This window comes from Citrobacter sp. RHBSTW-01013 (assembly GCF_013781985.1).
GTDB classification, from domain to species: domain Bacteria; phylum Pseudomonadota; class Gammaproteobacteria; order Enterobacterales; family Enterobacteriaceae; genus Citrobacter; species Citrobacter braakii.
Genome location: NZ_CP056185.1, coordinates 4,602,668 through 4,660,338, shown reverse-complemented (window position 1 = coordinate 4,660,338; position 57,671 = coordinate 4,602,668). Strand labels below are relative to the sequence as shown.

The following is a 57,671-nucleotide window of genomic DNA, read 5'->3' as shown; positions in this document are numbered from 1 at the left end:
TCTTAATAGCAACGTCATAAATGATTGGCAGGATGGTGTAGACCACGTGGCCTGTACCGCAGAGAATCGTCAGGGTGCAGGTAACGAAGGGGGCGACGATGGAAACGTATTTTGGGTTACGGCGCAGCAGCTTTTCAGCGATTTGCAGCATAACGTCAAGGCCGCCGGAGGCTTGCAAGGTTGCCGATGCGGCCACCACGGCAATAATAACCAGCATTACATCTACAGGTGGTTTACCCGGCTGGAGATGGAAAACGAAAACCAGAATGACCAGGCCGATACCGCCTAATAAACCCAGCGCGATACCGCCCTTTCTGGCACCATAAAACAAACATATTAATATTATAAGAAGTTGTATACTAAATAACATTTTATTTACCCTCGCGAAAAAACCAGTCAATTTTTTGAAAAATGGATCTGTGCCACATTCTTTTTTGCCGGAATAGGCATCAAAAAATGGTCAGTATTCGATATGTCCGTATTTGCGATTAATGTTCAAATGTCTTGCTAGAATGTTTTTTTAACGTTATGGCGATATTTAGCTTTTTTCTGTGGCTTTGATCAGAGGAGAGAATCCTCAGGCGATGGGAAGCAGAGCTGGACATGGAGAGCTGCGGTTGACGCTGTAATTTATCTGTTTTGCGTTTTCCGCTATTACGTGAACCACCGACAGAATGGGTGAGTAGGTTATTTGTGTGATCACACTCACGCCATTTCATAATGTGATGAGGTTGGCGTGCGGATACTTTTATTTGCTCACAAAAATGTACGGTGTCCATGGTACGTAGCATGGTCTCCATTGCTACCAGTCTAGATTTTGTATGTCTGGTTAATTTCAGACTAATCCTTTATGGGTAAAAATACACACTCTGCGAGCTAGATAATACTTAATTAACTTTTGTTAGCGATTTTGAAATTAAAAACAGTGTGACGTTAATCAATATTAAAATAATACATTTAACATGCTGGATACAAATATATTTGATCTAACGCAAATTTATAATTCTGCAGCATGATTCAGAAAAGAAGGGATTTTTCATTATTTTAATAATTGTTACTTTCAAATAACAAATAATCCCAAATTGTTTTTATTGGCAATATTGTTTTAGTAATGAGTAATGTTCAGCCTGAACGCGGTAACGATAAACCGGTCTACCGGTTACGCCATAATGGATGCTGGTAAATAGGATGTGACAATTGACGAGCCAGATAAGATATTTACGGCAAGAAACGCGCGAGATATTGACCTCGTTGGCCAGTTCATCGGTGGAGAATTCCTGATCCTGATGCTCATCAATCCACTGGCACAGCGTGCGTAACGTTTGTGGCGTTAATCCTTTAGGTAAGCGCCGCGCTTCCTGTTCATTGGAGGAACTGCCGTGAATCAACTGGTCAAGCTCAGACTGTTCATAGTACTGATGCTTTTCCATCTCGGTTTTCTTTTGTAGCCAGCCGGTTAGCGCCTCTTCAAAACGGGACGCCTGGAACGGTTTGATCAGGTAGTCAACGACACCATAGTGGAGAGAGTCTTTGATGGTGGTCGCGTCAGCGGCGGAAGAGATGACAATGACATCACACTTGCAACCTTCACTGTGCAATACGGGCAACAGATCCAGACCGTTCTCTTTTTGCATATAAATATCAAGCAAAATCAAATCGATATGATTGCCGCTATGAAAGATTATCTCTTTTGCTTTCTCCAGCGTGGAGGCTGTGCCGCAGCAATGAAAACCGGAGAGTTGCGCGACATAACGGCGGTTTAATTCCGCTACCATTGCATCGTCATCGACAATTAAGACATTGATCATCTGCTGGCCCTCTCACCATTCCACGGTAACTGTACAAAAAATTGGGTGAAGATCCCAGGTTCAGACTCGACGGAAATATTGCCGCCAACGTTTTCAACCTGTTGTTTAACAAGCGCTAAACCAACGCCCCGTTCGGTTCCTTTTGACGAAACGCCCTTCTCAAAGATGTGTTCAATATGTTCGGGGGCAATCCCCGGACCATCGTCATTCACTTCGCAATGCAACCAGCCGTGTCGATAATGTAAGGATACGCTGATCTCGCCACCAGGTTCTTGACCTAGCGCCTCCAGGGCGTTTTCAATCAAATTCCCCAGAACGGTAATCAGCACAGCCACCTGATCTTCGTTGCTGTTTTCCGGTAACTGGCTTTCATTGCTGATCACCAGGCTATGGCCTAAATCAGATGTGCGATTAATCTTACTGAGTAAAAATCCTGCGATCACCGGGGATTTTATTTTTCCTAACAGTGAGCCAATCTCTTCCTGATAACTGTTGGCGGTCTTCAGGATGTAATTTTCAAGCTGCTTATAACTTTTCAGATGCAATAATCCCAGAATCACGTGCAATTTATTCATGAATTCGTGGGATCGTTCACGAAGTGCGTCGGCATAGTTGACCATGCCGTCCAGTCGTTGCATTAATTTTCGGACTTCAGTCTTATCTCTGAATGTTGAAATGGCCCCGATGATTTTACCGTTGCTGAGTACCGGAACCGTGTTAATTAAGAGTAGCCGATCCTTCACCATGATCTCTTCATCGCGACGCGGCGTTCCGTCATGCAGTACCTGTGAAAAATCGACCACTTTTGACCATGCGTGGCTGAGCGTGGAGAGCTGGGCATCGTCTTGCGATTTGTGGTAATCCAGCAATTCTTGTGCCGCCTGGTTTATCAGCGTCACTTCACCGCACTCGTCAACGGCAATGACGCCTTCCTTTATAGAGTGCAGCATCGCCTGGCGTTGTTCGAACAGATTGGAGATTTCATAAGGCTCCAGACCAAACAGAATACGCTTGAGGACTTTGACAAATACCCATGTGCCAAGCAGCCCAACCAGCACGCCAAATAAGATGGACCAAAAGATGCTGCCACGGCTGTTATTGATCTGCTCAGTCACCCTGCTTAGCTCAAGGCCGATCGACACGACACCTATCTGCCGGTGATGCTCGTCATAAATAGGGGTAAATACGCGCAGGGCTTGCGCCAGAAATCCGCGATTAATGGCGACATTCTCTTTCCCTTGCAGGGCCAGCAAAATGTCATCGCCTTTAAACGGCTGACCGATTCGCTGCGCTTCGGGATGGGAGTAACGAATGCTTTGCATATCGGTGACGACGATGAACAAAAAATCGTTGCTCTTATTCACCGCCTGGGCAATCGCCTGAATACCGCTTTCCTCGGGCTTTTTCATTAGCCCCTGGCGGATCTCCGGGGAGTTTGCCAGCGTTCGTGCGACCGCAAGCGCTTTACCCGCTAATGCATCGCGCGTCATGTTGCTGATTTGCGAGAAATAAATCAGATGAACGACAAGCAGCACGGAGAAGAGTACCGCACTGACCATGAGGATCACGGTAGTGCCGAGCTTCATTGGGCGTTTGCGTATAGCAGTACGTTGCAGAGAGTGTCTCATCACGGTCCTGGAATCACGGTTTGTATGGGTATTATCGCCTGATGGGATGCGTAATTCAAAGGTGGTAGGGATGATGGGGCATGGGCTGCCTGTGCTTTTCTTCTATATATAGCGTAGAGCGAGTCTCTTTTTATATAGAGATTTCCTTATCTGTTTTCTCTTCTTTCAGGGAGGCTGACCGCTATTTTGCTTACGATTGTGGATAACTCTGTGTGTAAATGGGTATAAGGCGGGGTTTTGCTGTGGAATGCAGCGGTCAGTCATTTTTCTGCAATTTAAGGGTTGCGGGCCGCAGGAAACTCCCTATAATGCGCCTCCATCGACACGGCGGATGTGAATCACTTCACACAAACAGCCGGTTCGGTTGAAGAGAAAAACCTGAAAATGAGGTTGACTCTGAAAGAGGAAAGCGTAATATACGCCACCTCGCGACAGAGCGCTAAAGCGCGTCGCAACTGCTCTTTAACAATTTATCAGACAATCTGTGTGGGCACTCGAAGATACGGATTCTTAACGTCGCAAGACGAAAAATGAATACCAAGTCTCTGAGTGAACACGTAATTCATTACGAAGTTTAATTCACGAGCATCAAACTTAAATTGAAGAGTTTGATCATGGCTCAGATTGAACGCTGGCGGCAGGCCTAACACATGCAAGTCGAACGGTAGCACAGAGGAGCTTGCTCCTTGGGTGACGAGTGGCGGACGGGTGAGTAATGTCTGGGAAACTGCCCGATGGAGGGGGATAACTACTGGAAACGGTAGCTAATACCGCATAACGTCGCAAGACCAAAGAGGGGGACCTTCGGGCCTCTTGCCATCGGATGTGCCCAGATGGGATTAGCTAGTAGGTGGGGTAACGGCTCACCTAGGCGACGATCCCTAGCTGGTCTGAGAGGATGACCAGCCACACTGGAACTGAGACACGGTCCAGACTCCTACGGGAGGCAGCAGTGGGGAATATTGCACAATGGGCGCAAGCCTGATGCAGCCATGCCGCGTGTATGAAGAAGGCCTTCGGGTTGTAAAGTACTTTCAGCGAGGAGGAAGGTGTTGTGGTTAATAACCGCAGCAATTGACGTTACTCGCAGAAGAAGCACCGGCTAACTCCGTGCCAGCAGCCGCGGTAATACGGAGGGTGCAAGCGTTAATCGGAATTACTGGGCGTAAAGCGCACGCAGGCGGTCTGTCAAGTCGGATGTGAAATCCCCGGGCTCAACCTGGGAACTGCATCCGAAACTGGCAGGCTAGAGTCTTGTAGAGGGGGGTAGAATTCCAGGTGTAGCGGTGAAATGCGTAGAGATCTGGAGGAATACCGGTGGCGAAGGCGGCCCCCTGGACAAAGACTGACGCTCAGGTGCGAAAGCGTGGGGAGCAAACAGGATTAGATACCCTGGTAGTCCACGCCGTAAACGATGTCGACTTGGAGGTTGTGCCCTTGAGGCGTGGCTTCCGGAGCTAACGCGTTAAGTCGACCGCCTGGGGAGTACGGCCGCAAGGTTAAAACTCAAATGAATTGACGGGGGCCCGCACAAGCGGTGGAGCATGTGGTTTAATTCGATGCAACGCGAAGAACCTTACCTACTCTTGACATCCACGGAACTTGGCAGAGATGCCTTGGTGCCTTCGGGAACCGTGAGACAGGTGCTGCATGGCTGTCGTCAGCTCGTGTTGTGAAATGTTGGGTTAAGTCCCGCAACGAGCGCAACCCTTATCCTTTGTTGCCAGCGGTTCGGCCGGGAACTCAAAGGAGACTGCCAGTGATAAACTGGAGGAAGGTGGGGATGACGTCAAGTCATCATGGCCCTTACGAGTAGGGCTACACACGTGCTACAATGGCATATACAAAGAGAAGCGACCTCGCGAGAGCAAGCGGACCTCATAAAGTATGTCGTAGTCCGGATTGGAGTCTGCAACTCGACTCCATGAAGTCGGAATCGCTAGTAATCGTGGATCAGAATGCCACGGTGAATACGTTCCCGGGCCTTGTACACACCGCCCGTCACACCATGGGAGTGGGTTGCAAAAGAAGTAGGTAGCTTAACCTTCGGGAGGGCGCTTACCACTTTGTGATTCATGACTGGGGTGAAGTCGTAACAAGGTAACCGTAGGGGAACCTGCGGTTGGATCACCTCCTTACCTTAAAGAAACGTTCTTTGTAGTGCTCACACAGATTGTCTGATGAATGATGAACTTCTGAATGTACTTTCGAGTGCATTAAGAAGTTTTGCTCTTTAAAAATCTGGATCAAGCTGAAAATTGAAACGACACACTGTTTCATTTCTCCGTAAACAAGAAATGAAAAGCGGTGTGTTCGAGTCTCTCAAATTTTCGCAACACTGAAGTGTTTTACGAAACATCTTCGGGTTGTGAGGTTAAGCGACTAAGCGTACACGGTGGATGCCCTGGCAGTCAGAGGCGATGAAGGACGTGCTAATCTGCGATAAGCGTCGGTAAGGTGATATGAACCGTTATAACCGGCGATTTCCGAATGGGGAAACCCAGTGTGATTCGTCACACTATCATTACGTGAATACATAGCGTAATGAAGCGAACCGGGGGAACTGAAACATCTAAGTACCCCGAGGAAAAGAAATCAACCGAGATTCCCCCAGTAGCGGCGAGCGAACGGGGAGCAGCCCAGAGTCTGAATCAGCATGTGTGGTAGTGGAACGGTCTGGAAAGTCCGGCGATACAGGGTGACAGCCCCGTACACAAAAGTGCATGTGTTGTGAACTCGAAGAGTAGGGCGGGACACGTGGTATCCTGTCTGAATATGGGGGGACCATCCTCCAAGGCTAAATACTCCTGACTGACCGATAGTGAACCAGTACCGTGAGGGAAAGGCGAAAAGAACCCCGGCGAGGGGAGTGAAAAAGAACCTGAAACCGTGTACGTACAAGCAGTGGGAGCCTCTTTATGGGGTGACTGCGTACCTTTTGTATAATGGGTCAGCGACTTATATTCTGTAGCAAGGTTAACCGAATAGGGGAGCCGAAGGGAAACCGAGTCTTAACTGGGCGTTAAGTTGCAGGGTATAGACCCGAAACCCGGTGATCTAGCCATGGGCAGGTTGAAGGTTGGGTAACACTAACTGGAGGACCGAACCGACTAATGTTGAAAAATTAGCGGATGACTTGTGGCTGGGGGTGAAAGGCCAATCAAACCGGGAGATAGCTGGTTCTCCCCGAAAGCTATTTAGGTAGCGCCTCGTGAATTCATCTTCGGGGGTAGAGCACTGTTTCGGCTAGGGGGTCATCCCGACTTACCAACCCGATGCAAACTGCGAATACCGAAGAATGTTATCACGGGAGACACACGGCGGGTGCTAACGTCCGTCGTGAAGAGGGAAACAACCCAGACCGCCAGCTAAGGTCCCAAAGTCATGGTTAAGTGGGAAACGATGTGGGAAGGCACAGACAGCCAGGATGTTGGCTTAGAAGCAGCCATCATTTAAAGAAAGCGTAATAGCTCACTGGTCGAGTCGGCCTGCGCGGAAGATGTAACGGGGCTAAACCATGCACCGAAGCTGCGGCAGCGACACTATGTGTTGTTGGGTAGGGGAGCGTTCTGTAAGCCGTTGAAGGTGTGCTGTGAGGCATGCTGGAGGTATCAGAAGTGCGAATGCTGACATAAGTAACGATAATGCGGGTGAAAAACCCGCACGCCGGAAGACCAAGGGTTCCTGTCCAACGTTAATCGGGGCAGGGTGAGTCGACCCCTAAGGCGAGGCCGAAAGGCGTAGTCGATGGGAAACAGGTTAATATTCCTGTACTTGGTGTTACTGCGAGGGGGGGACGGAGAAGGCTATGTTAGCCGGGCGACGGTTGTCCCGGTTTAAGCATGTAGGCGGAGATTCCAGGTAAATCCGGAGTCTTGTTAACGCTGAGGTGTGATGACGAGGCACTACGGTGCTGAAGTAACAAATGCCCTGCTTCCAGGAAAAGCCTCTAAGCATCAGGTAACACGAAATCGTACCCCAAACCGACACAGGTGGTCAGGTAGAGAATACCAAGGCGCTTGAGAGAACTCGGGTGAAGGAACTAGGCAAAATGGTGCCGTAACTTCGGGAGAAGGCACGCTGATATGTAGGTGAAGTGATTTACTCATGGAGCTGAAATCAGTCGAAGATACCAGCTGGCTGCAACTGTTTATTAAAAACACAGCACTGTGCAAACACGAAAGTGGACGTATACGGTGTGACGCCTGCCCGGTGCCGGAAGGTTAATTGATGGGGTTATCCGTAAGGAGAAGCTCTTGATCGAAGCCCCGGTAAACGGCGGCCGTAACTATAACGGTCCTAAGGTAGCGAAATTCCTTGTCGGGTAAGTTCCGACCTGCACGAATGGCGTAATGATGGCCAGGCTGTCTCCACCCGAGACTCAGTGAAATTGAACTCGCTGTGAAGATGCAGTGTACCCGCGGCAAGACGGAAAGACCCCGTGAACCTTTACTATAGCTTGACACTGAACACTGGTCCTTGATGTGTAGGATAGGTGGGAGGCTTTGAAGTGTGGACGCCAGTCTGCATGGAGCCAACCTTGAAATACCACCCTTTAATGGCTGGTGTTCTAACGTAGACCCGTAATCCGGGTTGCGGACAGTGTCTGGTGGGTAGTTTGACTGGGGCGGTCTCCTCCTAAAGAGTAACGGAGGAGCACGAAGGTTAGCTAATCCTGGTCGGACATCAGGAGGTTAGTGCAAAGGCATAAGCTAGCTTGACTGCGAGAGTGACGGCTCGAGCAGGTGCGAAAGCAGGTCTTAGTGATCCGGTGGTTCTGAATGGAAGGGCCATCGCTCAACGGATAAAAGGTACTCCGGGGATAACAGGCTGATACCGCCCAAGAGTTCATATCGACGGCGGTGTTTGGCACCTCGATGTCGGCTCATCACATCCTGGGGCTGAAGTAGGTCCCAAGGGTATGGCTGTTCGCCATTTAAAGTGGTACGCGAGCTGGGTTTAGAACGTCGTGAGACAGTTCGGTCCCTATCTGCCGTGGGCGCTGGAGAATTGAGGGGGGCTGCTCCTAGTACGAGAGGACCGGAGTGGACGCATCACTGGTGTTCGGGTTGTCATGCCAATGGCATTGCCCGGTAGCTAAATGCGGAAGAGATAAGTGCTGAAAGCATCTAAGCACGAAACTTGCCCCGAGATGAGTTCTCCCTGACCCTTTAAGGGTCCTGAAGGAACGTTGAAGACGACGACGTTGATAGGTCGGGTGTGTAAGCGTAGCGATACGTTGAGCTAACCGATACTAATGAACCGTGAGGCTTAACCTTACAACGCCGAAGATGTTTTGGCGAAAGAGACATCGAAATTCAGCTTGATTACAGATTACATCGACAGACCCGAGAGGTGTGTTGATAAACAGAATTTGCCTGGCGGCTGTAGCGCGGTGGTCCCACCTGACCCCATGCCGAACTCAGAAGTGAAACGCCGTAGAGCCGATGGTAGTGTGGGGTCTCCCCATGCGAGAGTAGGGAACTGCCAGGCATCAAACAAGTGAAGAAGCCCATCCTGCCGGATGGGCTTTTTTGCGTCTGCAGGGAGTGAAAACTGCCGGATGCAGCGTACCGTTTTATCCAGCCCATACTGTTGTAACCGGTGTGCAGGCCTGAGAAGCGCAGCACACCAGGCTCTCCCAGCAGCACATTGCCTGCTATCCGTGCACGGGATTGAGTAACAGGTACTGTCGCTCAGGATCGCGGACCTCTGTACATCCCATCACGTTAAACCCCATCTTCTTATAGAACCCAGATGTCAGCTTGTTAACAGGCACGACTAATCTTACGTATGGATTTTGTGAGGGGTAGAGCAGTAAAGATATTGAGAGATCATCGGTTGGAAAGTATCAGAAACTATAAAAGCAAAAACCCGCCTCTAGGGCGGGTTCTTTAAATAGTGGTGCCCGGACTCGGAATCGAACCAAGGACACGGGGATTTTCAATCCCCTGCTCTACCGACTGAGCTATCCGGGCAACGGGGCGCATTAAACCGTATTCACGTCTGCCAGTCAATCAAATTTCGGGAAAAGATGTTCAACCGCTTAATATTGCGGCAATCTGTGCGATTATGCCTGAAGTTTGCACAAAACTTCCAGGCAATTTACCTATCTGACCTTCTATATGAGCAAAGGCTGACGAAAACGTTACGCGGCCTGTATTACTCCCGCACACTACCGCAAGTTGTGCACAAACCTTTCCGACGTTTCCAGTAACAAACGGTGCAATTGCTGCAGCAGGACCCGCTGGTGTGTCGGGCGATGAGTTGGGCGGGCGTTTAACAGAGTATTTCGCACCACCGTGGCGATGGTGCGTTTTAGAGACTGATGGCGCTGTGTTTACTCATTTCGGCCTGGCGGGCATGCTTGCTTAGGTCAGCGCACCGCCCATACGGCACTGAGCAAAGCGCAGGATATCTTCAGCCAGGCGGTGTGCCGTTTCGACATCAGCATGGCTACGATTCACCAGCATGCGGCTCAGACAGCCTTCCAGCACCAGTTCCATCTGTTTGGCAACCATTGCAGGGTCGTCAACTTCCAGCGTCGTCAGCAGCTCATGGGTGAAGTCATGTGCTGCCTTTTTTTGCTGATCGGCTAACTGATGGATCGGATGCCCGGGATCGGGGTAAAACGTACAGGCGGCGATAAACAGGCAGCCTGGGTAGCGATTATTGCTCACGCATTCGGACAGCGCGGTGTAGCGTGCCAGTAATTTCTGTTCAGCGCTCAGGGTGTCATCCAGCAAAAGTTGACGCCGCCAGATATCCACCCGCTGGCTGAGGTAACGTAACGCATCGTACAGAATGGCCTCTTTGTCGGGCCAAAAGCGTTGTAGTTCATCAAGAGGATAATCGATACGATCGGCCACCATTTCCAGTGTGGTATTGGCTATCCCTTGAACCTCAAGTAATTTCAGGGCTTCTCCCAGGACATCTTCACGTTGCACGGTATTCTCCTCCGTATTTCCTGTTGCAAGTGTCGCTCACGGTTGGCGATCGCGCAAATGTGCGCTGAAGGTCGCGGCATCCATAAAGCCGGTTACCCGAGCCTCCGGATGCTCTTTCCCCTCGGCGTCAAAGAACAAAATAGTCGGCAAACCTAAAACCTGTAAATGTTTTAGCAGAGCGACATCCTGGGCATTATTTGCAGTCACATCCGCCTGCAAAAGCACCGTGTCGCCTAGCGCTTGCTGAACCTGCTGATTGCTAAACGTATACTTCTCAAACTCCTTGCAGGCCACGCACCAGTCAGCATACAGATCCAACATCACGGGCTTGCCTTTAGCTTGTGCCAGCGCCTGATTTAGCGCATCCACTGAAGCCACAGGCGTGAAGTTAAGGTGTGTCTGGGTTTGAGCATGCGGCACGCCGAACGCCCAGTCCTGCAATGGCCGAACGGTTACCAGCGCTGCAGCTAACAGGATAATCTGCACGATGCGCATCCAGGCGTGCTTTGCCTGCAGGCTGGTGATAAATGCCCAGCTAAAGAATGCGACGCCCAACAGCGACCACAGGCGAACGCCCCAGTCGTCGCCAATGATGCGTTCGAGTAAGAAGACGGGGAGCGCCAGAATGACAAAGCCAAAAGCGGTTTTGACATGTTCCATCCATGGGCCGCTTTTAGGCAACAGACGATTACCGAATACGGTAATTAGCATCAGAGGTAATCCCATCCCCAGCGCGTACAGATACAGCGTGCCGCCTCCCAGCCACATGTTCCCGCTCTGAGCGATATACAGCAAAATCGCGCTTAGCGGGGCCGTTGTACAAGGAGAACAGATGAGGCCGGCAATCGCCCCCATCGCAAAGACGCTACCGGGGGAACCGCCTTGCTGACGGTTACTCATCAATGTAAGGCGTGTTTGCAGCGATGAAGGGAGTTGCAGCGTGAACAAGCCAAACATCGAAAGGGCCAGCAGCGTAAAGACGACGGCAAGGCCAATCAGGACGTAAGGATGCTGTAGCGCAGCCTGGAACTGCAATCCGGCGGCCGCAACAACCAGACCCAGCGCGGTATAAGTGAGCGCCATTCCCTGGACGTAGATAAACGTCAGCAGCAGCGCACGTCCGGTTGATAAGCGTTGCTTGCCGCCCAGCACGATACCGGAAATCAGAGGATACATCGGCAATACGCAAGGTGTAAACGCGATGCCAATTCCGATTAGCAATGCCCACAGCGCGGAAAAGGGAAGCTGGGTTGCGGGTTGTGGTCTCTCTTGCAAAGCATCGGTGGCAGGCACTGGCGCAGGTGTCGCCCTGGTATCGGCAGACACTTCACTTAATGGCACCGTTTTAGTTTCAGGCGGATAGCAAAAACCGGCGTCGGCACAGCCCTGGTATGTGACCGTTAATGTTGCGCCAGATTTAGCCTGATTGACCGTGACCGGGATAGTCAATTGTTTACGGTAAATCTCACTTTTGCCATAAAACTCATCTTCATGCCAGACGCCTGGCGGTAGTTTTACCTCGGCGATATCGGCCTGAGATGGCGTAATGCTTATCTGTTTGCGATACAGATAGTAGCCATCTTTAACCTGCCATGAGAGGTTCAGAGCGTGTTGGTTTTGCTGAAAATCAAAAACAAACGCCCGATCGGCAGGAACAAACTGCGAGCGGCCAGGCGCGTCAAATAATCCGGCAAAGGTAGATGTGCTGCACAGCAGCAGGATCAGCGTAAGGATGCGTTGAGCCATGAGCGGTAATCAAAGTCTCCGTGAGTGACGGGTAAAACCAGAAGTTCAGGCGTTTGGTATGGATGATGTGACTTCAGGCAGTCGAGAAGGGCTTGCTGGTGTGTGACGGTGGTTTTTAAAATCATCTGGACTTCATATTCCTGCTCCAGTTTACCTTCCCAATAATAGAGGGAGGTCGCGCCAGGCAGCAGCGTCACGCAGGCAGCCAGCTTTTCCGCCAGCACTTTGGCGGCCAGATCCTGGGCGGTTGCTTCATCCGGGGCGGTACAGAGCACCACAACGGTATCGGGGATGGAAATATCCTGACTCTTTACATCAAGCATAAACACCTCGAAAGAACTGAGTAACCAGCTAAAGAGTGGTCACTATACAACGGACGAGGGAAGGATGTTAGTTAAAGCGGGATGATGAGGAGGAGGAACTGCAGGGCGCGAAGGCACCCTGCAGTAAAGTCTTACAGCATGAAGCTGCCCAGCAAGAAGCCGAAGCAGACAGCCAAAAGCACGCCCAGAGTACCTGGGATGAAGAACGGATGGTTAAAGACGAATTTACCGATGCGGGTTGTACCGGTGTCATCCATCTGCACCGCCGCAACCAGAGTTGGGTAGGTTGGCAGAATGAACAGGCCAGAAACAGCGGCGAAAGACGCAACAGCAGTCAGTGGGGAAACGTTCAGAGCCAGAGCCATCGGCATCAGTGCTTTAGCGGTTGCAGCCTGAGAGTACAGCAGCGCAGAAGCAAAGAAGAAGATGACAGCCAGCAACCACGGATGACCCTGAATTACGCTACCTGCAGTATCTTTGATCCAGTCAATGTTGTGAGATACGAAGGTATCACCCAGCCATGCAACACCCAGGATACAAATACAGGCGCTCATACCCGCTTTAAAGGTGCTGGAGTTCAGGATGGAGTCAGTTTCAACGCGGCAGACGATCGTAGTCAGCGTCGCGACGCTCAGCATGATGATCAGGATTGCGTTGGTGGTGTTCATCAGCGGTTTAGCGACCAGGCCGAGGCTTGGGCTGTTGATGATGGCGTATACAACTACGCAAATCACGCCCAGCAGGAACAACCAAACGGAGGTTTTCGCGCCAGCTTTGATTTCAACTTGTCTTTCACCACGCAGTTCAACCAAACCTTCTTCCAGACGCTTACGATAAATCGGATCGTCAGACAGTTTGGAGTTGAACAGCATCGTTACCAGGAAGGACATCACCAGAACGGCCAGCAGAGTGGACGGAATGACCACGGACAGCAGGTGAATGTAGCTGATGCCATGACCTTCCATTACGGAAGACATGTAAACCACGGCTGCGGAGATTGGCGACGCCGTAATCGCAATCTGTGCAGAAACCACTGCGGTAGAGAGCGGACGGCAAGGTTTGATACCTTGTTCCTTCGCGACTTCAGCGATAACCGGCAGAGTTGCCAGAGAGATGTTGCCGGTACCGGCAAAGATAGTCAGGAAATAGGTCACGATTGGTGCAAGGATCGTGATGTATTTCGGGTTTTTACGCAGCAGTTTTTCAGTTTGATGAACCAGATAGTCCAGACCACCGGCAATCTGCATGGCAGAGATGGCAGCGATAACCGCCATGATAATGGAAATAACATCGAACGGAATATTACCTGGTTTTACGCCAATAGCGGCAAGAACCAGAACACCCAGCCCACCTGCAAATCCAATACCGATACCCCCAAGTCTGGCACCTAAAAAGATTGCCAGCAAAACGATGATAAGTTCTAAAACTATCATATTAGCCTTCCTTGTTGTTTAACAAGTTGATATTAAATTGTTGTTTTTAAGTAACTTCGAGTAAGAAAAAAGGCACGTCATCATGACGTGCCTTCTCCGGTACTACCCTACACGATTACTGTTCGCTTTCATCAGTATAACGTTTTGCTTTATAAGCAGGGTGCATCAGGTTCTGTGCAGAGAAGATATCGTCCAGTTCAGACTCGGTCAACAGACCGCGTTCCAGGACAACTTCACGTACGCTCTTACCGGTTTCGGCACAAATTTTACCGACGATGTCGCCGTTGTGGTGACCGATGAACGGGTTGAGGTAAGTAACGATGCCGATGGAGTTGAATACAAACGCTTCACAGACTTCTTTGTTAGCAGTGATACCACTAACGCATTTTTCCAGCAGGTTGTAGCAAGCATTGCTCAGAATGTGAATGGATTCAAACATTGCCTGGCCAATGACCGGCTCCATTACGTTCAACTGCAGCTGACCAGCTTCAGATGCCATAGTAACGGTGATATCGTTACCGATGACTTTAAAGCAAACCTGGTTTACGACTTCTGGAACAACTGGGTTCACTTTTGCTGGCATGATAGAAGAACCAGCCTGCAGTTCCGGCAGGTTGATCTCGTTCAGACCAGCACGTGGGCCAGAGGAGAGCAAACGCAGGTCGTTACAGATTTTGGACATCTTAACAGCCAGACGTTTCAGTGCGCCGTGAACCATAACGTATGCGCCGCAGTCAGAAGTTGCTTCAATCAGGTCTTCTGCCGGAACACAGGCGAAGCCAGTGACTTCAGCCAGTTTCTGTACTGCCAGCGGGGAGTATTCTTTCGGCGTGTTCAGACCCGTACCGATTGCAGTTGCACCGAGGTTAACTTCCAGCAGCAGCTCAGCGGTACGACTAATGTTTTTCACTTCTTCTTTCAACAGTACGCTGAAAGCATGGAATTCCTGACCGAGGGTCATCGGTACAGCATCCTGCAGCTGGGTACGGCCCATTTTCAGGATGTCCTGGAATTCAACAGCTTTTTGTTCGAAGCCTTCACGCAGCTGGTTCAGGGCATCGATCAGTTTGATGATGGATGCGTATACCGCGATACGGAAGCCAGTTGGGTAAGCGTCGTTGGTAGACTGACATTTGTTAACGTGGTCGTTCGGGTTCAGGTACTGATATTCACCTTTCTGGTGACCCATCAGTTCCAGACCGATATTGGCCAGCACTTCGTTGGTGTTCATGTTGACGGAGGTACCCGCACCACCCTGGTAAACATCTACCGGGAATTGATCCATGCATTTTCCGTTATTCAGGACTTCGTCACACGCCGCGATGATGGCATTTGCCACACTCTTAGGAATGGTTTGCAGCTCTTTGTTGGCCATTGCCGCTGCCTTTTTAACCATTACCATACCGCGAACAAATTCAGGAATGTCGCTGATTTTGTTGTTGCTAATGTAGAAGTTTTCAATCGCTCTCAGAGTGTGAACACCGTAGTAGGCGTCCGCTGGAACTTCCCTGGTACCCAACAAGTCTTCTTCGATACGAATGTTGTTTAACATGTGAACCTTCTTTTTCAAGCTGCCAATGATTTGACTAAACACACAGGATATATGTGATTTCGATTGTTTCTCGACCGACGATTATCCCCTGCATCGGTCTGATACTCGAGATCATATGCTGGTTCAGGATTTCTACCGTAATCTGGATCACTTAAAGCGTGGAATTTACCCCTTATTTATTATTCTGTGAAATGGATCACCCCTTTAGGATTAATACTAAAAATAAGTGTACAAGCGACTTGAAATTTTGCTAACCACCTCAACATCTAATTGATGCGAGTCACATAATTCATCGGGCAGGCGTTGAAAAAAACGACTGTTATTGACAGGAGAACCCTTTGCGCTGGATACCATTACTTGCCATTTTTCTCTATGTTTACATAGAGATATCTATTTTTATTCAGGTTGCCCATGTCCTGGGTGTCCTGATGACGCTGATTTTGGTTATTTTTACGTCGGTTATCGGTATGTCTCTGGTTCGTAACCAGGGATTTAAAAACTTTTTACTGATGCAACAAAAAATGGCGGCTGGTGAAAGTCCTGCTGCAGAAATGATCAAGAGCGTGTCGCTGATCATTGCTGGTCTGCTGTTGGTACTGCCCGGTTTTTTCACCGATTTCCTCGGTCTTCTTCTTTTATTACCCCCGGTGCAAAAACATCTGACGATGAAACTGCTGCCGCATTTGCGTTTTTCGCGTATGCCGGGCGGTGGTTTCAGCGCCGGAACCGGTGGCGGTGAGACCTTTGATGGCGAATTTCAGCGCAAAGACGACGATCGCAACCGTATTGATCATAAAGACGATCCTCGGGATTAAGCATCAGTATGCGGGCCGGATAAGCGTGAGCACCATCCGGCAAAATGCTTATCTGCCGGATGACGGCGTCAACGTCGCCTTATCCGGCCTGCGGGGTAAAAACAGCCACAGCCCTGCCAACATAATCAGTGCATACAGGCTCTTCCAGCCAACCATTGCCAACAGCAGCAGACACAGTAGACCGCCAATGACCGCCAGCATGCGATAATGCCCTTTCAGTAATCGACATCCCGCCAGCATGCACAGCAAATAAATCATAATAAAGATGCCGTTAGCATAGACGATTAACGCATCGAGATTGATTTTCAGCATATAGATGCACAACGTACTGATCACGCAGCAGCCCAATACGGCGTTTAGCGCATTGCGCGGAAGGTGACGGGGAGACAGACGCGCCAGATGACTTTCCGGCTTATATTGCGCTTGCGACCAGACCAGCCGGGCGAAGCTTTGAATATAAATGTTGAGACTGGCAAAACAGGCCAGATAACCAATGATGCAGGCGACCCACAGTGCCTGTACGCCAAATAACTGCACGACGATCTCTGGCAGTGAGGCCGCCGCCGCCATTTGCTCACCGTAGGCGCCAAAATGAAGCACGACGACGGTGCATGCCCAATAAACAGAGCCCGCAAGCAGCAGGCCGATCATCAGCGCGCGCGGGAAATCCCGCTCCGGGTTTTTGAATTCAGATGCCAGATGGGCAAACGCTTCAAGGCCAACAAAACACCAGAACATCACCGACAGCGCGGCGAACAGTCCGGGGAGCTCAATCTCGGTTATCGCAGGGAAGGGGATTTCGCCAGGTTTCACATCGCCCGCCCACCAGATGGCGACAATGAGGGCAACAATCAATCCGGCAATGACCGTTTGCAGATTAGCGCTAGAACTGGCACCGTGGGAGCCGATATACCAAACCAATGCCAGCGTACCGAGCTCTGCCAACAGAAGCTGTTCGTCATGCCAGCCAAACATCGCTTGACCAAATCCGGCGGCGATATGTAATGCCGCAGGCAAGCCGACGGGAATCACCGACAAAAATAGCCATCCGGTGACGCGCTCCAGGCGTGGGCCAAAGGCCATACCAACAAAATGCGCCACGCCACCCGCGCTGGGAAAATGACGACCCAGTACGGCAAAGACAATCGCCACGGGAAAGACTAAAACAATCAGCACCGGCCAGGCCCACAGGCTGTTGTTGCCAGCCACCAGCGCGGCTAGCGCAGGGACGGCGAAAACGCCTGTACCTAGCAATGATGTCGACAACAGGCCAATGCCCTGAGCCAGTCCCAGCTCTTGTTTCAGTCCGCTCATAAGTTGTTATCCGGTTATGCCCATTGACCGGGCTACAGCGCAGATTTTTGATGGTATCACAATCGTATTTGCTTATGACGACGTGACTGAAATCGTTATAAAATGTGATGCGCGTCGGCGTTTTGACGGAATTTTCTGCTGATATAAATTTTTTTTCGCTTGCCCCCTTGAAGGTACAAAGCCCCATCCCCATTTCTCTGGTCACTAGCCGGGAAACCGTTCACGGGCCGGCGTCACCCATAACTGATAAAGACTTTCTCAAAGGAGAGCTATCAATGAGTATTCGTCCGTTACATGATCGTGTGATCGTCAAACGTAAAGAAGTTGAATCTAAATCTGCTGGCGGCATCGTACTGACCGGTTCTGCAGCAGGTAAATCAACTCGTGGCGAAATCATCGCTGTCGGTAAGGGCCGCATCCTGGACAACGGTACCGTACAGCCGCTGGACGTAAAAGTCGGCGATATCGTTATTTTCAACGATGGCTACGGTGTTAAATCTGAGAAGATCGACAATGAAGAAGTGTTGATCATGTCTGAAAGTGACATCCTGGCAATTGTTGAAGCCTAATCCGCGAACGACACTGAACATACGAATTTAAGGGAAAGAGAAAATGGCAGCTAAAGACGTAAAATTCGGTAACGACGCTCGTGTGAAAATGCTGCGCGGCGTAAACGTACTGGCAGATGCAGTGAAAGTTACCCTCGGTCCAAAAGGCCGTAACGTAGTTCTGGATAAATCTTTCGGTGCACCGACCATCACTAAAGATGGTGTTTCCGTAGCCCGTGAAATCGAACTGGAAGACAAGTTCGAAAACATGGGGGCGCAGATGGTGAAAGAAGTTGCCTCTAAAGCGAACGACGCTGCAGGCGACGGTACCACCACCGCAACCGTACTGGCGCAGTCCATCATCACTGAAGGTCTGAAAGCCGTTGCTGCGGGCATGAACCCGATGGATCTGAAACGTGGTATCGACAAAGCTGTCGCTGCTGCCGTTGAAGAACTGAAAGCACTGTCCGTACCATGCTCTGACTCTAAAGCGATTGCTCAGGTTGGTACTATCTCCGCTAACTCCGACGAAACCGTAGGTAAACTGATCGCTGAAGCGATGGACAAAGTCGGTAAAGAAGGCGTGATCACCGTTGAAGACGGTACCGGTCTGCAGGACGAACTGGACGTGGTTGAAGGTATGCAGTTCGACCGTGGTTACCTGTCTCCTTACTTCATCAACAAGCCGGAAACTGGCGCAGTAGAACTGGAAAGCCCGTTCATCCTGCTGGCTGACAAGAAAATCTCCAACATCCGCGAAATGCTGCCGGTGCTGGAAGCAGTAGCAAAAGCGGGTAAACCACTGCTGATCATCGCTGAAGATGTTGAAGGCGAAGCGCTGGCAACTCTGGTTGTTAACACCATGCGCGGTATCGTGAAAGTCGCGGCGGTTAAAGCGCCTGGCTTCGGCGACCGTCGTAAAGCGATGCTGCAGGATATCGCTACCCTGACCGGTGGTACCGTTATCTCTGAAGAGATCGGTATGGAGCTGGAAAAAGCAACTCTGGAAGATCTGGGTCAGGCGAAACGCGTTGTTATCAACAAAGACACCACCACCATCATTGATGGCGTGGGTGATGAAGCTGCAATCCAGGGTCGCGTGACTCAGATTCGTCAGCAGATCGAAGAAGCAACTTCCGACTACGACCGTGAAAAACTGCAGGAGCGCGTAGCGAAACTGGCAGGCGGCGTTGCGGTTATCAAAGTTGGTGCTGCGACTGAAGTTGAAATGAAAGAGAAGAAAGCCCGCGTTGAAGATGCCCTGCACGCGACCCGTGCTGCGGTAGAAGAAGGCGTGGTTGCTGGTGGTGGTGTTGCGCTGATTCGCGTAGCGTCTAAAATTGCCGGTCTGAAAGGTCAGAACGAAGACCAGAACGTAGGTATCAAAGTTGCGCTGCGCGCAATGGAATCTCCGCTGCGTCAAATCGTACTGAACTGCGGCGAAGAGCCGTCTGTAGTGGCTAACACCGTGAAAGCGGGTGACGGTAACTACGGTTACAACGCTGCAACTGAAGAATACGGTAACATGATCGACATGGGTATCCTGGATCCAACCAAAGTAACGCGTTCAGCTCTGCAGTACGCGGCTTCTGTTGCGGGTCTGATGATCACCACCGAGTGCATGGTTACTGACCTGCCGAAAGGCGATGCGCCTGACTTAGGTGCTGCTGGTGGTATGGGCGGCATGGGTGGAATGGGCGGCATGATGTAATTTAATCTTCATACTTCAAGCCGCAGGTTCATTGGCTGCGTTCGTTCACCCCAGTCACTTACTCATGTAAGCATCTGGGGATTCATGAACCTGCCGCCTGCCTGCAACTTGAATTATTTGATTAAATACGTATCTCGCGAAAAATGAGAAACCCTCGGGCAGAAATGTCCGGGGGTTTTTCTTTTGGTCATCTTTTTAGTATATGATTCAGCTACGGACATAACGTCCAGCTCATTGATTATGGGGAATGACATGCACGTGAAATATTTAGCAGGGATCGTTGGTGCCGCGCTACTGATGGCGGGTTGTAGCTCCAGCAACGAACTGAGTTCAGCCGGGCAAAGCGTACGCTTCGTCGAAGAGAAGCCTGGCGCAGAGTGTCAACTGATTGGCACTGCAACCGGTACGCAAAGCAACTGGCTTTCTGGCCAGCACGGCGAAGAGGGTGGCTCTATGCGTGGCGCAGCAAACGATCTGCGTAACCAGGCCGCGGCAATGGGTGGTAACGTGATTTATGGCGTCAGCAGCCCATCACAGGGAATGCTGTCCAGCTTTGTTCCTACTGCCAGTGAAATGACCGGACAGGTTTATAAGTGCCCAAATTGATAAATGCTGTTGATGCCTGATGGCGACGCTAAATGTCTTATCAGGCCTACGATACAAATTCGTCGGCCTGATAAGCGCAGAAACATCAGGTATTTTGAGCGTTATGCGCAGACTGAGCGCGTAAATGATGCAGCGCGCGCAGGCACTGATCCTGATTGAGCTTTTGCGCCTTATCACCCGTCAACGTTCTGACAAACACCTGGCACGGTACACCAGCAAGCTTTTTCAGCCGTGGGCTGAAATCGAGAAGACGGCGAGTAATGGCTTCGGCCTCTTTGCTGCCGGAAGGGGCGCGAGTTTTTACTACCGAACCACAGAACTGGGCTTTTCCTTGATCATCCGTATAGCGGTAAATAATCGCCAGATAATGATTAAACAGGCTTTGTTTCCATTCGGGGTGCGTATAAGAGTCGTATTCCAGATTGTCGTTTGCCCGGCAATCAACATCGTACAGCGGCAGGAAATCCAGCAGCGATGTAATTCGTAGCGCTAATTCCCGCATGCCAGCATTATTTATTGCATGAATAACAGCATGGATCAGCACCCCAATCTGTAGTTCATTAACCAGTAATTCACACGTTTGTCCATCATGCAGTGTCAGAGAAAATGTTAAGTTTTCGCCTTTGTCATCCACTAACATCAGCGAATTTATGCGACGATTAATGTCGGCATTTTTTAGCTCATCTTCCTGAATCAAAGGAATATTTCCGTGCATCTTTTTGCTGACTTTATCGCATTCCTTCTCATATTGCGCATGCTCTTCTTCGCTAAGCTGATGTTTGACGGATAGCCTGCTTTCCAGGGCGATAAGCAGATCTCTTAGCCCAAGCGGAGAAAGAAAAAATAACGACGTTTTATTCCTTGGTTCTTTTATCTTTAATGCTAAAGCAATAAATTCATTATTTTGACGAATAACACCGGTATTAATGCCCTTAATACTTATAGCCATAAAAGGTTCTCCCTAACCATATATTTATTAATATTCTGAATTTGGTTCTACTAATACAAATTATGAATTAATGATTTTATAGCGCTAATTAAAATAGCACAGATTAAAAGCGTGGCTCCACTTGTGAGGATTTAAATAATAAGTAATCGTGGTGAGTGTCCGAAATCGGACACTCAATAATGGTTATTGTTGGCGTAGTTGCAGATCCAACGGCGTTTTACTTGGCTCTCCGCCAATTTCTCGCGCCAGTTTGGGGACCATATAGCCGGAAACCAACGTCAGCAGTTCACGCATAATGTGACGTGCCTCATCGTCGCTGACCATAAAGTGGGCGGCACCTTGCACTTTGTCCAGTACGTGCAGGTAATAGGGCATCACCCCCGCATCAAACAGAGTGTTGCTCAGGTTCGCCAGCGTTTGTGCGTTATCGTTCACGCCACGCAGCAAAACGCTTTGGTTGAGTAGCGTGACGCCAGCGGTACGCAGTCGGACCATCGCCTGGTGAAACGCCTCATCGACCTCATTGGCGTGGTTAATGTGGTTGACCAGCAGAATCTGCAGGGAGGAACGCGCAAAGCGCTGGGCCAGTCCTTCAGTAATGCGCGCAGGGATCACAATCGGCAAACGGCTGTGAATGCGCAGACGCTTAATGTGCGGGATGGCTTCCAGTTGCGTGAGTAACCAGTCCAGTTCATGGTCTTTGGCCATTAGCGGATCACCACCGGAGAAGATAATCTCATCCAGCTCAGGATGCGCGCTAATGTAGTCCAGGGCGACCTGCCAGTTGCGCTTATTGCCCTGGTTTTCGACATACGGGAAGTGTCGGCGGAAGCAATAGCGACAATTTACCGCGCAACCGCCTTTAACCAACAACAGCGCCCGATTGCGATATTTATGCAGCAAACCGGGGACCACGCTGTGCTGTTCTTCCAGCGGATCGGTCGAGTAGCCAGGTGCAGCAACAAACTCTTCCTGGGAAGTAAGTACCTGACGCAAAAGCGGATCGTCCGGATTGCCTTTTTCCATACGAGCAATAAAGGCGCGAGGTACGCGCAGGGCGAAAAGTCGTCTCGCGTCGCGTCCGGCCAACAGTTTTTCATCTGCGTCTATATTCAAAAGATGCAGAAGTTCATCAGGATTGGTCACAACATCGGCAAGTTGCGATAACCAATCTTCTCTGGATGGGGTATTTAGGGTTACAATATGCGCCATTTTGTGGCTTAGCTACCAGTTAACAATTTTCAGAGGGCCTTATGGCAACGTACTATAGCAACGATTTTCGTGCTGGTCTTAAAATCATGTTGGACGGCGAACCTTATGCGGTTGAAGCCAGCGAATTCGTTAAACCAGGTAAGGGCCAGGCATTTGCGCGCGTTAAGCTGCGTCGCCTGCTGACCGGTACTCGCGTAGAGAAAACCTTCAAGTCTACCGATTCCGCTGAAGGCGCAGACGTAGCCGACATGAACCTGACCTTCCTGTATAGCGACGGTGAGTTCTGGCACTTTATGAATAACACCACTTTCGAACAGCTGGCTGCAGACGAGAAAGCGGTAGGCGATAACGCTAAATGGCTGCTGGACCAGGCTGAATGCATCGTGACCCTGTGGAACGGTCAGCCGATCTCCGTGACTCCGCCAAACTTCGTTGAGCTGGAAGTCGTTGAAACTGACCCAGGTCTGAAAGGCGATACCGCTGGTACTGGCGGCAAACCGGCTACTCTGTCTACTGGCGCAGTCGTTAAAGTTCCGCTGTTCGTACAGATCGGTGAAGTGATCAAAGTGGATACTCGCTCCGGCGAATACGTTTCTCGCGTAAAATAAGATATCTATTTGATCTTATGGCGCAGGTTGCTGCGCCATACTTTTTCCAGGGCAGGAATGATGAAACGTCTTCTCGGTCTTGTAATGCTCATCCTTTTCACCAGCACTCTCCTGGCGGGTTGTAATACCGCGCGCGGCTTCGGTGAAGACATCAAACATCTTGGCAATTCAATCTCTCACGCCGCCAGCTAACACTCTCTCATAGTCTTAAAAACGGTTGTTTATCCATCACACATGCGGATCTTGTCTATTATTAATGAGCTATACACAAACAATATTGGCTAGAAAAGGAAGACGTTATGGTTAAAAAGACAATTGCTGCGATCTTTTCTGTGTTGGTTCTTTCTTCAGTGTTGACTGCGTGCAATACCACGAAAGGTGTTGGGCAGGATATCTCTGAGGGCGGTAGCGCAATCTCTGGTGCAGCGACAAAAGCTCAACAATAATCATGAACGGTACGACGTCACGTCGTACCGTTAATTACCCTTCCCTGGGAGTGAGAGAAATGGTGAGAAGCGGTTCCCCATGTGCAGTTTCATGCGGATATTCCGTTTATAGGTGTAGACCGTCTTGCCATGAATGCTGAGTGCGGCGGCTATCGCATTGTTACTCACACCATCCATCCACATCGACAATACTTTCTCCTCCTGCGGCGTAAGCAGCGGAGTCGCGTTTTCGGCTATTTCTAATGTGGGGCGAAGCTGTAGCGCCTCCTGAATCGTGTGTGAGAGCGCGTTCAGCGTGGTGTGCTTGGTTAAGACCGAATAGGCGACGGATTGAGAGGAAGCAATTGAGGTGTGCTGTCTTTCAACTGATTGCAGTAAAATCAGCGGGATGACGCCGCAGCTCATGAAAAAGGGTTTAATTGGCGGACTGGTATGCGTCTCGCTAATAAAACTGTATAAATCCGCGATCACCAGATGCGGCTTCCACTGCAAAATATGCTCTTTTGCTAACAGGAGATTATTGATCCCTGACACAAGAAATGAGGAGCTGAACCTGCCAGAATGATTAAGCAAGGCCTCAATCCCTGTGCGGGTAAAGTGGCACCGGTCAATCACTAAAATTTTAAGCATAACTTTTTCGCATTCAGAAGAGAGGCAATCGACTTTCCGGATTCAGAAAGCCCTTCATCATAGAGAACTCCGATGAGTGCTAAATGCGGGAATTACGCCGTTAATTATGCTTAATTCTTGCTTTTAGCGGGCAGCGAATAAAAAGGTTGAAATTCATTTTCTCTCGGGCAAAAATGCCATTTCACACATCAGCTTTGCAGGACGACCTGCAAACGCTTCTTTCACCGGGGACGGCCCCATTGTTCTGGAGCCTGATATGTCCTGGATCGTTTTATTAATTGCAGGTCTGCTCGAAGTTGTCTGGGCGATTGGCCTGAAATATACCCACGGGTTTACGCGTTTGACGCCAAGCATTATCACTATTGTGGCAATGATCGTCAGTATCGCCATGCTCTCCTGGGCAATGCGTACGTTGCCTGTAGGAACCGCCTATGCCGTATGGACCGGTATCGGCGCAGTCGGGGCGGCCATTACAGGGATTCTGCTGCTGGGTGAATCTGCCAGCCCGGCGCGGTTACTGAGCCTCGGGCTGATTGTGGCCGGTATTATTGGCCTCAAGCTGAGCACCCACTAAGCGCCAGGCTGTTTTACCCAAATCAGCTTATTCACCTCAAACCCTTCCCGGGTCGCGATGGCCAGCATTTGCTGTTTCATTTCATCTGAAATAGTAGGGGTCCGTGAAAGGATCCACAGGTAGTCGCGATCCGGCCCGCAAACCAGCGCGTGACGATATTCCCTGTCGAGGGCAATCACGTTATACCCGCCATAGAAGGGGCCAAAAAACGAGACCTTGAGCGCAGCGCGGTTTGGGTCGCCAGTGAAGTAGGCTTTCCCCTCCGTTTTCTGCCACATTCCTCTGTCCGGGTTATAGCCCTTGTTAATAACATTGATACCGCCGTCGTCGCGCAGGCTGTAGGTAGCAGTCACTTTTTCCAGTCCGCGCTCGAATCGATGGTCGAAACGCGCAATTTCATACCAGGTGCCCAGATAGCGTGTGGCATCAAAGTTATTTACTACGGTAACACCTTTCGGGGGTGTTGGGGTGCTGCAAGCGACAACCAGAAATGCAGCCGTAACTGCAGCAACGACGGGCAGAATGCGCATGGGATTTTCCTTGCTGGATTTTTGTTAAGTGTAGATGACAGCAGGAAAAAAAGAGAAAGAAAGGAAGCCCTATATCCAGGGCCTCCTTGTCCGTTACTGCAGTTTTTCAAGAATGCGCCAGGCGGCCTCGACGCGAACAGGGTTTGGGTAGCTCTTGTTTGCCAGCATCACGATGCCAAGGTTTTTTTCTGGAACGAAAGCAACATAGCTGCCGAATCCGCCAGTGGAGCCCGTTTTATGCACCCATGAGGCTTTCACGGCAGGCGCGGGCGGGTTTACCTCAACGGCAGGAAGCGCTGCCAGTGCCACTTTGCTGTCGCTACCGCTAATTATCGAGTCGGCCTTCACCGGCCAGTTCAGCATCTCCCAGCCCAGGCCCTGGTACATATCGCCAATACGCCAGTAACGTGACTGCGCAAGCTCGATGCCCTGCTGGAGCGTTTTCTCCTGAACCTGGCTGGCGTCCATGTTGGCCTGAACCCAACGGGTCATATCGATAACGCTCGATTTCACCCCGTAGGCTTCGGCATCAAGTTGCCCAGGGGATACATGCACTGGCTTTCCTTCGCGATAACCCCAGGCATAATCTTTTTGTTCGCTCTGCGGAACCGTAATCCAGGTATGCGCCAGTTTTAAGGGGCGCAGGACGCGTTTGGTCATCGCCTCTTCGTAGCTCATGCCTGAGGGGTTCACCGCCAGGGCGCCAAACAGACCAATGCTGGAGTTAGCATAAAGACGTTTAGCGCCTGGGGCCCATTGCGGCTGCCAGTTTTGATAAAAGCGTAGTAACGCGGCTTTATCCGTAACGTCGTCCGGAACCTGAAGCGGCAGGCCGCCTGCCGTGTAGGTGGCTAAGTGCAGCAGGCTGATACCCTGCCACTGCTTACCAGTCAGTTCAGGCCAGTAATGCGTGACCGGATCGCTGAGCTTAATTTCGCCGCGGGCGATAGCATCGCCGCCCAGCACGCCGTTGAACGTTTTACTGACCGATCCGAGTTCAAACAGCGTTTGTTGAGTGACTGGACGGTTATTGGCGATATCGGCTTTACCCCAGGTAAAGTAATAAGGTTTCCCCTGATAGATAATCGCAACGGCCATACCCGGAATAGCCTGCTCCTGCATCAGCGGTGTGATGGTGCGGTTAACGATATCGGCAATTTGTTGTTCTGTTTTTGCGGCGGCAAACGTGGAGAACGAAGCTGTCAGCAGCAGCGCGCAGCATATCGATTTTTTCATCATGAAATCAGTTCCGTAATTAAAAGCGAAAGGGTGTCCGGGCCCGTCAGACGTAATCAGTGTGTTTGATTTGCACCGTGTTGACAAACGGTTAAATTTAGCAGCAGATATAAGTTTTTCTAACAGGCCAGATAATGACGCGTAGCTATATCCCCCTTAACTCGCTGCGGGCTTTTGAAGCAGCGGCCAGACATCTCAGCTTTACCCGCGCTGCGATTGAGCTCAACGTGACGCATTCTGCAATAAGCCAGCATGTGAAAGCGCTGGAGCAACAGCTGAATTGTCAGCTTTTTGTGCGTGGTTCTCGAGGGTTAATGTTGACGACTGAAGGGGAAAGTCTGTTACCTGTACTTAATGACTCTTTCGATCGTATGGCGGGGATGCTGGATCGTTTTGCCACTAAACAGACTCAGGAAAAACTAAAAATTGGCGTGGTGGGGACCTTTGCGGTCGGCTGTCTTTTCCCTCTGTTGAGCGACTTTAAGCGCCACTATCCGCATATTGATTTGCATATTTCCACCCACAATAACCGTGTAGATCCCGCCGCCGAAGGGCTGGATTATACTATTCGCTACGGAGGAGGAGCCTGGCACGATACCGATGCGCAATATTTGTGTACCGCGCTGATGTCTCCGCTGTGTTCACCGACATTGGCCTCGCAGATTAAAGCACCTGTGGACATCCTGAAATTTCCGTTATTACGATCGTATCGGCGTGATGAATGGACGCTTTGGATGCAGGCCGCCGGAGAAGCGCCTCCGTCACCGACGCACAACGTGGTGGTGTTTGACTCGTCCGTCTCAATGCTGGAAGCCGCGCAGGCGGGGATTGGTGTGGCAATTGCACCGGTAAGAATGTTCACGCATTTGCTCAGTAGTGAACGTATCGTGCAGCCTTTTTTAACGCAGATTGATCTGGGGAGTTACTGGATAACGCGTTTACAATCTCGTCCGGAGACGTCCGCGATGCGTGAGTTTTCCCGCTGGTTGACCGGGATGCTGCACTAATAAAAAGGCCCGCCATTGGCGGGCCTGATAATTAACGCATGCGATTAGATGGTCAGGATCCCAATAGCCGTTACAACGGTCAGGATAGCTGCCAGTCCGTAGAATACCCATTTGCCCGCAGGCACGTGGATTTTCAGGTCATGCATCGCGTGGTGCATACGGTGTAAACCGCACCACAGCGGCAGAACGATCATCAGGAACAGAAACGCACGTCCGATGAAGCTCTGAGCGAATGCCAGTACGCGTTCATAGCTGAAAGCATCAGGAACAAAGCCCAGCGGCAGCATAATGCCGACCAGCAGGATCATCACCGGCGCAATGATTGCGCTCCACATACCGCCTGCACCAAACAGGCCCCAGAATACGGGTTCGTCAGAGCGTTTTGGATTTGGATTAATCATTCCGGACTCCTTACCAGAACAGGGCAACAAACAGTATTACTACTGTCGCAACCACAGTAACTGCCCAGAGACCTTTGATGATCGGCTCTGGCCCCATTTTTTCGTCTTTTACAATGATGTTGGCAGCTTTTGGCGCCAGCTCAAACCAGGTTTTGGTATGCAGCAGCGCTGCTGCCAGGGCGATAATATTCAGGATCACCACCACCGGGTTTTGCAAAAAGGCGACAAAGCCCATCCAGGACTCTGCACCATGCTTGAGTGCAAACAGGCCGATAATCAGTTCAATGCTGAACCAGACTGCCGGAACCGCCGTGCCTTCGCGCAGCATGTAAAAACGATAAAATGGCAGCTTTTTCCACCAGGTGGACGTCATTGGTCGCACATAGGGTTTGCGTTTAGTCGTCATCGTGCACTCCTTAGCGTGGTTTCAGGGTAGCGATAAGAAAGTCTTTTGAACTTTCAACTTTACCCTGCTGAATGGCCGCAGCCGGATCGACGTGTTTCGGGCAGACTTCGGAGCAGTAGCCCACAAAAGTACAGGACCAGACGCCGTTCGGGCTGTTCAACTGAGCCATACGCTCCTTCTTACCGTGGTCGCGGCTATCTTCGTTGTAACGATGCGCCAGCGTAATCGCAGCCGGTCCAATGAACTCTGGGTTCAGGCCGAACTGCGGGCACGCGGCGTAGCACAGACCACAGTTGATGCAACCGGAGAACTGATGATACTTCGCCATCTGCGCCGGAGTCTGGGTGTTTGGACCCTGATCCGGTGTACGCGGGTTACCGATGATGTACGGTTTGATCGCTTCCAGGCTTTCGATAAAGTGCGTCATGTCGACGACCAGATCGCGCTCAATCGGGAAGTTGCCCAGCGCTTCAACCTTCATGCCGTTGGTGTAATCACGCAGGAAGGTTTTGCACGCCAGTTTAGGTACATTGTTGACCATCATGCCGCAGGAGCCGCAGATCGCCATACGGCAGGACCAGCGGTAGCTCAGGTCCGGTGCCAGGTTATCCTTGATGTAGCCCAACGCATCCAGCAGTGACGTGGTTTCATCATAAGGAACTTCGTAGAAAGCACTGTGCGGCGCGGTATCGGTTTCCGGGTTATAGCGCACCACCTCAACTTTCAGGTTTTTCATCTCAGCCATTCGCCTTCTCCTTCTTATCGGCTGCTTCCGCTTCGCCACCGTAAACACGTTTAGCCGGTGGCAGAGTGGTGATTTTCACGTCGCTGTATTCCAGGCGAGTCGTGCCGTCAGCATCGCGGAAGGCGAGGGTGTGTTTGAGGAAGTTCACATCGTCACGCTCGGTGCAGCCTTCATCCAGACGCTGATGCGCGCCGCGGGATTCTTTACGCGCCAGAGCAGAGTGCGCCATACATTCAGCAACGTTCAGACCGTGACCCAGTTCGATGGTGTACAGCAGGTCGGTGTTGAAGACGCTGGAGGTATCAGTGATACGTACGCGCTTGAAGCGTTCCTGCAGCTCCGCCAGTTTATCAACGGTTTTCTGCATGAGTTCCGGTGTACGGTAGATACCGCAACCTTCTTCCATGGACAGGCCCATTTCGTCACGGATCTTAGACCAGTTTTCGTTACCTTCCTGGTTAACCAGATCTTTCAGACGTTTTTCAACGCCAGCAACCTGCGCATCGAGCGCGGCACTGTTTGCAGCGCCAGCCGTTGCAGCACGTTCTGCAGCCTGTTCACCGGCCATACGACCGAAGACCACCAGTTCCGCCAGGGAGTTAGAACCCAGACGGTTAGCGCCATGCAGACCAACAGAGGAACATTCGCCCACAGCGAACAGACCTTTAATGCGGGTTTCACAGTGCTGATCGGTTTCGATACCGCCCATGGTGTAGTGCGCGGTAGGACGTACCGGGATCGGCTCTTTAACCGGATCGACACCCACGTAGGCTTTCGCCAGTTCACAGATGAACGGTAAACGTTCGAGCAGTTTTTTCTCGCCGAGGTGACGGAGGTCGAGGTGAACCACATCGCCACGCGGGGTGGAAATGGTGTTGCCTTTACGCCATTCGTGCCAGAAAGCCTGAGAAACTTTGTCGCGCGGACCGAGTTCCATGTATTTGTTTTTCGGTTCGCCCAGCGGGGTTTCCGGACCCATGCCGTAATCTTGCAGATAACGGTAGCCGTTTTTGTTGACCAGGATACCGCCTTCACCACGGCAGCCTTCGGTCATCAGGATACCAGAGCCTGGCAGACCCGTCGGATGATACTGAACGAATTCCATATCACGCAGCGGAACGCCGTGGCTCAGCGCCATGCCCATACCGTCGCCAGTTACGATGCCGCCGTTGGTGTTGTAACGGTAAACACGACCTGCGCCGCCCGTTGCCATCACAACAGCATTAGCACGGATCTGCATCAGCGTGCCTTCCATCATGTTCATGGCAACCAGGCCGCGAGCATGGCCATCATCAACCAGGATATCCAGAACGAAGTGTTCGTCAAAGCGCTGAATCTGCGGGAACTGCAAAGATGTTTGGAACAGCGTATGCAACATGTGGAAGCCGGTTTTATCCGCGGCAAACCAGGTACGCTCGATTTTCATACCGCCGAAGCGACGTACGTTGACGCTACCGTCTTCACGGCGGCTCCATGGGCAGCCCCATTGTTCCAGTTGCGTCATTTCAGTTGGGCAGTGGTGGACAAAGTAATCCACGACATCCTGCTCACACAGCCAGTCTCCGCCTGCTACCGTATCGTGAAAATGGTAGTCAAAGCTGTCATGATCCTGCGCGACAGCAGCAGAGCCGCCTTCGGCAGCAACGGTATGGCTGCGCATTGGGTACACTTTTGAGATCAGTGCGATTTTAGCGTTGGGATTTGCTTGTGCGGCAGCAATTGCAGCACGTAATCCCGCGCCACCGGCGCCTATAATGGCAAGATCGGCTTGAAAGGTTTGCACGACATTCCTCCAGATTGTTGTTATTTCATTCCTGCCTGAAATCAGATGCTTCATCGGCTTCAAACAGGTTATGAACGCGTTTCCACTGCTCCTTTATAGGTACAATAGTATAGTCTCAGGGATGTGCGGGAAATTTGACGTGTTCGATTTTTTTAGCGTGTCAAAGGGGGGAATTATCATTGAATTTGATTAATTTAATTACTAAACCACCCCATGTCGCTTTTTTTATCCAATTGCCAGTGTGGATTATTGGCGCGCGAAATTTGTCTCGTTAACGCGATACGAGTAGACTTCGTGCCCTTGTCTTAAATCGGAGAAACAACCATGAGCGAAACGGCAACCTGGCAGCCGAGCGCGTCCATCCCCAATCTGTTAAAACGTGCAGCAATTATAGCGGAGATTCGCCGCTTTTTTGCCGATCGTGGCGTGCTTGAGGTTGAGACCCCTTGTATGAGTCAGGCAACGGTAACGGACATCCATCTGTTCCCGTTCGAAACGCGTTTCGTCGGCCCTGGACACTCCCAGGGAATGAATCTCTATTTAATGACCAGCCCGGAATACCATATGAAGCGCCTGCTGGTGGCAGGATGCGGCCCGGTGTATCAACTGTGCCGCAGCTTCCGTAATGAAGAGATGGGGCGTCATCATAACCCTGAATTCACCATGCTCGAGTGGTATCGTCCGCACTACGATATGTATCGCCTGATGAATGAAGTGGATGATTTGCTCCAGCAGGTGCTGGACTGCTCACCTGCGGAAAGTCTCTCTTACCAGCAAGCCTTCCAGCGCCATCTGGAGATAGACCCGCTGTCTGCAGATAAAACCCAACTGCGGGAAGTGGCGGCGAAATTGGATCTCAGTAATATCGCCGATACCGAAGAAGACCGGGACACCTTACTGCAGTTGCTGTTTACGGTGGGCGTTGAGCCGCATATTGGCAAAGACAAACCGACGTTTGTGTATCATTTCCCGGCCAGCCAGGCATCACTGGCGCAAATCAGTACCGAAGATCACCGCGTGGCTGAACGTTTCGAGGTTTACTACAAAGGTATTGAGCTGGCGAATGGTTTCCATGAATTGACCGACGCGCGCGAACAGCAGCAGCGGTTTGAGCAGGATAACCGCAAACGTGCCGCACGTGGCTTGCCGCAGCAACCTATCGACACCAACCTGCTTGAAGCGTTAAAAGTGGGTATGCCGGATTGCTCTGGCGTGGCGCTGGGCGTTGACCGTCTGGTGATGCTGGCGCTGGGCGCAGAGAGCCTGGCCGAGGTTATCGCATTTACCGTCGATCGCGCGTAACGTACTCTCCTTCAATACAAAGTGGCGGTGAAATAGCCACTTTGTAGCATATTTTTTCATTTACCCTCTAATAGCCACAATTTACTCCTGGATATTTGATATCGTTCAGGTATCAATTCTGTGTTGATTTTTCTATCGCTGAACTCTGAAAAGAGGGCAGTGCCAACCGGTGAGTGGCGTTTGTTAAACGCTTGCCAGAGTAAGGGATGGTTTAATGACCCAAACAATAAAAAAGATGAGCCTAATAGGTCTCATCCTCATGATATTTACGTCTGTTTTCGGTTTTGCGAATAGCCCCTCCGCATTCTATTTAATGGGGTATAGCGCGATTCCGTGGTATATATTTTCTGCATTATTATTCTTTATCCCATTTGCTTTAATGATGGCGGAAATGGGGGCTGCCTATCGGAAAGAAGAGGGCGGAATCTATTCGTGGATGAATAATAGCGTTGGGCCACGCTATGCGTTTATCGGCACGTTTATGTGGTTTTCTTCCTATGTAATATGGATGGTAAGCACCGCAGCAAAAGTCTGGGTACCTTTTTCAACCTTCTTATTTGGCGCAGACATGACGCAGCACTGGCGTTTTGCGGGGCTTGAGCCTACGCAGGTCGTCGGGGTGCTCGCCGTCGGTTGGATGATTCTGGTAACCTGCGTGGCCTCCCGGGGTATTAATAAGATTGCTCGTATTACGGCTGTAGGCGGAATTGCCGTAATGTGTCTTAATTTAGTTCTGTTGTTAGTGAGTGTCGCTATTTTGTTATTAACTGGTGGTCACTTTGCGCAGGATATTAATTTCATCTCCTCACCTAATCCGGGATATCAGTCCGGTCTGGCCATGTTGTCATTTGTTGTGTTTGCCATTTTTGCATACGGCGGAATAGAAGCCGTGGGGGGATTAGTTGATAAAACAGAAAAGCCAGAAAAGAACTTTGCGAAAGGCATTGTCTTTGCCGCGATTGTCATTTCTGTAGGTTATTCACTGGCTATATTTTTATGGGGCGTTAGCACCAACTGGCAGCAAGTATTAAGCAATAGCTCGGTCAACCTCGGCAATATAACGTATATCCTGATGAAAAGCCTCGGGATGACGTTAGGTAACGCGCTGCATCTTTCTCCTGAAACCGCGATGGCGACGGGGGTGTGGTTCGCGCGTATCACCGGGCTTTCTATGTTTCTCGCTTATACCGGCGCTTTTTTCACGCTCAGCTATTCGCCACTGAAAGCGATTATTCAGGGAACGCCGAAGGCGCTGTGGCCAGCGCCGATGACCAAACTGAATGCCGTGGGGATGCCGACGACGGCAATGTGGTTGCAGTGCCTGCTGGTGAGCCTGTTTATCCTGCTGGTTTCGTTTGGCGGCGATACGGCTTCAGCGTTCTATAACAAACTGACGCTGATGGCGAACGTCTCGATGACGCTACCGTATCTGTTCCTCGCGCTGGCGTTTCCGTTCTTTAAAGCCCGTACGGGCCTGGAAAGACCGTTTGTTGTCTTTAAAACCCGAGCGGCGACGTTACTGGCCACATCGGTGGTTGTGCTGGTGGTGACGTTTGCCAATGTGTTCACCATCATCCAGCCGGTGATTGAAGCTGGGGACTGGAACAGCGCATTGTGGATGACCGGAGGCCCGATCTTCTTCTCGCTGTTGGCAATGGCGATTTATCAGAACTACAGCCGCCGCACGGCCAACGAGCCTGAGTGGGCGGTGGAGTAAACTTCCTGCTGAATCCGGTCTACAAAAATGATTCTTCGTAGGCCGGATTCGGCGAAGCTGCCATCCGGCATCATTGTTGTTTACAAACTCCCCGCCGGGCGACTGCTTCTGCCCGCAGAACTTAAGGTTCTTCCCGTTTGCTTACCGCCGAGGCTCTCCAGACGCATCTGGAACGGTGGGAACGGCATATCGATACCGTGCTCGCGGAAGCCAGCCAGAATCAGCTGGTGGATTTCGTGGCGCAGCGGCATGCGATGCCCCATCTCAGCGGCATAAATACGCAGTTCGAAGATTTGAATCCCTTGCTGCAGGTCAACCAGGAAGACTTCTGGCGCCGGGTTATCGATAACCAGCGAGCAGCGTTGTGCGGCAGTAAGCAGGATCTGCGTAACCTCCTCGCTGTTAGCCTCCGACGGTGCCGGGATGGTTAATACCACACGGGTGACCGAATCCGATAACGACCAGTTGATAAACTGCTCGGTGATAAAGGCTTTGTTGGGCACGATGATCTCTTTGCGGTCCCAGTCGCTGATGGTCGTGGCGCGGGTATTAATTTTCGTCACGCTACCGGTAAGATCGCGAATCGTCACTGTGTCGCCAATGCGGATTGGTTTTTCAAAGAGGATAATCAGGCCGGAAATAAAGTTGGCGAAGATCTCCTGCAAACCAAAGCCCAGACCGACACCGAGAGCCGCTACCAGCCATTGCAGTTTGGACCACTCAATACCAATCATTGAGAAGCCAACCAGACCGCCAATCAGCATCAGCAGGTACTTGGTGATGGTGGTGATGGCGTAACCGGTGCCGGGGGTTAAATCGAGATGTTGCAGCAGCGCCAGCTCCAGCAGCGCGGGCAGGTTGCGCACTAATTGGGTAGTGATGATAAACACCAGGATTGCGATAAGCACTGCACCCAGCGTTATCGGCTCTAAACTTTCCACACCCTGCACCGTGGAGGTGACATCCCACAACGAGATATTTTCCAGGAAGCCGAAAGCGGAATGAATTTCTGACCACAGCACAATGACCGAGAGCAGGGCGATAAGCATCAGGATAGAGCGCACCAGGCGCAGTGATTGCGCGCTGATAGCATCCAGATCCACTTCGCTTTCATCAACATCAATCGTGCCTTCAAGGCTGGTGGAATGCGCTGGTTCTTCTTCACCCCGTGCGCGCTGCGCCAGCATTTCGGCACGTCGATGCTTGGCGCGGTCAAACGCCAGCCGGCGGCGCTGGATCAGCATCCAGCGGCGGATAACGTGATACACCACCAGTAACAAGAACCAGATAGCTACGGACGTTTCCAGACGCGCCAATAAAGCTTGCGACGTGGCGAGATAGCCCACTGCCGCAGCGAGAATGGCAATCAGCGGTGCGCCCATCAGCATATTCCACAGCATGCTGTTGACCATGTTTTCGCTGTTGCCTTCTTTATCGAGGTACAGCGGTATCCCGGCGCGTTTCAGGCTCAGGGTTACGACCGCCAGCGCACCGCAAATCAGAATAAAGCACAGACGCCCCAGTGAGGCGGAGAATTCCCGGTCATTGAGATTATCAAACATAATCACCGCCATGATCAGCGGCACAATCAGCCCGATACTCATCAGGTAATAGTGCATGGCTTTCGCGACGCGGTTACGCGGCCAGCCAAAGTGGGCAATGAACAGACCGTTGGGGCGCGCAAAGGTGGCGCAAATCATTACTGCCCACAGCATGGGCACCGTGGCGGTAACGCCATCGCCGATAGCGACAGCTAATGGATAAGGCCAGGCTTCCTGCAATCCGTAACCGAGCGTTGCCCACAGCACCGGCAACGGAGAAGCGACGAGTATCGACCAGAACACCGTGCGTATCGTCAGCCAGAAGTGGTCCTGGGTGACTTTCCCGACCCGGGCAGATGAACGCTCCAGAAAACGGGTGAAGTGTTTGCGCGAAGAGAGGCTAAAGCCAACCAGCACCAATGCCGCGAAAAGCGGCAGCAGCGTTTCTTTGCTGGTCAGCATCATGATGCTGGCTTTGCCCAACTGATTAAACGTATCTAATGAGATCAGACGCCGCAGATCCTGGACGATGTCGACAGGCCAGGAGAGGGAGATGGGGCTAACGTCCGAGGTCCAGAACAGATAACGGTGCGTTGCTTCGTTGACCTCTTTTAGCGCATCTTCCAGTTGGCTATTAGAGACTTTGAGCTTGGTCAGCTCAAGGATCAGCGTATCGCCGCCCTGTAACAAAGAGTTCAGCAGCTCACGTTGGGTGCGTAACTGGGCGTTGAGAATGCTGCTCTGTTCAGCGGTCAGCGGTTGTCCATCGGCCTGATGAGTCTGACGCAACTGCGGCTGTTTGTTGAGGAGATCCTCATAGCGCATACGGTGCACGCGAAGCTGCGCCATTTCAGTATCCAACTGCTGAGGCTTGGGCATTTCCGGTAAACGGGATACCTGCGCGCGCAGCGCTTCTCCCAGCATATTTGAGACCCCAAGCCACTGAGACTGCTCTCGCAGCGTATTCAATGCCTGGCGCACCTGCAGCGTTTGGCTGGCGGCTTGACGCTGTTGCGAGGCTACCAGGTCCATACGTTGCGCCTGCTGGTTTAATGCCTGAGACAGTTCGCGGTTAACCTTGAACTGGTCGACAATACCTTCCGGCAGTCCCGCGCTGTTTTCCGCCAACAGTTCGGTGCTTTCCAGCGCTCGCTCTGCCTCACGCTGACGTTGACTGTTGAGCTGGTTGCGCAAAGCCTGCAGGTAAGTATCGAGCTGCTGGCTCTGTTTTTCCGCCAGCTCTGAGCGCATACGCGCCAGCTCCTGGCGGTTATTAGCGGAAAGCTGCGCCAGCTCCAGTTCATCGACCAGGGCTTTGAGTTTGGCGGATTCAGCCTGCATCGCCTGATTCTGCGCGGGATTAGAGTTGGCGGTACCAATACGTCGCTCAAGCTCATTTAGCTGGCGGCGGGCATCGGTTTGCTGTTGAGGAAGCTGGCTTAACGAGTCGGCGATTTCCCGGGCGCGATCCTGCTCCTGCTGGGCCTGACGACTCTTTTCCAACAGTTGGCTGCTGACCTGGAGGATCTCCTGGTTTAACGCATCGGTGGTGAGTCCGGTTGGCACATTGCGCGGTTCGTCGCGCAGGTTGCTAAGCTGCGCGCGTAATGTTGCGGACAGCTTGGGGAAGTTATCAATAACCTGCTGATATTGCTGGGCACGCTCGAGAGAACCTTTACGCTCCTCGAGGGCATTCAGCGCGGACTGGAGCGCCTCGACGGTTTCTGGCTGAGCAGGTTTCGCCGCTTTTGCCTGCTCCAGTTCCTGGGTGAGTTGTTTGGCATCGGGGGCCGTCGCAGCGTACGCCCCCAGGCTGAGGCACCAGGCCATCAGAAAAGTGATAATCAGGCGCACAGCAGCGATTCCTATGTTTAACTTTCGTCTTTTTTGTCGTCAACCAGCGGGCTGGCGTCGTGTTCTGCTTCGATCTCTTCTTTCGCAAGCGGGGCAGGTTCTGCCTCTGGCGTCACGAATGTCTCGGTCGAGATGGCCATTGGCTGGCCGATTTTGGTCACTGAAAGGTCCTGCAACTGCTCAACCAGGTTAACTTTGCCAGGCGCGAACAGGTTGATAACGGTGGAACCGAGCTTAAAGCGGCCCATTTCCTGACCTTTCAGCAGCGCTACCGACCCTTCGCTTTCGCCTTCCGGCCAGGTCCAGCGTTTGATGACGCCTTCACGCGGTGGGGTAATGGTGCCAGCCCATGCGGTTTCAATACTGCCGACGATGGTCGCGCCGACCAGAATCTGCACCATCGGGCCAAATTCGGTATCAAACAGACAGATTACGCGTTCGTTGCGTGCAAACAGGTTTGGAACGTTTTGCGCAGTCAGGATATTTACAGAGAAGAGATCGCCTGGCACGTACATCATTTCACGCAGGATACCGTTACACGGCATATGTACACGGTGGTAATCGCGTGGAGATAAGTAAGTGGTCACAAACGTACCGTTGCGGAATTTGTCCGCCATCTGGTAGTTGCCGGCCAGCAGTGCTTCAAGGGTATAGCTGTGCCCTTTGGCCTGCAGTAGTTTGTCTTCTTCGATGTTTCCTAACTGGTTAATCACGCCGTCAGCAGGCATGACCAGTACGTTTGGATCGGTGTTAATCGGGCGAACGTCGTCGCGCAGTGGGCGAACAAAGAAGTCGTTAAAGGTGCGATAGCTGGCGGTGTCCGGCTTTTGCGCCTCTTTCATATCGACCTTGTAATATTTCACGAACAGATCGATAACCAGTTTAGTCAGCCATCCTGCTCGTTTGCTCGCACCCCAACCCGCCAGGCGAGTGAGCCATAGTTTCGGCAGAATGTATTGTAGCGAAAGCTTAAATGAGTTTAACAAGGTAGCCTCCAGGCCATAATTTGTTCCCGATCCGGCATACGGGCCGGATCCTGAAAAAAGGGGGACGATTCTAGCGATGCTTAGCTTAGTTGTCAGTTGTCTGTATCAGAAAAGTTTTTACGTGTTTTTACCTGCGCCATGCTTTCCAGGATGCGGTGATAATTTTCAAACCGAGTTTCGGCTATTGCCCCTTTTTCTACGGCCTCACGGATAGCGCAGCCTGGATCGGTATCATGCTTGCAGTCGCGGTATTTGCAGTGGCCCAGGTAGTCATGGAATTCGACAAAACCATGTGTGATTTGTTCCGGCTCCAGATGCCACAACCCGAACTCACGTACGCCAGGGGAGTCGATAACGTCGCCACCGTGCGGGAAATGATACAGGCGAGAGGCAGTGGTGGTGTGCTGTCCAAGGCCGGAGTTGTCGGAGACATCGTTGGTCAGGATCTCTTCCTGCAGACCGAGAAGATTATTGAGCAGGCTAGATTTACCAACGCCCGACTGACCGGCAAAAATGCTGATGCGATCGGTTAATGCTTCTTCAAGCGGTTTCAGGCCGTCTTTCGTGCGGCTTGATACCATCAACACGCGATAGCCAATGTGGCGATAAATATCCATCTGTTCGTTAACAAAGGCCATGCCTTCGTCATCCAGCAGATCGATCTTATTCAATACGATAATTGGTTCAACGTGTAGCGTTTCACAGGCTACCAGATACCGGTCGATAATATTGAGTGACAGCTCGGGTAAGATGGCTGAGACAATAACGATCTGGTTGATGTTGGCGGCAATGGGTTTTACCCCGTCGTAAAAGTCGGGGCGTGTCAGTACCGAGGTACGCTCGTGTACCGCCTCAACGATGCCTTTGACATTCACGCCTTCTGCTGCTGCTTTTCCCGGGCGCCAGACAACGCGATCGCCGGTCACCAGCGAGCGAATTGTACGGCGGATGTTGCAGCGGTGAATCTCACCGTCAGCAGATTCCACGTCGGCATGCATGCCAAAACGGCTGATAACGATGCCTTCAGCGGTTTCGCCAAACAGGTTGTCGTCGTAGTCTGGCTTCTCCGTGGACGTTTTCAGACGACGCTGGTGATTGGCGTTCACACGGCGCTGTTGGCCTTTGGAGAGTTTATTCTTACTCAATCGGACTGACTCCTGGTCGCCCATAATGGGCAAAACATTTATGATACACGCAATTTTAGATGAATATAGTCACACTGAATGTGACGCTGAAGGGTGGAAAATAGCATGAGTGCCAATGAAAACAACCTGATTTGGATCGATCTGGAGATGACAGGTCTGGATCCCGAGCGCGATCGCATAATTGAGATAGCCACGCTGGTGACGGATGCCAACCTGAATATTCTGGCTGAAGGACCGACAATTGCGGTGCACCAGTCCGACGAACAGCTGGCATTAATGGATGACTGGAACGTACGTACGCATACCGGTAGTGGGCTAGTGGATCGCGTGAAGGCGAGCACCATGGGGGATCGTGAAGCTGAACTGGCTACGCTGGCTTTTTTGAAAGAGTGGGTTCCAGAAGGGAAATCACCTATCTGCGGCAACAGCATCGGTCAGGATCGTCGTTTCCTGTTTAAATACATGCCGGAGCTGGAGGCATATTTCCATTATCGCTATCTTGACGTCAGTACGCTGAAAGAACTGGCGCGTCGTTGGAAGCCGGAAATTCTTGCTGGCTTCACCAAGCAGGGAACGCATCAGGCGATGGACGATATTCGTGAATCTGTTGCTGAGCTTGCTTACTATCGCGAACATTTTATTAAGCTTTGATTTTGTGGATTGCCGGGCGGCGCTGTGGCTTACCCGGCCTACGAATATCGTTCCTGTGAGCTTGCACTGAGGCTGGATTGTCGCTAAATTAGACGACTTGCCGATAAATTCAGCACTTAAACAGAAAAACAAAAAAATCGCTTTTAGGGGGGTTGCAGCTAAACGGATTTCTCGTATAATGCGCCTCCCGTAACGACAGAGAATTACACGTTACGGCAGCAGCAAAAGCAGTACAAATTTGCGGGAATAGCTCAGTTGGTAGAGCACGACCTTGCCAAGGTCGGGGTCGCGAGTTCGAGTCTCGTTTCCCGCTCCAAAATTTGAAAGTGCTTGTAAAGCACAGACCACCAATCGCAGAATTTCGAATTGCGACAAGGCGGCAACTGAATGAGTCCTTAGAAGCTTACCGAAGTAAGTGACTTAGGCGAATGAAGGCAGCCAACGCAGTAGTGGTTCGAAAGACGAAGATTAAGCGGGAATAGCTCAGTTGGTAGAGCACGACCTTGCCAAGGTCGGGGTCGCGAGTTCGAGTCTCGTTTCCCGCTCCAAAATTTGAAAGTGCTTATGTCTACAAAGCACAGACACACCCAAGCGGGAATAGCTCAGTTGGTAGAGCACGACCTTGCCAAGGTCGGGGTCGCGAGTTCGAGTCTCGTTTCCCGCTCCAAATTCTTACCCCAATAAAAATATCCACAGCGAATAAATACGTTGGGGACGTTTTGTTTCGTCATTGACATACTCTTGTAAACAGACTTATCCACAGGTTCGGGTATTATTCCTGGAATGCAAAAAACTTAGTCGGGTGAATAGTATCATTTTAACTCTTTGAAAATATTGAATTAATTATCATTTCAAATTGTTAATGCGATCACTTGACGATTTTTTCCCTCTTGAATATCAATGTGTTTTTATTTTTATACACAAGCTGTGGATGACTTAAGCGTCACGCGGCAGACCCTTTTCAATGACCCTGACCAAACGTTGTTTCTTCGGTAACTGCACTTCAACTACGCAGGCATTTCGCTTCTCGATTTGCTGAGCAACCGCCCACTCTATGTGTTCGTCGAGAAGTGGGTGCTCACCTCGGCGACTTTCCAGCGCGTGAATAACGGCTTCATCCCATGGGGCATTACCCAGCGCAACGGCGATATTTCGCAGCCAGCGCAGGTGACCAATACGACGAATAGCAGACCCCTCCGTGACTTTTAAAAACCACGCTTCGCTCCAGCTAAACAGCTCTATTAACTCCGGAGCATGAAGCTGTTTGCGTGGGTTGAAGTCATCCTCTGTCGTCAACTGAGAGTAACGGTTCCACGGGCAAATGAGTTGGCAATCATCGCAGCCGTAAATTCGATTCCCCAACAGAGGACGAAATTCTTCCGGGATCGGGCCTTCCAGTTCGATAGTGAGATAAGAGATACAGCGGCGCGCATCTACCGTGTAGGGTTCAACGATGGCCCCGGTGGGACAGATGGTCATACAGGCGACGCATTTCCCGCATCCTTCTTCTACTGGGTTGTCGACCGGCAGGGGCAAATCGATCAGTAATTCCCCGAGGAAGAAAAATGAACCAGCTTCGCGATTGAGGATAAGTGAGTGCTTACCTGTCCAGCCAAGCCCGGCTTTTTCCGCTAATGGACGCTCAAGAATGGGCGCAGAATCGACAAAAGGTCTAAAATTCAGCGAAACGCAGTGCTGTTGAATTCTCTCTCCCAGCTTTTTTAAGCGGTTACGCAGCAGTTTATGGTAGTCGCGCCCAAGCGCGTAACGGCTGACGTAACCCAGAGAGGGGTTTTTCAACGTGCTGGCAAAGGCCGCATTGGCAGGAAGATAGTTCATACGTACGCTGATGACACGTAACGTACCGGGTAATAATTCGTGAGGTCGGGCGCGCATCATGCCGTGACGGGCCATCCAGTCCATCTCGCCGTGATAGTGTTTATCCAGCCAGGCCTGCAGTTTGGGCTCCGCTTCGCTGAGGTCGGTATCGGCAATACCGACCTGCTGAAAGCCAAGCTCCAGCCCCCACTGTTTAATATTTTGCGCTAACTGATTGAGATCGAGGGGCTCTGACATGACGGACCATACAATGAAGAAAAACCCCGCAAGTATACCACACTCCATTTGGCACGCCGATGACATCAGGCGGATGGAGCGAGAGGCGGCAGACAGTTTAGGACTGACGTTGTACGAGCTGATGCAACGGGCGGGAGAGGCGGCGTTTCAGGTCACCCGCGAGACATATCCAAACGCTCAGCACTGGCTGGTGCTATGTGGTCATGGCAACAACGGTGGTGATGGTTACGTGGTGGCAAGGCTTGCCAAAGCTCAGGGGCTTGATATTACGTTGCTGGCGCAGGAGAGTGATAAAGCGCTCCCTGAGGAAGCACAGCAGGCGCGCGACGCCTGGCTTAACGCCGGTGGCGTCATTCATGCTGCGGATATCAATTGGCCAGATCGCGTGGACATCATTATTGATGCGCTGTCAGGCACGGGCTTAAAACACGCGCCGCGTGAGCCTCTCTCGGCATTGATCGAACGTGCCAATCACCATCCTGCCCCTGTCGTGGCGATAGACATTCCATCCGGCTTGCTGGCGCAGACGGGCGCGGCGCCGGGCGCGGTTATCAATGCTGCGCACACCGTGACCTTTATTGCGTTAAAGCCTGGTCTGCTAACCGGTAAAGCGCGCGATGTCACCGGACGCCTGCATGTTAACGCACTCGGACTGGACGACTGGCTGGCGGGGCAGAACGCGCCGCTGCAACGGTTTGATGCTCAACAGCTTGTAAACTGGTTAACGCCGCGTCGACCCACCTCGCACAAAGGCTCCCACGGTCGGCTGGTGATCATCGGTGGTGACCACGGCACGGCTGGCGCAATACGCATGGCCGGTGAAGCGGCGCTGCGTGCAGGAGCCGGGTTGGTCAAAGTGCTGACCCGAAGTGAAAATATTGCGCCTATTCTGACTGCCAGACCGGAACTGATGGTCGATGCGCTGACGCCGCAGACTCTGGAAGAGAGCCTGGCGTGGGCGGATGTTGTGGTGATAGGACCAGGGCTTGGTCAGCAGGAGTGGGGTAAAAAAGCGCTGCAAAAGGTAGAGAATTTTCGCAAACCGATGCTCTGGGATGCGGATGCGCTGAACCTGCTGGCAATCAACCCCGATAAACGTCACAATCGCGTGATCACGCCGCATCCTGGCGAAGCCGCGCGACTTCTGGGCTGTTCCATTGCAGAAATTGAAGACGATCGCTTACTTTGTGCACAACGTCTGGTAAAACGGTACGGAGGCGTAGTCGTGCTGAAAGGCGCGGGTACGGTTGTTGCTGCCGAACAGGCCGAATTGGGTATTATTGATACCGGCAATGCTGGAATGGCCAGCGGCGGAATGGGTGATGTGCTTTCCGGTATTATTGGCGCATTGCTCGGACAGAAGCTTACCCCGTATGATGCGGCATGTGCGGGATGTGTCGCGCACGGTGCGGCGGCGGATGTGCTGGCGGCGCGTTTTGGTACGCGCGGCATGCTGGCAACAGATCTCTTTACCACGCTACAGCGTATTGTTAACCCTGATGTGATTGACGTTTATCATGATGAATCGAGTAATTCCACTACCTGATGAGCAGGCGACTTTAGACCTGGGACTGCGGGTAGCCAAAGCCTGTGATGGCGCGACGGTAATTTATTTGTACGGCGACCTGGGGGCGGGTAAAACCACTTTCAGCCGGGGATTCCTGCAGGCGTTAGGTCACAAAGGAAATGTAAAAAGCCCCACCTATACGCTGGTTGAACCCTATTCGCTCGATAATTTGATGGTATATCACTTCGATCTGTACCGACTTGCGGACCCAGAGGAGCTGGAGTTTATGGGGATCCGCGATTATTTTGCCAATGACGCCATCTGCCTGGTGGAATGGCCGCAACAAGGTAAAGGTGTACTGCCAGACCCGGACGTCGAAATACACATTGAATATCAGGCGCAAGGTCGAGAGGCGCGCATAAGCGCAGTCTCCTCATCGGGTGATTTATTGCTGGCGCGTTTAGCCGATTAACCTTAAGGGTGGCGGGATGATTTATCGCATCAGAAACTGGCTGATGGCAACACTGGTCCTGCTGTGCGCGCAGGCAGGGGCCGCCAGCCTCTCCGATCTTCAGGTGTCCAATGGCGATCAACAAGCGCGGATTACGCTGAGCTTTATTGGCGATCCTGAATACGCAGTTTCGCAGGACGGGAAACGAACCGTCGCGTTGGATATTAAACAAACCGGTGTGATTCAGGGGTTACCGCTGCTGTTTAGCGGCAATAATCTGGTGAAATCTATCCGTTCCGGCACGCCAAAAGATGCGCAGTCTCTGCGCCTGGTGGTGGATTTAACCGAGAACGGCAAAGCCGAAGCCGTAAAACGCCAGAACGGCGGCAATTATACCGTCGTGTTTACCATCAAAGCTGATGCGCCACCGCCGCCTCCACCACCTCCAGTGGTTGCGAAGCGTGTTGAAGCGCCGGTTATCGCCCCGCGCCCTGCCGAGCCTGCGCGTAATCCGTTTAAAGCGGAAAACGATCGCACCACGATGGTAACCAACAGTAATACCTCCACACGACCTGCGGCGCGCGCCAGTACCAGTAACGGCGAAAAAGTAGTTATCGCCATTGATGCCGGACACGGCGGGCAGGATCCTGGCGCTATTGGTCCCGGTGGCACACGTGAGAAAAACGTCACGATTGCCGTGGCGCGCAAACTGCGCAGTTTGCTCAATGATGACCCGATGTTTAAAGGCGTACTCACCCGTGATGGCGATTACTTTATCTCGGTGATGGGGCGTTCAGACGTTGCGCGTAAACAAAACGCCAACTTCCTGGTCTCTATTCATGCGGATGCTGCGCCAAACCGGGATGCCACTGGTGCTTCCGTCTGGGTACTGTCAAACCGTCGGGCAAACAGTGAAATGGCCGGCTGGCTGGAACAGCACGAAAAGCAATCGGAACTGTTGGGTGGGGCGGGCGATGTGCTGGCAAACAGCCAGTCCGATCCTTATCTCAGCCAGGCCGTGTTGGATCTGCAGTTCGGTCATTCGCAACGCGTTGGGTATGATGTAGCGACCAGCATGATCGGCCAGTTAGAACGTATTGGCTCGATGCATAAGCGTCGTCCGGAACACGCCAGCCTTGGGGTATTACGTTCGCCTGATATCCCGTCAGTGCTGGTTGAAACCGGCTTTATCAGTAACAACAGCGAAGAGCGTCTGTTGGCGAGTGATGACTACCAGCAGCAGTTGGCCGAGGCAATTTACAAAGGATTGCGTAACTATTTCCAGGCGCACCCGATGCAAACCGGGCCTCAGGGCACACAGGCGCAAACCGCCAGTGCGGTATCGCCTGGTAACACGTTAACAAATTAAGGATTAGCCATGCCGATTCAGGTTCTACCGCCACAGCTGGCGAACCAGATTGCCGCAGGCGAGGTGGTAGAACGGCCTGCGTCAGTGGTGAAGGAGCTGGTGGAAAACAGTATCGATGCCGGTGCGACGCGCATTGATATTGATATTGAGCGCGGCGGCGCGAAGCTTATCCGTATTCGTGACAACGGCTGCGGGATTAAAAAAGACGAGCTGGCGCTGGCGCTGGCACGTCATGCCACCAGTAAAATTTCCTCGCTTGACGATCTCGAAGCCATCGTGAGCCTCGGGTTTCGCGGCGAAGCGCTGGCCAGTATCAGCTCCGTTTCTCGTTTAACCCTGACGTCGCGTACGCAAGAACAACCTGAAGCCTGGCAAGCCTATGCCGAAGGGCGCGACATGGATGTGACGGTTAAACCCGCTGCGCATCCGGTGGGAACCACGCTGGAGGTGTTAGATCTGTTCTACAACACCCCGGCGCGGCGCAAGTTTATGCGCACCGAGAAAACGGAATTTAATCATATCGACGAAATAATCCGCCGTATTGCGCTGGCACGTTTTGATGTGACGATTAATTTGTCGCACAACGGCAAAGTGGTGCGTCAGTACCGGGCAGTGGCCGCGGATGGGCAGCAGGAGCGCCGACTGGGCGCGATTTGCGGCACGCCGTTTCTGGAACATGCGCTGGCGATTGAATGGCAGCATGGCGATTTAACGCTGCGCGGCTGGGTGGCCGATCCGAACCACACAACGGCGGCGCTGGCGGAAATCCAGTACTGCTATGTGAATGGCCGGATGATGCGAGATCGGTTGATCAACCATGCTATTCGTCAGGCCTGTGAAGATAAGCTGGGAGCCGATCAGCAGCCCGCTTTTGTGTTGTATCTGGAAATCGACCCGCATCAGGTGGATGTTAACGTACATCCCGCCAAACATGAGGTCCGTTTTCATCAGTCCCGCCTGGTGCATGATTTTATTTACCAGGGCGTGTTGAGCGTCCTGCAACAGCAGCTTGAAACGCCGCTGCCGTTGGCTGATGACGACGAGCCCGCGCCAAGGCACATCCCAGAAAACCGCGTCGCGGCCGGGCGTAACCATTTTGCCGAACCGGCCCCGGCGCGTGAACCTGCGACACCGCGTTACTCAGCATCTGCTGGCGCTGGCAGTAGTGGTGGCCGTCAGACGGGGGCCAGTTGGCCTCATGCCCAGCCTGGATATCAAAAGCAGCAGGGTGAGATTTATCAGCAACTACTACAGACGCCGGTTCCGCCGCGTAAAACGCCGGTTTCTGAAATGCCATCAGCACCTCTGACCGGCAACAGCCAGGGCTTTGGGCGGGTGCTAACCATTGTCGGTACGGACTGCGCATTACTCGAATGCGATGGTCATATTCGGTTGCTGGCATTGCCGGTGGCGGAACGTTGGCTACGTCAGGCGCAGTTAACGCCGGACCAGGGCGTCGTATGCGCTCAGCCGTTACTGATCCCTTTACGTCTAAAAGTGACCGCTGATGAAAAAGCGGCGCTGCAAAAAGGGCAGAGCCAACTGGCTGAGTTGGGTATTGAATTTCAACTGGATGCGCAGCATGTGACCATCCGGGCGGTGCCTTTACCCTTACGCCAACAAAATTTACAAATCTTGATTCCTGAACTGATAGGCTACCTGGCGCAGCAGTCCGAATTCGAACCGGGCAATATTGCACAGTGGATTGCACGTAATCTGATTAGCGAGCATCCGCAGTGGAGCATGGCTCAGGCGATTACGCTGTTAGCGGATGTTGAGCGGCTTTGCCCACAACTCGTGAAGGCGCCGCCGGGTGGTTTGTTACAACCTGTTGATTTACATTCGGTAATGAATGCCCTGAAACATGAGTGATACCCGTAAGGCGAGCCTGCCAAAGGCGATTTTTTTGATGGGGCCGACGGCCTCCGGTAAAACGGCACTGGCAATTGAATTGCGTAAAGTTTTGCCTGTAGAGTTGATAAGCGTTGATTCCGCCCTTATTTACAAGGGGATGGATATCGGTACAGCGAAGCCTGATGCAGATGAATTACAGGCCGCGCCGCACCGGTTGCTGGATATCCGCGATCCGTCCCAGGCGTACTCTGCTGCGGATTTTCGCCGCGATGCGTTAGCCGAGATGGCCGATATCACCGCCGCGGGGCATATTCCGCTGCTGGTGGGCGGCACAATGTTATATTTCAAAGCCTTGCTTGAAGGGCTGTCGCCGTTACCGTCGGCAGATCCGAAAGTCAGGGCCAGAATTGAGCAGCAGGCGGCAGAGCATGGGTGGGACGCGTTACACCGACAGCTTCAGGAAATAGATCCGGTGGCTGCGGCGCGTATTCATCCAAATGATCCGCAAAGACTTTCCCGGGCACTGGAAGTTTTTTTCATTTCGGGTAAAACTTTAACGGAGCTGACGCAAACGTCAGGAGATGCTTTGCCGTATCAGGTGCATCAGTTTGCTATCGCCCCGGCGAGCCGTGAACTGCTCCATCAGCGAATTGAGCAGCGTTTTCATCAGATGTTGGCTTCAGGTTTTGAAGCAGAAGTCCGGGCGCTATTTGCCCGTGGAGATTTGCATACGGATTTGCCTTCCATTCGTTGTGTAGGGTATCGCCAGATGTGGTCATACATTGAAGGCGAAATTTCATACGATGAAATGGTTTATAGAGGTGTTTGCGCCACGAGGCAGTTGGCGAAGCGACAGGTAACCTGGTTGCGTGGTTGGGAAGGGGTGCACTGGCTTGACAGTGAAAAGCCTGACCAGGCGCGAAACGAAGTATTACAGGTTGTTGGTGCTATCGCGAACTGAATGTGTACAATTGAAACGTATCGTGCGCAATTTTTCAGAATCGAAAGGTTCAAAGTACAAATAAGCATATAAGGAAAAGAGAGAATGGCTAAGGGGCAATCTTTACAAGATCCGTTCCTGAACGCACTGCGTCGGGAACGTGTTCCAGTTTCTATTTATTTGGTGAATGGTATTAAGCTGCAAGGTCAAATCGAGTCTTTTGATCAGTTCGTGATCCTGTTGAAAAACACGGTCAGCCAGATGGTTTATAAGCACGCGATTTCTACTGTTGTCCCGTCTCGCCCGGTTTCTCATCACAGCAATAATGCCACCGGCGGTACTGGCAGCAACTACCATCACGGTAGCAACGCGCAAGGTTCATCTGCGCAACAGGACAGCGAAGAAACCGAATAAGGTTGTTAGCTGTTTTACACACGGGGAGCCAGCGATCCTGCGTTCCCCGTTGATATATATTAAGGGGTTGACGCTTGTTTGACCGTTATGATGCCGGTGAGCAGGCGGTACTGGTACACATCTATTTTTCGCAAGACAAAGATATGGAAGACCTCCAGGAGTTTGAATCTCTGGTTTCTTCCGCCGGTGTCGAAGCAATGCAGGTGATTACCGGGAGCCGTAAAGCACCGCACCCGAAGTATTTTGTTGGTGAAGGTAAGGCAATCGAAATTGCGGAAGCCGTAAAAGCGACTGGCGCTGCGGTGGTGATTTTTGATCATGCTCTAAGCCCCGCCCAGGAACGTAACCTGGAACAGTTGTGCCAGTGTCTTGTTATCGACAGGACAGGTCTTATTTTAGATATTTTTGCCCAGCGTGCGCGCACCCATGAGGGTAAGTTGCAGGTTGAGCTGGCGCAGTTGCGCCATATGGCTACTCGTCTGGTCCGTGGCTGGACCCACCTTGAAAGGCAAAAGGGCGGGATTGGTTTGCGCGGTCCGGGTGAAACCCAGCTCGAAACCGACCGTCGTTTGCTGCGTAATCGCATTTTGCAAATACAGTCGCGCCTGGAAAAAGTTGAAAAGCAACGTGAGCAGGGGCGACAGTCGCGCAAGAAAGCGGATGTCCCAACCGTATCACTGGTGGGATATACCAACGCCGGAAAATCCACCCTGTTCAACCAGATCACCGAAGCCCGGGTTTACGCAGCGGATCAGCTGTTTGCGACCCTGGACCCAACGCTGCGCCGTATAGACGTAGCGGACGTCGGTGAAACCGTGCTGGCGGATACCGTAGGGTTTATCCGTCATTTGCCGCACGACCTGGTGGCGGCGTTTAAAGCCACCCTGCAGGAAACGCGTCAGGCGACATTGCTGCTGCATGTTATTGATGCTGCAGATTTTCGTGTGCAGGAAAACATCGAGGCCGTCGACACGGTGCTCGAAGAGATCGATGCGCATGAGATCCCGACTCTGCTGGTGATGAATAAAATCGATATGCTGGATGATTTTGAACCACGTATCGACAGAGATGAAGAGAATAAACCCATTCGCGTTTGGGTTTCAGCGCAAACGGGAATAGGTATACCACAGCTTTTTCAGGCTTTGACTGAGCGACTTTCCGGTGAGGTGGCGCAGCATACGTTGCGTTTGCCGCCGCAGGAAGGGCGTCTGAGAAGCCGGTTTTACCAACTTCAGGCAATAGAAAGAGAGTGGATGGAGGAGGACGGCAGCGTGGGTCTGCAGGTTCGTATGCCGATCGTAGACTGGCGTCGCCTCTGTAAACAAGAACCGGCACTGGAAGACTATATTGTCTGACCTGACGGATATGGCCTGAAGATTTTTTCGCCTCTATACCTTGTGGGTTTTGTGCAGCATGAAGGTGGCAAGTCCTGAAATCTTCAGGGGCATAGTTAACTATGTGACTGAGATTAAGGGGCGTAGCCAACGCATCGGCAGCGCAAAATACGCAGGTATAGCATCGCATAACAAATATGGAGCACAAAAATGGCGTGGAATCAGCCCGGTAATAACGGACAAGACCGCGACCCGTGGGGAAGCAGCAAACCTGGCGGCAACCCTGAGGGAAATGGAAACAAAGGTGGTCGCGATCAGGGACCTCCCGATCTGGATGATATCTTCCGCAAACTGAGTAAAAAACTCGGTGGTCTGGGTGGCGGTAAAGGTGCTGGTTCTGGCGGCGGTAGCTCATCGCAAGGCCCGCGTCCGCAATTGGGTGGTCGAGTCTTTACTATCGCAGCGGCAGCTATCGTCATTATCTGGGCGGCCAGCGGTTTCTACACCATTAAAGAAGCGGAACGCGGCGTGGTGACACGCTTCGGTAAATTCAGCCATTTGGTTGAACCGGGTCTGAACTGGAAACCGACCTTTGTCGACGAAGTGACCCCGGTCAACGTGGAAGCCGTGCGTGAACTTGCCGCATCCGGCGTGATGCTGACCTCTGACGAAAACGTCGTACGCGTTGAAATGAACGTGCAGTACCGCGTGACCGATCCGCAGCGTTACCTGTTTAGCGTAACCAGCGCGGATGACAGTCTGCGTCAGGCAACCGACAGCGCCCTGCGTGGGGTTATCGGTAAATACACCATGGACCGTATCCTGACCGAAGGGCGTACCGTTATTCGTAGCGATACCCAGCGTGAACTGGAAGAAACGATCCGTCCGTACAACATGGGTATCACCCTGCTGGACGTCAACTTCCAGGCAGCACGTCCGCCGGAAGAAGTAAAAGCCGCGTTTGACGATGCCATTGCAGCACGTGAAAACGAGCAGCAGTACATCCGTGAAGCAGAAGCGTACACCAACGAAGTTCAGCCACGTGCTAACGGTCAGGCGCAGCGTATTCTGGAAGAAGCGCGTGCTTACAAAACGCGAACCATCCTGGAAGCACAGGGTGAAGTGGCTCGTTTCGCAAAAATTCTGCCGGAATATAAAGCCGCACCGCAAATTACTCGCGAGCGTCTGTATATCGAAACCATGGAAAAAGTGCTGAGCAATACCCGCAAAGTCCTGGTTAACGATAAGGGCAGCAATCTGATGGTTCTGCCGCTGGATCAAATGCTGAAAGGCGGTAGTGCGCCAGCAGCAAAGAGTGACAGCAGTTCAAACCTGCTGCGTCTGCCGCCAGCAACGACGTCCGGCACTGGAGCAAGCAATACCTCGTCCACCAGTCAGGGCGATATTATGGACCAACGCCGCGCGAACGCGCAGCGTAACGACTACCAGCGTCAGGGGGAATAACGATGCGTAAGTCAGTTATTGCGATTATCATCATCGTTCTGGTAGTTCTGTTCATGTCTGTCTTTGTGGTCAAAGAAGGCGAGCGCGGGATTACTCTGCGCTTTGGTAAAGTTCTGCGTGACGATGAAAACAAGCCGCTGGTTGTTGCACCAGGCCTGCACTTCAAGATTCCGTTTATTGAATCTGTGAAGATGCTGGATGCGCGTATTCAGACCATGGACAACCAGGCCGATCGCTTTGTTACCAAAGAGAAGAAAGACCTGATCGTTGACTCCTACATTAAGTGGCGCATCAGTGACTTTAGCCGTTACTACCTGGCAACGGGCGGTGGCGATGTTTCTCAGGCAGAAGTCCTGCTGAAACGTAAGTTCTCTGACCGTCTGCGTTCTGAAATTGGTCGTCTGGACGTGAAAGACATCGTTACCGATTCCCGCGGTCGTCTGACGCTGGAAGTTCGTGATGCGCTGAACTCCGGTTCTGCTGGCACGGAAGATGAAGTCGCGACTCCGGCGGCAGATAGCGCGATTGCCGAAGCTGCTGAGCGTGTTCAGGCTGAAACAAACGGTAAAGTACCGGTCATCAACCCGAACAGTATGGCGGCATTGGGCATCGAAGTGGTTGACGTGCGTATCAAGCAAATCAACCTGCCTGCTGAAGTGTCTGAGGCTATCTACAACCGTATGCGCGCTGAGCGTGAAGCGGTAGCGCGTCGCCATCGTTCACAAGGTCAGGAAGAAGCGGAAAAACTGCGTGCCACGGCGGATTATGAAGTGACTAAAACGCTGGCAGAATCTGAGCGTCAGGGCCGCATCATGCGCGGTGAAGGCGATGCAGAAGCCGCTAAACTGTTTGCCGATGCGTTCAGCCAGGATCCTGACTTCTACGCCTTCATCCGTAGCCTGCGTGCTTACGAGAAGAGCTTCGAAGGCAACCAGGACGTGATGGTCATGAGCCCGGACAGCGATTTCTTCCGCTACATGAAGACACCGAGCACTACGACACGCTAATAAAGTTCCAGCGGTTTTAAACCAGCAAAACCACCGGCATCCCCAGGGATGCGGTGGTTTTCTTTTTATAAAAGGACGATGGATGAATTCAACAATTTTGCTGGCGCTCGCGCTGGTTTTGGTGCTGGAAGGCCTGGGCCCTATGCTTTATCCCCGCGCGTGGAAGAAAATGATTTCCGCAATGGCGCAACTTCCCGAAAATACTTTGCGTCGTTTTGGTGGAGGTCTTGTGGTTGCGGGCGTTGTGGTCTACTACATGTTGAGGAAAACGATTGGCTGATCAATAAGTAGCCTATTTTGCGGATTTTCGCATGCAAAAAGTGCTGTATATCTGAAAAAGCGGTGGTAGAATCCATTTTTAAGCAAACGGTGATTTTGAAAAATGGGTAACAACGTCGTCGTACTGGGCACCCAATGGGGTGACGAAGGTAAAGGGAAGATCGTCGATCTTCTGACTGAACGGGCTAAATATGTTGTGCGCTACCAGGGTGGTCACAACGCAGGCCATACTCTCGTAATCAACGGTGAAAAAACCGTCCTCCATCTTATTCCATCAGGTATTCTTCGCGAGAATGTCATCAGCATCATCGGTAACGGTGTTGTACTGTCTCCGTCCGCGCTGATGAAAGAAATGAAAGGACTGGAAGATCGTGGCATCCCGGTTCGCGAGCGACTGCTGTTGTCTGAAGCTTGTCCGCTGATCCTTGATTATCACGTTGCGTTGGATAATGCTCGTGAGAAAGCGCGTGGCGAGAAAGCGATCGGTACTACCGGTCGTGGCATCGGTCCGGCTTATGAAGACAAAGTAGCTCGTCGCGGTCTGCGCGTTGGCGATCTGTTTGATAAAGCAACCTTCGCTGAAAAACTGAAAGAAGTGATGGAATATCACAACTTCCAGCTGGTGAATTTCTATAAAGTTGAAGCAGTTGACTACCAGAAAGTGCTGGATGATGTGATGGCGATTGCCGACATCCTGACCTCTATGGTTGTTGATGTTTCCGATCTGCTGGACCAGGCGCGTAAGCGCGGCGATTTCGTCATGTTCGAAGGCGCACAGGGTACCCTGCTGGATATCGACCACGGTACCTATCCGTACGTAACGTCTTCCAACACCACCGCAGGTGGCGTGGCTACCGGCTCCGGCCTGGGTCCACGTTATGTGGATTACGTTCTGGGTATTATCAAAGCTTACTCTACACGCGTAGGCGCGGGTCCGTTCCCGACCGAGCTGTTTGATGACGTTGGCGAGTTCCTGTGCAAACAAGGTAACGAGTATGGCGCGACCACCGGTCGTCGTCGTCGCACCGGTTGGCTGGACTCCGTTGCGGTACGCCGTGCAGTACAGATTAACTCCCTGTCTGGCTTCTGCCTGACCAAACTGGACGTACTGGACGGTTTGAAAGAGGTGAAAATCTGTGTCGCTTATCGTATGCCGGATGGCCGTGAAGTAACGACTACCCCGCTGGCTGCAGACGACTGGAAAGGTATCGAGCCGATCTACGAAACCATGCCGGGCTGGTCTGAATCCACCTTCGGGGTGAAGGAACGTAGCGGTCTGCCGCAGGCAGCACTGAACTACATCAAGCGTATTGAAGAACTGACCGGTGTGCCGATTGATATTATCTCAACTGGCCCAGACCGTACTGAAACCATGATCCTGCGCGACCCGTTCGACGCATAATTCTGGTTATAGCGTGGCGTCGAATGGCGCTGCGCTTGCACTATCTTTGGCCGGATGAGGCGCTTTGCATCATAATCCGGCTTAAAATCACGTAAGTTCCTCGCTTTTTTCCTTCCTGAACTGAAATAAATTAGCGACCTGGCTGGTGGCTGGTTTATCATCAATGTAATTAATACCACCAGGTTTATCCGTTTTATCCCTTTTCCTGAGGTTGATGTGCAGTTAACAAGTTTCACCGATTACGGATTACGTGCGCTAATCTACATGGCGTCACTTCCCGAAGGACGTATGACCAGTATTTCTGAGGTGACAGAAGTCTACGGCGTGTCCCGTAATCATATGGTCAAAATAATCAATCAACTTAGCCGTGCGGGCTTCGTTACTGCTATTCGAGGAAAAAATGGCGGTATCCGCCTGGGTAAAGCAGCTAAGGATATTGGTATTGGTGATGTGGTTCGCGAGCTGGAACCACTATCGTTGGTCAATTGTAGCAGCGAGTTTTGCCACATTACCCCAGCCTGTCGACTTAAACAGGCGCTTTCTAAGGCAGTGCAAAGTTTTCTCACGGAACTGGACAACTACACACTTGCTGATTTGGTTGAAGAGAATCAACCGCTTTATAAATTATTGCTGGTGGAGTGACGAAAATCTTCATCAGAGCTGACAATGGAGGAACCTCGATGTCACAAGATCCTTTCCAGGAACGCGAAGCAGAAAAATACGCGAATCCTATCCCGAGCCGGGAATTTATCCTCGAACATTTAACTAAACGTGAAAAACCGGCCAACCGCGATGAGCTGGCCGCTGAACTCAACATTGAAGGTGAAGAGCAGCAAGAAGCGCTGCGTCGCCGCCTGCGCGCCATGGAACGTGACGGGCAACTGGTCTTCACTCGTCGTCAGTGCTATGCGCTGCCGGAGCGTCTTGACCTGCTGAAAGGTACCGTTATTGGCCACCGTGATGGCTACGGCTTTCTGCGCGTTGAAGGCCGCAAAGATGACCTGTACCTGTCCAGCGAGCAGATGAAAACCTGTATTCATGGCGATCAGGTGTTGGCACAGCCGCTGGGCGCGGACCGTAAAGGTCGTCGCGAAGCGCGTATTGTGCGCGTACTGGTGCCGAAAACCAGCCAGATTGTCGGTCGCTACTTCACCGACGCTGGCGTTGGGTTTGTCGTCCCTGACGACAGCCGCCTGAGCTTTGATATCCTGATCCCGCCGGAAGAGGTGATGGGTGCTCGTATGGGCTTTGTGGTCGTGGTTGAGCTGACCCAGCGTCCGACGCGTCGCACTAAAGCGGTGGGTAAAATTGTTGAAGTCCTGGGCGACAACATGGGAACCAGCATGGCCGTTGATATGGCGCTGCGTACTCATGAAATCCCGTATATCTGGCCTCAGGCGGTCGAAAAACAGGTCGCTGGCCTGAAAGAAGAAGTGCCGGAGGAAGCGAAAGCCGGACGTGTCGATCTGCGCTCCCTGCCGCTGGTCACTATCGATGGCGAAGATGCGCGTGACTTCGACGATGCGGTTTACTGCGAGAAGAAACGCGGCGGCGGCTGGCGTTTATGGGTGGCGATTGCTGACGTAAGCTATTACGTTCGCCCGCCGACTCCGCTGGACCAGGAAGCGCGCAGCCGTGGCACATCCGTCTACTTCCCATCGCAGGTTGTTCCGATGCTACCGGAAGTGCTGTCTAACGGATTGTGTTCGCTCAACCCGCAGGTGGACAGGCTGTGTATGGTCTGTGAAATGACCATTTCGTCGAAAGGCCGCTTAACAGGCTTTAAATTCTACGAAGCGGTTATGAGCTCCCATGCGCGTCTGACCTACACCAAGGTCTGGCACATGCTGCAGGGCGATCAGGAACTGCGTGAGCAGTACGCGCCGTTGGTTAAACACATTGAAGAGCTGCATAACCTCTACAAAGTGCTGGATAAAGCGCGTGAAGAGCGTGGCGGTATCTCGTTTGAAAGTGAAGAAGCGAAGTTTATCTTCAATGCTGAACGCCGTATTGAGCGTATTGAGCAGACGCAGCGTAATGACGCGCACAAACTGATTGAAGAGTGCATGATCATGGCGAACATCTCAGCGGCGCGATTCGTTGAGAAAGCCAAAGAGCCGGCACTGTTCCGTATTCACGATAAGCCGACGACCGAAGCGATTAATTCGTTCCGTTCGGTGTTGGCGGAGCTGGGGCTGGAGCTGCCCGGCGGTAATAAACCCGAGCCGCGTGATTACGCTGAACTGCTGGAGTCGATTGCTGACCGTCCTGACGCAGAAATGCTGCAAACTATGCTGCTGCGTTCAATGAAGCAGGCGATTTACGATCCGGAAAACCGCGGTCACTTTGGCCTTGCGTTGCAATCTTATGCACACTTCACCTCGCCGATCCGTCGTTACCCGGATCTCTCCTTGCACCGGGCGATTAAGTATCTGCTGGCGCAGGAGCAGGGCCATAAAGGCAACACCACGGAAACGGGTGGCTACCATTATTCGATGGAAGAGATGCTGCAGCTGGGTCAACACTGTTCGATGGCCGAGCGCCGTGCTGACGAAGCCACACGCGACGTCTCTGACTGGCTGAAGTGCGACTTCATGCTGGATCAGGTAGGTAATGTCTTCAAAGGCGTGATCGCCAGCGTTACCGGGTTTGGTTTCTTCGTCCGTCTTGATGAGCTGTTTATCGACGGTCTGGTGCATGTCTCCTCCCTGGATAACGACTACTATCGTTTTGACCAGGTTGGGCAGCGTCTGACGGGGGAATCCAGCGGTCAAATGTATCGCCTGGGCGATCGCGTGGAAGTTCGCGTGGAAGCGGTCAACATGGACGAGCGTAAAATTGACTTCAGTTTGATCTCCAGCGAACGTGCACCACGCAATGAAGGTAAAACCGCGCGTGAAAGAGCGAAAAAAGGCGATGCGGGTAAAAATACCGGTAAGCGTCGTCAGATGGGCAAAAAAGTGAATTTCGAGCCGGATAGCGCTTTCCGCGGCGAGAAGAAAGGCAGAGCCAAACCTCAGGCGGATAAAAAAACGGCTGAGAAGAAAGGCGATAAAAAAGCGAAAAAACCATCGGCAAAAACGCTTAAAATCGCTGCCGCCACCAAAGCTAAACGCGCGACGAAAAAGAAAGTCGCGCAATAACAGCCATAAACAGTAAGTCGGGCAACCTCGCGTTGCCCGCGTTACGCATAAACTATTAACGAGTACATTCATGAGTGAAATGATTTACGGCATCCATGCGGTGCAGGCTCTGCTGGAACGTGCGCCTGAGCGCTTCCAGGACGTCTTTATTCTCAAAGGTCGTGAAGATAAACGCCTGCTGCCGCTGATCCACGCACTGGAAGCACAGGGTGTTGTCATTCAGCTGGCTAACCGCCAGTTCCTGGATGAGAAAAGCGAGGGTGCGGTACATCAGGGA

General features: G+C 51.9%; 49 protein-coding genes, 4 tRNA genes and 3 rRNA genes (2 of these 56 running past the window's edge). 32 read left to right on the top strand and 24 right to left on the bottom strand.

Going from position 1 to position 57,671, the window contains the following annotated elements:
- From dcuB to HV350_RS22295, 4 genes are all read right to left on the bottom strand, one after another.
- Positions 1-370, bottom strand: partial view of an anaerobic C4-dicarboxylate transporter DcuB gene (gene dcuB, locus HV350_RS22310; RefSeq protein ID WP_003031873.1) — the beginning only. Its footprint begins 971 nt before the window's first position; only the first 370 of its 1,341 coding nucleotides appear in the window; the start codon lies at positions 368-370; the stop codon falls past the left edge of the window.
- A 118-nt stretch (positions 371-488) separates the two neighbouring features.
- A complete protein-coding gene (locus tag HV350_RS22305) occupies positions 489-791 on the bottom strand; it encodes a hypothetical protein (RefSeq protein WP_135107946.1) in 303 nt (100 codons plus the stop codon).
- A gap of 297 nt (positions 792-1,088) precedes the next feature.
- Entirely contained in the window at positions 1,089-1,808 is a 720-nt protein-coding gene (gene dcuR / locus HV350_RS22300) for a two-component system response regulator DcuR (protein WP_016155419.1), read from the bottom strand.
- A complete protein-coding gene (locus HV350_RS22295) occupies positions 1,805-3,436 on the bottom strand; it encodes a sensor histidine kinase (protein ID WP_016155492.1) in 1,632 nt (543 codons plus the stop codon). The genes dcuR and HV350_RS22295 overlap by 4 nt, the downstream gene beginning before the upstream one ends.
- A 596-nt stretch (positions 3,437-4,032) precedes the next feature.
- Between HV350_RS22295 and HV350_RS22290 the strand changes: the two genes are divergently transcribed.
- The 3 genes from HV350_RS22290 (at position 4,033) to rrf (ending at position 8,929) form a co-directional block, all read left to right on the top strand.
- A 16S ribosomal RNA gene (locus HV350_RS22290) occupies positions 4,033-5,574 on the top strand.
- Positions 5,575-5,808: 234 nt separating this feature from the next.
- Positions 5,809-8,715, top strand: a 23S ribosomal RNA gene (locus tag HV350_RS22285).
- A 98-nt stretch (positions 8,716-8,813) separates the two neighbouring features.
- Positions 8,814-8,929, top strand: a 5S ribosomal RNA gene (rrf, locus tag HV350_RS22280).
- The 16S, 23S and 5S rRNA genes sit together here, the layout of an rRNA operon.
- A 409-nt stretch (positions 8,930-9,338) precedes the next feature.
- Here the strand turns inward: rrf and HV350_RS22275 are convergent.
- From HV350_RS22275 to aspA, 6 genes are all read right to left on the bottom strand, one after another.
- Positions 9,339-9,414 (bottom strand) — tRNA-Phe (locus HV350_RS22275).
- A gap of 393 nt (positions 9,415-9,807) precedes the next feature.
- Positions 9,808-10,383: a transcriptional regulator gene (locus HV350_RS22270; RefSeq protein WP_016151385.1), complete on the bottom strand. Its 576-nt coding sequence runs from the start codon at positions 10,381-10,383 to the stop codon at positions 9,808-9,810.
- Positions 10,384-10,419: 36 nt separating this feature from the next.
- On the bottom strand, positions 10,420-12,129 hold the full coding sequence (locus HV350_RS22265) for a protein-disulfide reductase DsbD (protein WP_181629338.1): 1,710 nt from the start codon (positions 12,127-12,129) through the stop codon (positions 10,420-10,422).
- Entirely contained in the window at positions 12,105-12,452 is a 348-nt protein-coding gene (gene cutA, locus HV350_RS22260; RefSeq protein WP_003025447.1) for a divalent cation tolerance protein CutA, read from the bottom strand. The genes HV350_RS22265 and cutA overlap by 25 nt, the downstream gene beginning before the upstream one ends.
- A 131-nt stretch (positions 12,453-12,583) precedes the next feature.
- Entirely contained in the window at positions 12,584-13,885 is a 1,302-nt protein-coding gene (gene dcuA / locus HV350_RS22255; RefSeq protein ID WP_016151387.1) for an anaerobic C4-dicarboxylate transporter DcuA, read from the bottom strand.
- A 115-nt stretch (positions 13,886-14,000) separates the two neighbouring features.
- On the bottom strand, positions 14,001-15,437 hold the full coding sequence (gene aspA / locus HV350_RS22250) for an aspartate ammonia-lyase (protein ID WP_016151388.1): 1,437 nt from the start codon (positions 15,435-15,437) through the stop codon (positions 14,001-14,003).
- A 338-nt stretch (positions 15,438-15,775) separates the two neighbouring features.
- Between aspA and HV350_RS22245 the strand changes: the two genes are divergently transcribed.
- A complete protein-coding gene (locus HV350_RS22245) occupies positions 15,776-16,252 on the top strand; it encodes an FxsA family protein (RefSeq protein ID WP_016151389.1) in 477 nt (158 codons plus the stop codon).
- A gap of 48 nt (positions 16,253-16,300) precedes the next feature.
- Here the strand turns inward: HV350_RS22245 and yjeH are convergent, their stop codons facing one another.
- On the bottom strand, positions 16,301-17,566 hold the full coding sequence (yjeH, locus tag HV350_RS22240; RefSeq protein ID WP_181629337.1) for an L-methionine/branched-chain amino acid transporter: 1,266 nt from the start codon (positions 17,564-17,566) through the stop codon (positions 16,301-16,303).
- Between the two features lie 275 nt (positions 17,567-17,841).
- Between yjeH and HV350_RS22235 the strand changes: the two genes are divergently transcribed.
- The 3 genes from HV350_RS22235 (at position 17,842) to HV350_RS22225 (ending at position 20,431) form a co-directional block, all read left to right on the top strand.
- Positions 17,842-18,135 carry a co-chaperone GroES gene (locus tag HV350_RS22235; RefSeq protein ID WP_000027827.1) on the top strand — a complete coding sequence of 98 codons (294 nt, stop codon included), beginning with the start codon at positions 17,842-17,844 and terminating at the stop codon, positions 18,133-18,135.
- A gap of 43 nt (positions 18,136-18,178) precedes the next feature.
- Positions 18,179-19,825, top strand: coding sequence for a chaperonin GroEL (groL, locus tag HV350_RS22230; RefSeq protein WP_003025464.1), 1,647 nt, complete (start codon positions 18,179-18,181; stop codon positions 19,823-19,825).
- A gap of 252 nt (positions 19,826-20,077) precedes the next feature.
- Positions 20,078-20,431, top strand: a complete 354-nt coding sequence (locus tag HV350_RS22225; RefSeq protein WP_016151391.1) for a DUF4156 domain-containing protein — start codon at positions 20,078-20,080, stop codon at positions 20,429-20,431.
- An 85-nt stretch (positions 20,432-20,516) separates the two neighbouring features.
- On the opposite strand, the gene yjeJ is transcribed toward HV350_RS22225, so the two are convergent.
- Both yjeJ and epmB read right to left on the bottom strand, forming a co-directional pair.
- On the bottom strand, positions 20,517-21,380 hold the full coding sequence (gene yjeJ / locus HV350_RS22220) for a YjeJ family protein (RefSeq protein WP_181629335.1): 864 nt from the start codon (positions 21,378-21,380) through the stop codon (positions 20,517-20,519).
- A gap of 183 nt (positions 21,381-21,563) precedes the next feature.
- Positions 21,564-22,592 carry an EF-P beta-lysylation protein EpmB gene (epmB, locus tag HV350_RS22215; RefSeq protein WP_181629334.1) on the bottom strand — a complete coding sequence of 343 codons (1,029 nt, stop codon included), beginning with the start codon at positions 22,590-22,592 and terminating at the stop codon, positions 21,564-21,566.
- A gap of 41 nt (positions 22,593-22,633) precedes the next feature.
- Between epmB and efp the strand changes: the two genes are divergently transcribed.
- The 3 genes from efp (at position 22,634) to ecnB (ending at position 23,646) form a co-directional block, all read left to right on the top strand.
- A complete protein-coding gene (efp, locus tag HV350_RS22210) occupies positions 22,634-23,200 on the top strand; it encodes an elongation factor P (protein ID WP_003025478.1) in 567 nt (188 codons plus the stop codon).
- A 57-nt stretch (positions 23,201-23,257) separates the two neighbouring features.
- Positions 23,258-23,392 carry a lipoprotein antitoxin entericidin A gene (gene ecnA / locus HV350_RS22205; protein WP_040232999.1) on the top strand — a complete coding sequence of 45 codons (135 nt, stop codon included), beginning with the start codon at positions 23,258-23,260 and terminating at the stop codon, positions 23,390-23,392.
- Positions 23,393-23,499: 107 nt separating this feature from the next.
- Entirely contained in the window at positions 23,500-23,646 is a 147-nt protein-coding gene (ecnB, locus tag HV350_RS22200) for a lipoprotein toxin entericidin B (protein ID WP_016151395.1), read from the top strand.
- Positions 23,647-23,676: 30 nt separating this feature from the next.
- Here ecnB and HV350_RS22195 read toward each other — a convergent pair whose 3' ends face one another.
- On the bottom strand, positions 23,677-24,276 hold the full coding sequence (locus tag HV350_RS22195; RefSeq protein ID WP_016151396.1) for a LuxR C-terminal-related transcriptional regulator: 600 nt from the start codon (positions 24,274-24,276) through the stop codon (positions 23,677-23,679).
- A 256-nt stretch (positions 24,277-24,532) separates the two neighbouring features.
- Between HV350_RS22195 and sugE the strand changes: the two genes are divergently transcribed.
- Positions 24,533-24,850, top strand: coding sequence for a quaternary ammonium compound efflux SMR transporter SugE (gene sugE, locus HV350_RS22190; protein ID WP_016151397.1), 318 nt, complete (start codon positions 24,533-24,535; stop codon positions 24,848-24,850).
- On the opposite strand, the gene HV350_RS22185 is transcribed toward sugE, so the two are convergent.
- Together HV350_RS22185 and HV350_RS22180 are read right to left on the bottom strand one after the other, a co-directional pair.
- Complete coding sequence (locus HV350_RS22185; RefSeq protein WP_016151398.1) at positions 24,847-25,380, bottom strand: lipocalin family protein; 534 nt, start codon at positions 25,378-25,380, stop codon at positions 24,847-24,849. The two genes, sugE and HV350_RS22185, sit on opposite strands and share 4 nt — an antisense overlap.
- Before the next feature lie 93 nt (positions 25,381-25,473).
- Complete coding sequence (locus HV350_RS22180; RefSeq protein WP_063859873.1) at positions 25,474-26,619, bottom strand: class C beta-lactamase CMY-83; 1,146 nt, start codon at positions 26,617-26,619, stop codon at positions 25,474-25,476.
- A 131-nt stretch (positions 26,620-26,750) separates the two neighbouring features.
- Between HV350_RS22180 and ampR the strand changes: the two genes are divergently transcribed.
- Complete coding sequence (gene ampR, locus HV350_RS22175) at positions 26,751-27,623, top strand: LysR family transcriptional regulator AmpR (protein WP_181629333.1); 873 nt, start codon at positions 26,751-26,753, stop codon at positions 27,621-27,623.
- Positions 27,624-27,667: 44 nt separating this feature from the next.
- On the opposite strand, the gene frdD is transcribed toward ampR, so the two are convergent.
- From frdD to frdA, 4 genes are read right to left on the bottom strand one after another with little or no spacing between them, the layout of a single operon-like run.
- Positions 27,668-28,024 carry a fumarate reductase subunit FrdD gene (gene frdD / locus HV350_RS22170; RefSeq protein ID WP_003025535.1) on the bottom strand — a complete coding sequence of 119 codons (357 nt, stop codon included), beginning with the start codon at positions 28,022-28,024 and terminating at the stop codon, positions 27,668-27,670.
- Positions 28,025-28,034: 10 nt separating this feature from the next.
- Positions 28,035-28,430, bottom strand: a complete 396-nt coding sequence (gene frdC / locus HV350_RS22165; protein ID WP_016151401.1) for a fumarate reductase subunit FrdC — start codon at positions 28,428-28,430, stop codon at positions 28,035-28,037.
- A 10-nt stretch (positions 28,431-28,440) separates the two neighbouring features.
- Positions 28,441-29,175 (bottom strand): fumarate reductase iron-sulfur protein, encoded by a 735-nt coding sequence (gene frdB, locus HV350_RS22160; protein ID WP_006686291.1) that lies wholly within the window; start codon positions 29,173-29,175, stop codon positions 28,441-28,443.
- A complete protein-coding gene (frdA, locus tag HV350_RS22155; RefSeq protein WP_016151402.1) occupies positions 29,168-30,958 on the bottom strand; it encodes a fumarate reductase (quinol) flavoprotein subunit in 1,791 nt (596 codons plus the stop codon). Before frdA ends, frdB begins: the two co-directional genes overlap by 8 nt.
- A gap of 324 nt (positions 30,959-31,282) precedes the next feature.
- Between frdA and epmA the strand changes: the two genes are divergently transcribed.
- Positions 31,283-32,260, top strand: a complete 978-nt coding sequence (epmA, locus tag HV350_RS22150; RefSeq protein ID WP_181629331.1) for an elongation factor P--(R)-beta-lysine ligase — start codon at positions 31,283-31,285, stop codon at positions 32,258-32,260.
- Between the two features lie 214 nt (positions 32,261-32,474).
- Entirely contained in the window at positions 32,475-33,977 is a 1,503-nt protein-coding gene (yjeM, locus tag HV350_RS22145; RefSeq protein ID WP_181629330.1) for a glutamate/gamma-aminobutyrate family transporter YjeM, read from the top strand.
- Between the two features lie 80 nt (positions 33,978-34,057).
- Here yjeM and mscM read toward each other — a convergent pair whose 3' ends face one another.
- From mscM to rsgA, 3 genes are all read right to left on the bottom strand, one after another.
- Positions 34,058-37,372 carry a miniconductance mechanosensitive channel MscM gene (mscM, locus tag HV350_RS22140; RefSeq protein WP_181629328.1) on the bottom strand — a complete coding sequence of 1,105 codons (3,315 nt, stop codon included), beginning with the start codon at positions 37,370-37,372 and terminating at the stop codon, positions 34,058-34,060.
- Positions 37,373-37,389: 17 nt separating this feature from the next.
- Positions 37,390-38,358 carry an archaetidylserine decarboxylase gene (gene asd, locus HV350_RS22135; RefSeq protein ID WP_016155504.1) on the bottom strand — a complete coding sequence of 323 codons (969 nt, stop codon included), beginning with the start codon at positions 38,356-38,358 and terminating at the stop codon, positions 37,390-37,392.
- Between the two features lie 92 nt (positions 38,359-38,450).
- Positions 38,451-39,503, bottom strand: a complete 1,053-nt coding sequence (rsgA, locus tag HV350_RS22130; protein WP_019078196.1) for a small ribosomal subunit biogenesis GTPase RsgA — start codon at positions 39,501-39,503, stop codon at positions 38,451-38,453.
- A 105-nt stretch (positions 39,504-39,608) separates the two neighbouring features.
- On the opposite strand from rsgA, the gene orn reads away from it, so the two are divergent.
- From orn to HV350_RS22110, 4 genes are all read left to right on the top strand, one after another.
- Positions 39,609-40,154, top strand: a complete 546-nt coding sequence (gene orn, locus HV350_RS22125; RefSeq protein ID WP_016151407.1) for an oligoribonuclease — start codon at positions 39,609-39,611, stop codon at positions 40,152-40,154.
- 240 nt (positions 40,155-40,394) lie between these two features.
- Positions 40,395-40,470 (top strand) — tRNA-Gly (locus tag HV350_RS22120).
- A gap of 156 nt (positions 40,471-40,626) precedes the next feature.
- Positions 40,627-40,702 (top strand) — tRNA-Gly (locus HV350_RS22115).
- A gap of 43 nt (positions 40,703-40,745) precedes the next feature.
- Positions 40,746-40,821, top strand: a tRNA-Gly gene (locus HV350_RS22110).
- A gap of 269 nt (positions 40,822-41,090) precedes the next feature.
- Here HV350_RS22110 and queG read toward each other — a convergent pair.
- Positions 41,091-42,230: a tRNA epoxyqueuosine(34) reductase QueG gene (gene queG, locus HV350_RS22105; protein WP_181629326.1), complete on the bottom strand. Its 1,140-nt coding sequence runs from the start codon at positions 42,228-42,230 to the stop codon at positions 41,091-41,093.
- On the opposite strand from queG, the gene nnr reads away from it, so the two are divergent.
- The 14 genes from nnr to rlmB all read left to right on the top strand — a co-directional run.
- Positions 42,229-43,776, top strand: coding sequence for a bifunctional ADP-dependent NAD(P)H-hydrate dehydratase/NAD(P)H-hydrate epimerase (nnr, locus tag HV350_RS22100; protein WP_181629325.1), 1,548 nt, complete (start codon positions 42,229-42,231; stop codon positions 43,774-43,776). The genes queG and nnr overlap by 2 nt on opposite strands.
- Complete coding sequence (tsaE, locus tag HV350_RS22095) at positions 43,748-44,209, top strand: tRNA (adenosine(37)-N6)-threonylcarbamoyltransferase complex ATPase subunit type 1 TsaE (RefSeq protein WP_016151410.1); 462 nt, start codon at positions 43,748-43,750, stop codon at positions 44,207-44,209. Before nnr ends, tsaE begins: the two co-directional genes overlap by 29 nt.
- Before the next feature lie 16 nt (positions 44,210-44,225).
- On the top strand, positions 44,226-45,557 hold the full coding sequence (gene amiB, locus HV350_RS22090; RefSeq protein WP_065554875.1) for an N-acetylmuramoyl-L-alanine amidase AmiB: 1,332 nt from the start codon (positions 44,226-44,228) through the stop codon (positions 45,555-45,557).
- A gap of 9 nt (positions 45,558-45,566) precedes the next feature.
- Entirely contained in the window at positions 45,567-47,429 is a 1,863-nt protein-coding gene (gene mutL / locus HV350_RS22085) for a DNA mismatch repair endonuclease MutL (RefSeq protein WP_153646569.1), read from the top strand.
- Positions 47,422-48,372, top strand: a complete 951-nt coding sequence (gene miaA, locus HV350_RS22080) for a tRNA (adenosine(37)-N6)-dimethylallyltransferase MiaA (RefSeq protein WP_181629323.1) — start codon at positions 47,422-47,424, stop codon at positions 48,370-48,372. Before mutL ends, miaA begins: the two co-directional genes overlap by 8 nt.
- An 84-nt stretch (positions 48,373-48,456) precedes the next feature.
- Positions 48,457-48,765, top strand: coding sequence for an RNA chaperone Hfq (hfq, locus tag HV350_RS22075; protein ID WP_003025584.1), 309 nt, complete (start codon positions 48,457-48,459; stop codon positions 48,763-48,765).
- Between the two features lie 74 nt (positions 48,766-48,839).
- Positions 48,840-50,120: a ribosome rescue GTPase HflX gene (gene hflX / locus HV350_RS22070; protein WP_016151415.1), complete on the top strand. Its 1,281-nt coding sequence runs from the start codon at positions 48,840-48,842 to the stop codon at positions 50,118-50,120.
- Between the two features lie 189 nt (positions 50,121-50,309).
- The gene (hflK, locus tag HV350_RS22065) at positions 50,310-51,563 is read left to right on the top strand and encodes an FtsH protease activity modulator HflK (protein WP_016151416.1); all 1,254 of its coding nucleotides are present in this window, start codon (positions 50,310-50,312) and stop codon (positions 51,561-51,563) included.
- Positions 51,564-51,565: 2 nt separating this feature from the next.
- Entirely contained in the window at positions 51,566-52,570 is a 1,005-nt protein-coding gene (hflC, locus tag HV350_RS22060; protein WP_016155510.1) for a protease modulator HflC, read from the top strand.
- An 82-nt stretch (positions 52,571-52,652) separates the two neighbouring features.
- Positions 52,653-52,850: a DUF2065 family protein gene (locus HV350_RS22055; protein ID WP_019078201.1), complete on the top strand. Its 198-nt coding sequence runs from the start codon at positions 52,653-52,655 to the stop codon at positions 52,848-52,850.
- A gap of 102 nt (positions 52,851-52,952) precedes the next feature.
- A complete protein-coding gene (gene purA, locus HV350_RS22050) occupies positions 52,953-54,251 on the top strand; it encodes an adenylosuccinate synthase (RefSeq protein WP_003025606.1) in 1,299 nt (432 codons plus the stop codon).
- 216 nt (positions 54,252-54,467) lie between these two features.
- The gene (gene nsrR / locus HV350_RS22045; protein WP_181629322.1) at positions 54,468-54,893 is read left to right on the top strand and encodes a nitric oxide-sensing transcriptional repressor NsrR; all 426 of its coding nucleotides are present in this window, start codon (positions 54,468-54,470) and stop codon (positions 54,891-54,893) included.
- 38 nt (positions 54,894-54,931) lie between these two features.
- Positions 54,932-57,394, top strand: coding sequence for a ribonuclease R (gene rnr, locus HV350_RS22040; RefSeq protein ID WP_019078203.1), 2,463 nt, complete (start codon positions 54,932-54,934; stop codon positions 57,392-57,394).
- A gap of 70 nt (positions 57,395-57,464) precedes the next feature.
- Positions 57,465-57,671, top strand: the start of a protein-coding gene (gene rlmB / locus HV350_RS22035) for a 23S rRNA (guanosine(2251)-2'-O)-methyltransferase RlmB (protein WP_003830482.1). The gene runs 525 nt beyond the window's last position; only the first 207 of its 732 coding nucleotides appear in the window; its start codon is at positions 57,465-57,467; its stop codon lies beyond the right edge, outside the window.

Bases quoted from the DNA above. Each gene is read 5' to 3' on its own strand.
- HV350_RS22195 (WP_016151396.1), bottom strand. From the start codon at position 24,276: ATGCTTAAAATTTTAGTGATTGACCGGTGCCACTTTACCCGCACAGGG.
- HV350_RS22180 (WP_063859873.1), bottom strand. From the start codon at position 26,619: ATGATGAAAAAATCGATATGCTGCGCGCTGCTGCTGACAGCTTCGTTC.
- hflC (WP_016155510.1), top strand. From the start codon at position 51,566: ATGCGTAAGTCAGTTATTGCGATTATCATCATCGTTCTGGTAGTTCTG.
- purA (WP_003025606.1), top strand. From the start codon at position 52,953: ATGGGTAACAACGTCGTCGTACTGGGCACCCAATGGGGTGACGAAGGT.
- HV350_RS22225 (WP_016151391.1), top strand. From the start codon at position 20,078: ATGCACGTGAAATATTTAGCAGGGATCGTTGGTGCCGCGCTACTGATG.
- sugE (WP_016151397.1), top strand. From the start codon at position 24,533: ATGTCCTGGATCGTTTTATTAATTGCAGGTCTGCTCGAAGTTGTCTGG.
- rnr (WP_019078203.1), top strand. From the start codon at position 54,932: ATGTCACAAGATCCTTTCCAGGAACGCGAAGCAGAAAAATACGCGAAT.
- miaA (WP_181629323.1), top strand. From the start codon at position 47,422: ATGAGTGATACCCGTAAGGCGAGCCTGCCAAAGGCGATTTTTTTGATG.
- HV350_RS22305 (WP_135107946.1), bottom strand. From the start codon at position 791: ATGCTACGTACCATGGACACCGTACATTTTTGTGAGCAAATAAAAGTA.
- frdB (WP_006686291.1), bottom strand. From the start codon at position 29,175: ATGGCTGAGATGAAAAACCTGAAAGTTGAGGTGGTGCGCTATAACCCG.
- dcuA (WP_016151387.1), bottom strand. From the start codon at position 13,885: ATGATAGTTTTAGAACTTATCATCGTTTTGCTGGCAATCTTTTTAGGT.
- yjeM (WP_181629330.1), top strand. From the start codon at position 32,475: ATGACCCAAACAATAAAAAAGATGAGCCTAATAGGTCTCATCCTCATG.
- ecnB (WP_016151395.1), top strand. From the start codon at position 23,500: ATGGTTAAAAAGACAATTGCTGCGATCTTTTCTGTGTTGGTTCTTTCT.
- HV350_RS22265 (WP_181629338.1), bottom strand. From the start codon at position 12,129: ATGGCTCAACGCATCCTTACGCTGATCCTGCTGCTGTGCAGCACATCT.
- groL (WP_003025464.1), top strand. From the start codon at position 18,179: ATGGCAGCTAAAGACGTAAAATTCGGTAACGACGCTCGTGTGAAAATG.
- yjeJ (WP_181629335.1), bottom strand. From the start codon at position 21,380: ATGGCTATAAGTATTAAGGGCATTAATACCGGTGTTATTCGTCAAAAT.
- frdD (WP_003025535.1), bottom strand. From the start codon at position 28,024: ATGATTAATCCAAATCCAAAACGCTCTGACGAACCCGTATTCTGGGGC.
- queG (WP_181629326.1), bottom strand. From the start codon at position 42,230: ATGTCAGAGCCCCTCGATCTCAATCAGTTAGCGCAAAATATTAAACAG.
- mutL (WP_153646569.1), top strand. From the start codon at position 45,567: ATGCCGATTCAGGTTCTACCGCCACAGCTGGCGAACCAGATTGCCGCA.
- orn (WP_016151407.1), top strand. From the start codon at position 39,609: ATGAGTGCCAATGAAAACAACCTGATTTGGATCGATCTGGAGATGACA.
- nnr (WP_181629325.1), top strand. From the start codon at position 42,229: ATGACGGACCATACAATGAAGAAAAACCCCGCAAGTATACCACACTCC.
- amiB (WP_065554875.1), top strand. From the start codon at position 44,226: ATGATTTATCGCATCAGAAACTGGCTGATGGCAACACTGGTCCTGCTG.
- hfq (WP_003025584.1), top strand. From the start codon at position 48,457: ATGGCTAAGGGGCAATCTTTACAAGATCCGTTCCTGAACGCACTGCGT.
- HV350_RS22235 (WP_000027827.1), top strand. From the start codon at position 17,842: ATGAGTATTCGTCCGTTACATGATCGTGTGATCGTCAAACGTAAAGAA.
- ampR (WP_181629333.1), top strand. From the start codon at position 26,751: ATGACGCGTAGCTATATCCCCCTTAACTCGCTGCGGGCTTTTGAAGCA.
- cutA (WP_003025447.1), bottom strand. From the start codon at position 12,452: ATGCTTGATGTAAAGAGTCAGGATATTTCCATCCCCGATACCGTTGTG.
- tsaE (WP_016151410.1), top strand. From the start codon at position 43,748: ATGATGAATCGAGTAATTCCACTACCTGATGAGCAGGCGACTTTAGAC.
- dcuR (WP_016155419.1), bottom strand. From the start codon at position 1,808: ATGATCAATGTCTTAATTGTCGATGACGATGCAATGGTAGCGGAATTA.
- epmB (WP_181629334.1), bottom strand. From the start codon at position 22,592: ATGGCGCATATTGTAACCCTAAATACCCCATCCAGAGAAGATTGGTTA.
- efp (WP_003025478.1), top strand. From the start codon at position 22,634: ATGGCAACGTACTATAGCAACGATTTTCGTGCTGGTCTTAAAATCATG.
- yjeH (WP_181629337.1), bottom strand. From the start codon at position 17,566: ATGAGCGGACTGAAACAAGAGCTGGGACTGGCTCAGGGCATTGGCCTG.
- aspA (WP_016151388.1), bottom strand. From the start codon at position 15,437: ATGTTAAACAACATTCGTATCGAAGAAGACTTGTTGGGTACCAGGGAA.
- frdC (WP_016151401.1), bottom strand. From the start codon at position 28,430: ATGACGACTAAACGCAAACCCTATGTGCGACCAATGACGTCCACCTGG.
- ecnA (WP_040232999.1), top strand. From the start codon at position 23,258: ATGATGAAACGTCTTCTCGGTCTTGTAATGCTCATCCTTTTCACCAGC.
- HV350_RS22055 (WP_019078201.1), top strand. From the start codon at position 52,653: ATGAATTCAACAATTTTGCTGGCGCTCGCGCTGGTTTTGGTGCTGGAA.
- HV350_RS22185 (WP_016151398.1), bottom strand. From the start codon at position 25,380: ATGCGCATTCTGCCCGTCGTTGCTGCAGTTACGGCTGCATTTCTGGTT.
- epmA (WP_181629331.1), top strand. From the start codon at position 31,283: ATGAGCGAAACGGCAACCTGGCAGCCGAGCGCGTCCATCCCCAATCTG.
- hflK (WP_016151416.1), top strand. From the start codon at position 50,310: ATGGCGTGGAATCAGCCCGGTAATAACGGACAAGACCGCGACCCGTGG.
- HV350_RS22295 (WP_016155492.1), bottom strand. From the start codon at position 3,436: ATGAGACACTCTCTGCAACGTACTGCTATACGCAAACGCCCAATGAAG.